57 protein-coding genes and 2 pseudogenes are annotated in these 50,608 nt (G+C 60.6%); 20 read left to right on the top strand and 39 right to left on the bottom strand.

The window, feature by feature from the left end; translation table 11 throughout:
* Positions 1-35: 35 nt before the first annotated feature.
* On the top strand, positions 36-290 hold the full coding sequence (locus NW806_RS05595; protein WP_414404811.1) for an HNH endonuclease: 255 nt from the start codon (positions 36-38) through the stop codon (positions 288-290).
* A 1-nt stretch (position 291) separates the two neighbouring features.
* Here NW806_RS05595 and NW806_RS05590 read toward each other — a convergent pair whose 3' ends face one another.
* Positions 292-1,290 carry a YgfZ/GcvT domain-containing protein gene (locus tag NW806_RS05590; RefSeq protein ID WP_414410330.1) on the bottom strand — a complete coding sequence of 333 codons (999 nt, stop codon included), beginning with the start codon at positions 1,288-1,290 and terminating at the stop codon, positions 292-294.
* 81 nt (positions 1,291-1,371) lie between these two features.
* Here NW806_RS05590 and NW806_RS05585 point away from each other — a divergent pair, with 81 nt between their 5' ends.
* Positions 1,372-2,937, top strand: coding sequence for a hypothetical protein (locus NW806_RS05585; protein WP_414410329.1), 1,566 nt, complete (start codon positions 1,372-1,374; stop codon positions 2,935-2,937).
* 30 nt (positions 2,938-2,967) lie between these two features.
* Complete coding sequence (locus NW806_RS05580; RefSeq protein ID WP_414394261.1) at positions 2,968-3,162, top strand: hypothetical protein; 195 nt, start codon at positions 2,968-2,970, stop codon at positions 3,160-3,162.
* Here NW806_RS05580 and NW806_RS05575 read toward each other — a convergent pair.
* The 6 genes and pseudogenes from NW806_RS05575 to glmU form a co-directional block, all read right to left on the bottom strand.
* Entirely contained in the window at positions 3,159-4,121 is a 963-nt protein-coding gene (locus NW806_RS05575) for an AEC family transporter (protein ID WP_414410328.1), read from the bottom strand. The genes NW806_RS05580 and NW806_RS05575 overlap by 4 nt on opposite strands.
* 5 nt (positions 4,122-4,126) lie before the next feature.
* Positions 4,127-5,377 carry a 4-hydroxy-3-methylbut-2-enyl diphosphate reductase gene (locus NW806_RS05570; protein ID WP_414410327.1) on the bottom strand — a complete coding sequence of 417 codons (1,251 nt, stop codon included), beginning with the start codon at positions 5,375-5,377 and terminating at the stop codon, positions 4,127-4,129.
* Positions 5,378-5,466: 89 nt separating this feature from the next.
* Positions 5,467-5,742, bottom strand: coding sequence for a lipopolysaccharide assembly protein LapA domain-containing protein (locus NW806_RS05565; protein WP_414394255.1), 276 nt, complete (start codon positions 5,740-5,742; stop codon positions 5,467-5,469).
* Positions 5,743-5,764: 22 nt separating this feature from the next.
* Complete coding sequence (locus NW806_RS05560) at positions 5,765-6,241, bottom strand: pentapeptide repeat-containing protein (protein ID WP_414394253.1); 477 nt, start codon at positions 6,239-6,241, stop codon at positions 5,765-5,767.
* 94 nt (positions 6,242-6,335) lie between these two features.
* The gene (locus NW806_RS05555; RefSeq protein ID WP_414404953.1) at positions 6,336-6,833 is read right to left on the bottom strand and encodes a PPC domain-containing DNA-binding protein; all 498 of its coding nucleotides are present in this window, start codon (positions 6,831-6,833) and stop codon (positions 6,336-6,338) included.
* A pseudogene (gene glmU / locus NW806_RS05550) lies at positions 6,816-8,165 on the bottom strand (bifunctional UDP-N-acetylglucosamine diphosphorylase/glucosamine-1-phosphate N-acetyltransferase GlmU); the annotation flags it as partial. The gene NW806_RS05555 and the pseudogene glmU, both read right to left, overlap by 18 nt.
* A gap of 124 nt (positions 8,166-8,289) precedes the next feature.
* Between glmU and NW806_RS05545 the strand changes: the two are divergent.
* The 4 genes from NW806_RS05545 (at position 8,290) to NW806_RS05530 (ending at position 11,804) form a co-directional block, all read left to right on the top strand.
* Entirely contained in the window at positions 8,290-8,721 is a 432-nt protein-coding gene (locus tag NW806_RS05545; RefSeq protein ID WP_414346902.1) for an SHOCT domain-containing protein, read from the top strand.
* Positions 8,722-9,200: 479 nt separating this feature from the next.
* Entirely contained in the window at positions 9,201-9,656 is a 456-nt protein-coding gene (locus tag NW806_RS05540; RefSeq protein WP_414404817.1) for a ubiquinol-cytochrome c reductase iron-sulfur subunit, read from the top strand.
* A 53-nt stretch (positions 9,657-9,709) separates the two neighbouring features.
* Positions 9,710-10,831, top strand: coding sequence for a glycosyltransferase family 4 protein (locus NW806_RS05535; RefSeq protein WP_414410326.1), 1,122 nt, complete (start codon positions 9,710-9,712; stop codon positions 10,829-10,831).
* Between the two features lie 97 nt (positions 10,832-10,928).
* Positions 10,929-11,804 carry a PRC-barrel domain-containing protein gene (locus tag NW806_RS05530; RefSeq protein WP_414410325.1) on the top strand — a complete coding sequence of 292 codons (876 nt, stop codon included), beginning with the start codon at positions 10,929-10,931 and terminating at the stop codon, positions 11,802-11,804.
* 158 nt (positions 11,805-11,962) lie between these two features.
* Here the strand turns inward: NW806_RS05530 and infA are convergent, their stop codons facing one another.
* The 22 genes and pseudogenes from infA to rplC all read right to left on the bottom strand — a co-directional run bounded on the left by infA (position 11,963) and on the right by rplC (position 24,068).
* The gene (gene infA / locus NW806_RS05525; protein ID WP_414394403.1) at positions 11,963-12,190 is read right to left on the bottom strand and encodes a translation initiation factor IF-1; all 228 of its coding nucleotides are present in this window, start codon (positions 12,188-12,190) and stop codon (positions 11,963-11,965) included.
* A gap of 126 nt (positions 12,191-12,316) precedes the next feature.
* Positions 12,317-13,135, bottom strand: coding sequence for a type I methionyl aminopeptidase (gene map, locus NW806_RS05520; protein WP_414410324.1), 819 nt, complete (start codon positions 13,133-13,135; stop codon positions 12,317-12,319).
* On the bottom strand, positions 13,132-13,713 hold the full coding sequence (locus tag NW806_RS05515) for an adenylate kinase (protein ID WP_414410323.1): 582 nt from the start codon (positions 13,711-13,713) through the stop codon (positions 13,132-13,134). Before NW806_RS05515 ends, map begins: the two co-directional genes overlap by 4 nt.
* Positions 13,713-15,011 carry a preprotein translocase subunit SecY gene (gene secY, locus NW806_RS05510; RefSeq protein WP_414394246.1) on the bottom strand — a complete coding sequence of 433 codons (1,299 nt, stop codon included), beginning with the start codon at positions 15,009-15,011 and terminating at the stop codon, positions 13,713-13,715. Before secY ends, NW806_RS05515 begins: the two co-directional genes overlap by 1 nt.
* 83 nt (positions 15,012-15,094) lie before the next feature.
* The gene (rplO, locus tag NW806_RS05505) at positions 15,095-15,562 is read right to left on the bottom strand and encodes a 50S ribosomal protein L15 (protein WP_414394244.1); all 468 of its coding nucleotides are present in this window, start codon (positions 15,560-15,562) and stop codon (positions 15,095-15,097) included.
* A gap of 9 nt (positions 15,563-15,571) precedes the next feature.
* A complete protein-coding gene (gene rpsE, locus NW806_RS05500; protein ID WP_414410322.1) occupies positions 15,572-16,108 on the bottom strand; it encodes a 30S ribosomal protein S5 in 537 nt (178 codons plus the stop codon).
* Positions 16,109-16,126: 18 nt separating this feature from the next.
* Positions 16,127-16,495: a 50S ribosomal protein L18 gene (gene rplR, locus NW806_RS05495; protein ID WP_414394401.1), complete on the bottom strand. Its 369-nt coding sequence runs from the start codon at positions 16,493-16,495 to the stop codon at positions 16,127-16,129.
* Positions 16,496-16,503: 8 nt separating this feature from the next.
* Entirely contained in the window at positions 16,504-17,049 is a 546-nt protein-coding gene (rplF, locus tag NW806_RS05490) for a 50S ribosomal protein L6 (protein WP_414410321.1), read from the bottom strand.
* A 25-nt stretch (positions 17,050-17,074) separates the two neighbouring features.
* Positions 17,075-17,485 (bottom strand): 30S ribosomal protein S8, encoded by a 411-nt coding sequence (rpsH, locus tag NW806_RS05485; protein WP_414394238.1) that lies wholly within the window; start codon positions 17,483-17,485, stop codon positions 17,075-17,077.
* Between the two features lie 55 nt (positions 17,486-17,540).
* On the bottom strand, positions 17,541-18,083 hold the full coding sequence (gene rplE, locus NW806_RS05480; RefSeq protein WP_414410320.1) for a 50S ribosomal protein L5: 543 nt from the start codon (positions 18,081-18,083) through the stop codon (positions 17,541-17,543).
* Positions 18,084-18,131: 48 nt separating this feature from the next.
* Positions 18,132-18,530 carry a 50S ribosomal protein L24 gene (gene rplX, locus NW806_RS05475; RefSeq protein WP_414394234.1) on the bottom strand — a complete coding sequence of 133 codons (399 nt, stop codon included), beginning with the start codon at positions 18,528-18,530 and terminating at the stop codon, positions 18,132-18,134.
* Positions 18,530-18,898 carry a 50S ribosomal protein L14 gene (gene rplN, locus NW806_RS05470; RefSeq protein ID WP_414404825.1) on the bottom strand — a complete coding sequence of 123 codons (369 nt, stop codon included), beginning with the start codon at positions 18,896-18,898 and terminating at the stop codon, positions 18,530-18,532. Before rplN ends, rplX begins: the two co-directional genes overlap by 1 nt.
* A complete protein-coding gene (gene rpsQ / locus NW806_RS05465) occupies positions 18,895-19,146 on the bottom strand; it encodes a 30S ribosomal protein S17 (protein WP_414394231.1) in 252 nt (83 codons plus the stop codon). Before rpsQ ends, rplN begins: the two co-directional genes overlap by 4 nt.
* Positions 19,146-19,382, bottom strand: a complete 237-nt coding sequence (rpmC, locus tag NW806_RS05460; RefSeq protein ID WP_414394229.1) for a 50S ribosomal protein L29 — start codon at positions 19,380-19,382, stop codon at positions 19,146-19,148. Before rpmC ends, rpsQ begins: the two co-directional genes overlap by 1 nt.
* Positions 19,383-19,397: 15 nt before the next feature.
* Positions 19,398-19,874: a 50S ribosomal protein L16 gene (rplP, locus tag NW806_RS05455; RefSeq protein ID WP_414404826.1), complete on the bottom strand. Its 477-nt coding sequence runs from the start codon at positions 19,872-19,874 to the stop codon at positions 19,398-19,400.
* Positions 19,875-19,918: 44 nt separating this feature from the next.
* Positions 19,919-20,662: a 30S ribosomal protein S3 gene (gene rpsC, locus NW806_RS05450; RefSeq protein WP_414410319.1), complete on the bottom strand. Its 744-nt coding sequence runs from the start codon at positions 20,660-20,662 to the stop codon at positions 19,919-19,921.
* Between the two features lie 32 nt (positions 20,663-20,694).
* Entirely contained in the window at positions 20,695-21,066 is a 372-nt protein-coding gene (gene rplV / locus NW806_RS05445; protein WP_414410318.1) for a 50S ribosomal protein L22, read from the bottom strand.
* Between the two features lie 25 nt (positions 21,067-21,091).
* Positions 21,092-21,373: a 30S ribosomal protein S19 gene (gene rpsS, locus NW806_RS05440; protein ID WP_414394222.1), complete on the bottom strand. Its 282-nt coding sequence runs from the start codon at positions 21,371-21,373 to the stop codon at positions 21,092-21,094.
* Positions 21,374-21,445: 72 nt separating this feature from the next.
* Positions 21,446-22,330 carry a 50S ribosomal protein L2 gene (gene rplB / locus NW806_RS05435; RefSeq protein WP_414410317.1) on the bottom strand — a complete coding sequence of 295 codons (885 nt, stop codon included), beginning with the start codon at positions 22,328-22,330 and terminating at the stop codon, positions 21,446-21,448.
* 16 nt (positions 22,331-22,346) lie between these two features.
* Entirely contained in the window at positions 22,347-22,646 is a 300-nt protein-coding gene (locus tag NW806_RS05430; protein ID WP_414359244.1) for a 50S ribosomal protein L23, read from the bottom strand.
* Positions 22,647-22,782: 136 nt separating this feature from the next.
* Positions 22,783-23,412, bottom strand: a pseudogene (gene rplD, locus NW806_RS05425) (50S ribosomal protein L4); the annotation flags it as partial.
* Positions 23,413-23,423: 11 nt separating this feature from the next.
* A complete protein-coding gene (gene rplC / locus NW806_RS05420; RefSeq protein ID WP_414410316.1) occupies positions 23,424-24,068 on the bottom strand; it encodes a 50S ribosomal protein L3 in 645 nt (214 codons plus the stop codon).
* 380 nt (positions 24,069-24,448) lie between these two features.
* Here rplC and NW806_RS05415 point away from each other — a divergent pair, with 380 nt between their 5' ends.
* Both NW806_RS05415 and NW806_RS05410 read left to right on the top strand, forming a co-directional pair.
* The gene (locus NW806_RS05415) at positions 24,449-26,449 is read left to right on the top strand and encodes a hypothetical protein (protein WP_414410315.1); all 2,001 of its coding nucleotides are present in this window, start codon (positions 24,449-24,451) and stop codon (positions 26,447-26,449) included.
* Positions 26,450-26,575: 126 nt separating this feature from the next.
* Positions 26,576-27,136 (top strand): hypothetical protein, encoded by a 561-nt coding sequence (locus tag NW806_RS05410; RefSeq protein ID WP_414410314.1) that lies wholly within the window; start codon positions 26,576-26,578, stop codon positions 27,134-27,136.
* On the opposite strand, the gene metK is transcribed toward NW806_RS05410, so the two are convergent.
* Complete coding sequence (gene metK / locus NW806_RS05405) at positions 27,116-28,375, bottom strand: methionine adenosyltransferase (protein WP_414410313.1); 1,260 nt, start codon at positions 28,373-28,375, stop codon at positions 27,116-27,118. The two genes, NW806_RS05410 and metK, sit on opposite strands and share 21 nt — an antisense overlap.
* A 308-nt stretch (positions 28,376-28,683) precedes the next feature.
* Here metK and cobO point away from each other — a divergent pair, with 308 nt between their 5' ends.
* Positions 28,684-29,349, top strand: a complete 666-nt coding sequence (gene cobO / locus NW806_RS05400; RefSeq protein ID WP_414410312.1) for a cob(I)yrinic acid a,c-diamide adenosyltransferase — start codon at positions 28,684-28,686, stop codon at positions 29,347-29,349.
* An 11-nt stretch (positions 29,350-29,360) separates the two neighbouring features.
* Positions 29,361-30,737, top strand: coding sequence for a cobyrinate a,c-diamide synthase (locus NW806_RS05395; RefSeq protein WP_414410311.1), 1,377 nt, complete (start codon positions 29,361-29,363; stop codon positions 30,735-30,737).
* A gap of 98 nt (positions 30,738-30,835) precedes the next feature.
* Here NW806_RS05395 and NW806_RS05390 read toward each other — a convergent pair whose 3' ends face one another.
* Both NW806_RS05390 and NW806_RS05385 read right to left on the bottom strand, forming a co-directional pair.
* The gene (locus NW806_RS05390; RefSeq protein ID WP_414410310.1) at positions 30,836-31,201 is read right to left on the bottom strand and encodes a response regulator; all 366 of its coding nucleotides are present in this window, start codon (positions 31,199-31,201) and stop codon (positions 30,836-30,838) included.
* Between the two features lie 216 nt (positions 31,202-31,417).
* Positions 31,418-32,350 (bottom strand): NAD(P)H-dependent glycerol-3-phosphate dehydrogenase, encoded by a 933-nt coding sequence (locus NW806_RS05385; protein WP_414410309.1) that lies wholly within the window; start codon positions 32,348-32,350, stop codon positions 31,418-31,420.
* 128 nt (positions 32,351-32,478) lie between these two features.
* On the opposite strand from NW806_RS05385, the gene NW806_RS05380 reads away from it, so the two are divergent.
* Complete coding sequence (locus tag NW806_RS05380) at positions 32,479-33,384, top strand: alpha/beta fold hydrolase (protein WP_414394204.1); 906 nt, start codon at positions 32,479-32,481, stop codon at positions 33,382-33,384.
* Between the two features lie 78 nt (positions 33,385-33,462).
* Positions 33,463-33,852 carry a glycine cleavage system protein GcvH gene (gene gcvH, locus NW806_RS05375; protein WP_414394202.1) on the top strand — a complete coding sequence of 130 codons (390 nt, stop codon included), beginning with the start codon at positions 33,463-33,465 and terminating at the stop codon, positions 33,850-33,852.
* Positions 33,853-33,855: 3 nt separating this feature from the next.
* Here gcvH and NW806_RS05370 read toward each other — a convergent pair whose 3' ends face one another.
* The 3 genes from NW806_RS05370 to NW806_RS05360 all read right to left on the bottom strand — a co-directional run bounded on the left by NW806_RS05370 (position 33,856) and on the right by NW806_RS05360 (position 37,252).
* Entirely contained in the window at positions 33,856-34,752 is an 897-nt protein-coding gene (locus tag NW806_RS05370) for a diguanylate cyclase (RefSeq protein ID WP_414410308.1), read from the bottom strand.
* Between the two features lie 125 nt (positions 34,753-34,877).
* Complete coding sequence (locus tag NW806_RS05365) at positions 34,878-35,825, bottom strand: UDP-glucuronic acid decarboxylase family protein (RefSeq protein WP_414410307.1); 948 nt, start codon at positions 35,823-35,825, stop codon at positions 34,878-34,880.
* Positions 35,822-37,252: a UDP-glucose dehydrogenase family protein gene (locus tag NW806_RS05360; RefSeq protein WP_414394196.1), complete on the bottom strand. Its 1,431-nt coding sequence runs from the start codon at positions 37,250-37,252 to the stop codon at positions 35,822-35,824. Before NW806_RS05360 ends, NW806_RS05365 begins: the two co-directional genes overlap by 4 nt.
* A gap of 141 nt (positions 37,253-37,393) precedes the next feature.
* On the opposite strand from NW806_RS05360, the gene NW806_RS05355 reads away from it, so the two are divergent.
* The 3 genes from NW806_RS05355 to chlP all read left to right on the top strand — a co-directional run bounded on the left by NW806_RS05355 (position 37,394) and on the right by chlP (position 39,752).
* Positions 37,394-37,774 carry a cation diffusion facilitator family transporter gene (locus NW806_RS05355; protein WP_414410306.1) on the top strand — a complete coding sequence of 127 codons (381 nt, stop codon included), beginning with the start codon at positions 37,394-37,396 and terminating at the stop codon, positions 37,772-37,774.
* Positions 37,693-38,310 carry a cation diffusion facilitator family transporter gene (locus NW806_RS05350; RefSeq protein ID WP_414410305.1) on the top strand — a complete coding sequence of 206 codons (618 nt, stop codon included), beginning with the start codon at positions 37,693-37,695 and terminating at the stop codon, positions 38,308-38,310. The genes NW806_RS05355 and NW806_RS05350 overlap by 82 nt, the downstream gene beginning before the upstream one ends.
* A gap of 221 nt (positions 38,311-38,531) precedes the next feature.
* Entirely contained in the window at positions 38,532-39,752 is a 1,221-nt protein-coding gene (gene chlP / locus NW806_RS05345; RefSeq protein ID WP_414410304.1) for a geranylgeranyl reductase, read from the top strand.
* Positions 39,753-39,759: 7 nt separating this feature from the next.
* Here chlP and NW806_RS05340 read toward each other — a convergent pair whose 3' ends face one another.
* The gene (locus NW806_RS05340) at positions 39,760-40,593 is read right to left on the bottom strand and encodes a hypothetical protein (RefSeq protein ID WP_414410303.1); all 834 of its coding nucleotides are present in this window, start codon (positions 40,591-40,593) and stop codon (positions 39,760-39,762) included.
* 161 nt (positions 40,594-40,754) lie between these two features.
* Between NW806_RS05340 and secD the strand changes: the two genes are divergently transcribed.
* Together secD and secF are read left to right on the top strand one after the other, a co-directional pair.
* A complete protein-coding gene (gene secD, locus NW806_RS05335) occupies positions 40,755-42,101 on the top strand; it encodes a protein translocase subunit SecD (RefSeq protein WP_414410302.1) in 1,347 nt (448 codons plus the stop codon).
* Positions 42,098-43,063: a protein translocase subunit SecF gene (secF, locus tag NW806_RS05330; protein WP_414404838.1), complete on the top strand. Its 966-nt coding sequence runs from the start codon at positions 42,098-42,100 to the stop codon at positions 43,061-43,063. Before secD ends, secF begins: the two co-directional genes overlap by 4 nt.
* A 15-nt stretch (positions 43,064-43,078) precedes the next feature.
* Here the strand turns inward: secF and NW806_RS05325 are convergent, their stop codons facing one another.
* Positions 43,079-44,998, bottom strand: a complete 1,920-nt coding sequence (locus tag NW806_RS05325) for an FAD-dependent oxidoreductase (RefSeq protein ID WP_414410301.1) — start codon at positions 44,996-44,998, stop codon at positions 43,079-43,081.
* Positions 44,999-45,154: 156 nt separating this feature from the next.
* On the opposite strand from NW806_RS05325, the gene NW806_RS05320 reads away from it, so the two are divergent.
* On the top strand, positions 45,155-46,369 hold the full coding sequence (locus tag NW806_RS05320; protein ID WP_414394184.1) for an argininosuccinate synthase: 1,215 nt from the start codon (positions 45,155-45,157) through the stop codon (positions 46,367-46,369).
* 41 nt (positions 46,370-46,410) lie between these two features.
* Here the strand turns inward: NW806_RS05320 and murI are convergent, their stop codons facing one another.
* Both murI and NW806_RS05310 read right to left on the bottom strand, forming a co-directional pair.
* Positions 46,411-47,289, bottom strand: coding sequence for a glutamate racemase (gene murI / locus NW806_RS05315; RefSeq protein ID WP_414410300.1), 879 nt, complete (start codon positions 47,287-47,289; stop codon positions 46,411-46,413).
* Between the two features lie 70 nt (positions 47,290-47,359).
* A complete protein-coding gene (locus NW806_RS05310; RefSeq protein ID WP_414410299.1) occupies positions 47,360-49,174 on the bottom strand; it encodes an N-acetylmuramoyl-L-alanine amidase in 1,815 nt (604 codons plus the stop codon).
* A 212-nt stretch (positions 49,175-49,386) separates the two neighbouring features.
* On the opposite strand from NW806_RS05310, the gene NW806_RS05305 reads away from it, so the two are divergent.
* The gene (locus tag NW806_RS05305) at positions 49,387-50,505 is read left to right on the top strand and encodes a hypothetical protein (protein WP_414410298.1); all 1,119 of its coding nucleotides are present in this window, start codon (positions 49,387-49,389) and stop codon (positions 50,503-50,505) included.
* Positions 50,506-50,608: the final 103 nt, after the last annotated feature.

Below are 50,608 nucleotides of genomic sequence, written 5' to 3'. Positions count from 1 at the left end.
TAGACGACTTGCGAGCTACTTAGATTTGACCCGCTATGAGGGAAACGAAAAGGAACCAGCGCATCCTCATCCCGCCAGCTGTGCGGGAGTACGTCTTCCAAAGGGATGGCTTCCGCTGTCGCAGTTGCGGCAAGTCGCCTCCAGAGGTGCAGCTTCAGGTCGATCACATCATTCCCCTTGCCCAGGGCGGCAGCAACGACATCAGCAACTTGCAAACGCTGTGCAAACTCTGTAATCAGCGCAAAAAGGACAGGTGGGATCCCCGCTTTCGCCGCCATTTCGATCTCTAGCTCAAACAACGGGAGGAAAGCTTAAAAAGGGCGGGCGGGTGAGGAGGCCGGTTGTTGAACCAACCTCCACCTCCCATCCTTCGGCGGGCGCGAATTTGGTGCGCACATAGCCCAAGCCCCAGTAGCCTTGGGAGGTGGAGCCAGCGCTGGTTAGCACACCGATCTTTTCCCCTTGGCGCACAATCTCGGCACCAGGCTGGGCCTCGCCCTGGAGGCGGATCCCCCAGAGGGTTTGGCGAATGCGCCTATAGGTTACCTGCTTGGCCAAGACTTCCTGGCCAATGTAGCACCCCTTGGAGAGGGAAACGGCGTGCCATAGGCCGGCTTCCAGAGGGTTGTAGTCGGGGGTCAGCTCGTGGTCAGCAGCAGGGCGACCGGCCTCCAGGCGCAGGGCTTCCCAAAGTTCGGCTGAGGCCAGCTCCGCTCCAGCTTGCTGCAGGCAGCTAGCAAGGGCGGCTTTGTGTTCGCTGGCCCCCCAGAGGGTAAATCCCGGCTGGGCAAGGCCGCTGCCACAAGCCAAATGGACAGGGATCCCTTGAATCTCCACCTGGCGGTGCTCGTATAGCTTTGTCGGGATCCCTTCTGAGGTCACTACCTTCTCGAGGAGGCGCTGGCTCTGCGGGCCAATTAACCCAAAGGCAAAAGTCTGGTCGGTTGCATCAGCTATTTGGGCCCCGCGCACGAAGGGCAACAGGCGTCCCAAGCTCTGCAGTAAGAGGCGACGTCGCTGCGGCGAAGTCCAAATCCAGCAGGCCTCCTCTTCCACGTAGACCGTCGCCAGGTCTATGATCCCTGCTGTGGGGGTAACAAACACGGTATCTGCCCCCTGGCCAGGTTTAAGAGCCTTGAGATCCTGAGTGCTCTGGCTGTGCAAGTAATCCAGGGCGGCGGAGCCCTGTATCCGCAAGCGGCCCCACCCAGAGCGATCCAAAAGCAGGGATCCCGCCTGGGCGGCTCCAAGCAGGGACGAGGGCGTGGGAACCTCAGAAACACCCGACATCGCTCACCCCAGAGGTGTCGTTTGGTTTTCTTCCCCACCTTAGAATAGGCTAGTTCACCTGAGCGTCTGTGGCGGATCCCTGTGATCGAGGTTGAAGTCCACCAACAGTTGCGCCAGCTCTTGCGGCAGCTTCCCGATGCCGGGTGGCCCCATCAGTTGACGATGGCCCGCATGGTGGCCCGGGGATTGCGGCTGGGGCGCAGCACCTTGATCCAGGTGCCGAGCGGGGGTCAGCACCGCCTCAGCTATCTGCTGCCGGCTTTGATGTGGCCCCATGGTACCTTGCTGTGTGCCCCGGTGCCTGTGCAGGCGCAAATTCTGGGGGAGGAGATCCCCTGGCTGCAGCAGACTTTGCAGTTGCACAAACCGGTTTTGCAAAAGGATCGCTGGCCAGATGCCGACTTTCAGGGGCTGCTGTTGGTCGATCCCCTGGATTGGCTGCAGGCGCGCTTGAGGGGAGCAGAGATGCCAACCGGGATCCCGTTGATCTTGGACGGCGCCGAAGACCTGGAGGAGTGGGCCTACCAAGCGCTGACCCTAACCATCGAAGCCAACCACTGGCAGCAACTGCGGCAGATCTTTCCTGCTGAGGCTGAGCGAATCTCCCAGGCCCAGGTTCAGTTGGCTCTACAGCTTTTGCGACGGCCCCTTTCCCGCTGCTTAGTTCAGGCAGACGAACAGGTTCACCTGGAAGTAGCGCTGTCCCTGGTGGCCGGCTACCGCGGCTGGCTGCCGGATCCTTGGGATCAGCTCCGCCGGCGGCTTGGGGCCGAAGGGGATCCCGCTTCCCGCTGGGTCTGGTGGGCGGAAACCAATCGCGAGACCGGCCGCCTCACGCTTTACCACAGCCCGGTGGCTTTGCACGAATGGCTAGCGCCCATCTGGGCTACCCAACCCGTGGTAATTATCGGCGAGGCGCTGGATTTGGATCGGCAGGCAGAAAGCTATCGCTGGCGCTTAGGCTTACCGGATTTGACGCCCCTACGCTTTAGCTCAGGCGAAGAATGGATCCGCTCCGGGGGGGAGCCCCTGCCCAGTTTGGCTCTCTATTTGCCGTGGCTGCCCTTGCCCAACAGTCCTCTGTTCCGGGAACACTTGCTGCAGGAGCTAAAGAGCCTGATTGCAAAGGCGCAGGGCTTTGTGGTGGTGCTGGTTTCGGATCAACCCCTCCAGGTGCAGGTCGGAGCTGCTTTGGCCGCTGAGTTTGGCTCGCGGGTACGGGTGAATAGCCCCTTTCGAGGAGAAAAGGGCATCTTGGTCTGCGACTGGTCCTACTGGCTGCAGCACAAGGCTAGCCTACCTTGCCCGGAGCTGCTGGCCATTGCCACCCTGCCGTTTCCCTCGATGGAAGATCCCAGGGTGGCCGCGCGAGTGCAGTATCTGCAGCGCAGTCGGCAGGACTGGTTTCGCCAATACCTTTTGCCGGTGGCAGCCAGTCAACTGCAGCGAGCCGTCGCTCCCTTGCGGCAGGGATCCGAAGTAGCTGAGGCCACTGGCTTGCCCCAACGTTGGGTGGCGATTCTGGATAGCCGCATCATTGCCCGCAGCTACGGCGTTGCCCTTCTCAATGCCTTGGGGCCAACTCTGCGCATCCAGCAGCCCAGCCAATTGTTTAACCAAAGCCAAGCCGGATCTGGGCTATCCTAGGATTAGCGCTAACCTTGTTTGGCGGGGATCATGACCAGTCCTGCTCTCAGCCCCAATCCAGCACCGCACCTGCAAGCAGTTTGGAAGTCGTTGCGGCAGGCCATCGTGGAAAGCTCAGGCTTCCAGGGATGGCTGGAGGGGCAGGAGTTGCCCAAGGAGGAGGCTGAGTTGGATCGCCTAGTGCATCGTTACCTGGAGCAGGCTCTGTCTCACTTGGCCTACTAGGATCCCCACAGCAGCAACCAGAACGGCAAAGTCAGCAAGGCTGCCACGTAGCCTACGGCTAGAGTTGTTGCCGTTAGCTCGCGATCCAAGTCGTATTCTTCCACAAGCACCAGGGTGGCAACGGCAGGGGGCATACCCGTCTGCAAGACCAGCACCAGCTTGGCCAAAGGAGGATAGGGAGTCAAGGCTAACCCCAAGCCCACCAAAAGGGGAACGGCAACAAGTTTGATGAAGAGGGCCACGGCGGCGGGGCGAAGGGATCCCCAGTGCGGCACCTGGGCTAGCCGTATGCCCAAAAGGATTAAGCTCAGGGGAATCGTGCTCCAGGCAAAGGCAGTGAGCCCTTGGGCTAGCCATTCTGGCAGAGGGTAGCGAGCCATTGCCAGGCCGACAAAGAAAGACCAGAGAGTGGGACTGCTTAGGACGCGGAGCGTGGCTTGCCAGGGAGGGGTGAAGGAAGCGCTGTAGCGGCTGGCAACCCAGACTCCCAGACCGTAGGCGGTCAAGAGGGTGCCCAACAGGTCGTAAAACAAAGCCCAGCCAAAGTAGGCGCTCCCGCCCACCGCCAAGCAGATGGGGTAGCCCAAATAACCCGTATTTCCCAGGGTGGCTGTTAGGTAAAAGCTGCCTCGCCGGGCTCTGCTCCAAAGCCAGGGATCCCACTCTTTCTTCCCCTGCCAGGTGTGGTGCTGCCACTGCAGCCAGGCACTGGCCAGGGCATACCCTAGCCCTGTGGCCAGCCAGCAGACCAAAGGGGCCGCCCAGAGCTGGCCAGAGAGGTCCGCCGTCTGCATAAACCCAAGGGTGCCCAGGGGAACCCCCACCCAAAACATGAAGCGGCCCAGCGCTTGGGGATTTAGCCAATGGCGCCAGGGGGGAGGTAGCCCTCTCTGCAGGACAAACCCCAGCAGCGTCCAGCCCAGCAGGGGGAGGTAGACCTGAAAAAGAGTGGTGAGCACGCCTTCTAGAAGCCAAGGGGAAGGGATCCCTGCGGAGGGGTCTGCTGCTGTTCGCGCAGGGCAAAGATGCGCAGGATCACCTCCTCCACAACGCGGTCGGGGGTAGAGGCACCGGAGGTAATACCAATCTGCACTGGCCCGTCGGGCAGCCACCCTTCTGTAACGATTGGGTCTTGGTGGAGGGGCTTGTGGCGGATGCGGTTGGGCGGTTGGATGCAGTCGGGGCCGTCAATATGGTAAGAGGGCAGCCCTTTCGAGAGGGCAATTTCCTGCAGGTGGGTCGTATTGGAGGAATTGAACCCGCCAATAACCACCACGACATCCAAAGGCCGCTCCAGCAGCTCAAACATGGCGTCCTGCCGCTCTTGGGTGGCGTTGCAGATGGTGTTGAAGCTCATGAAGTGCTTGTCCAGCTCCTGGGGGCCATACTTGCGCAGCATCGTGATCTCAAACAGCTTGGCTATGGCACGGGTTTCCTCCTCGAGCATCGTCGTCTGGTTGGCGATGCCAATCCGCTCCAGATCTCGATCCGGATCAAAGTTGGGGGAGGTAGCCTTGCCAAAGCGCCGCCGAAACTCTTCTGGGTCCCCGCCTTCTAAGATGTAGCGGGCAACCCATTCGGCTTCTTCTAGGTTCAGCACCACCAGATATTTTTCAGCAAAGGAGCTGGTGGCCACGGTCTCTTCGTGGTCGTACTTGCCGTGGATGATGGAGGTAAACTGGGCAGCCCGGTGCTTGTCCACCTGGTTCCAAACGCGAGAGACCCAGGGACAGGTGGTATCGACAATCTCGTTGCCCTGGGAGCGGAAAAACTCCATTTCCGAGACACTTGCCCCAAAGGCGGGCCAAATGACCACATCTTCCGGCCGGATTTGGGAAAAGTCTTTCTTGCCGTCTGGGCCTTTCTCCACGAAGCGGATCCCCATCTCCTGCAAGTGCCGGTTGACCAGGGGGTTGTGGATGATCTCGTTGGTGATCCAGATTTGGCGATCGGGAAAGCGGTGCCGAGCTTCGTAGGCATACTCTAGCGCCCGCTCCACTCCCCAGCAAAAGCCAAACGCTTTGGCTAGATGGATGGTGATATCCCCCCGCTGATAGCGGTAAGACTGGGCGCGAATCTGCTCCACTAGGCGGCTTTTGTAAGTAGTCTGCAGCTCTCGTTGGGCCTGATCCTTGTACTCTTCGAATCCTTTAGCAAAGTAGGTGCTGGAGCTGCGCAGGGCTTTGCGCAGGGCGCGCGGATCTGAATGAGGCATGGCTGTCACCTCGGCTAGGCACTGCTGAGAACACTCTCTCAGCTTACGTCCTCTCTTGGGGGTGCGGGCCATTCCAGCAGCGGGACGCCCTAGGCAGGCGGCTGCTCCTGCGTTTCCAGTTGCTGCAGCCGTTCCTGCAACTGGCGGGCGACAAGGGAAAAACTGCGTTCAGGCCAGAGAAAAGAGCCCAGCCCCACGGTCAGCAGGCCTAGGCCAATGGCGGCGGCGATGAGCAATCCCAAGGGCAGCTCCACCGAGCGCCACAGCAGAAACTGCACTGTCCGCAAGGTCGGGTTTTGGCCAGCTAGGACTGCCACTCCCAAAGCCAGCAGCAGAGTCAAGAGCAGGTTAAATAGCAAAAACATAGGAAAGCCGCTTGCACCGGTTCTATTCTGCCTTGTTTGCCGAGGGAGCAGACCAGGGCTGTACTGTGCCATCGGGTAGGATGGCTCCGCTCAGGTCAGCGCCAATCAGCACCGCTCCCCCCAACTTGGCTGCGCTCAGGTCAGATCCCTGCAGTTGGGCGCGGGTTAGCTTGGCCTCCCAGAGGTAGGCTCCATGGAGATTGGCCTCCCGCAGGTCGGCAAAGCTAAGGTCAGCGCCGATCAAGTTGGCTTCCCAGAGGTTGGCGCCGCGCAGGTTTGCCCCTATGAGGTTGGCGGAGCTGAGATCGGCTCCCCGCAAATCGGCTTCCTGCAAGTTAATTCCACTCAGCTTGCCAAAGGAGAGGTTGGCCCCTCTCAGGTTTGCCCCCTGCAGCATGGCGCGCACCAAGTCTACGCCCACCAGGTTGGATTCTTGGAAGTTGCGCTCGCCAGCAGCGTAGCTTGCCAGTAGCTCCTCGGCAGTGCTCACTCGGGGCATAGGGAATACCCCCCTTCTCAGCTTGTGCCAGCAACCCCTAGGGCTAGTCAGGGTGGTCCTGACCTAAGGCTATGTTAGCCAATATACTCGCTGCTTAGGTGTCTTCCGCTGCCTGGAGCGGCTGCTTGGCCACCTTTTCGATGTGCAGCTCCAAGTAGCCGGTGGCTGGATCCAGTTGGCGGGAGAAGCGATACTCCAGGCTGTCGGCGAGGACAATTTCGGCAGTGGTGTAGATGAGGCAGCCAGGGCGCAGGTGCCCTCCCCAAGTTCGGCCCTGGGCATTGGCAACGGCAAGGTGAAGATGGACGCCGTCCGGGCAGAGGGATCCGCTCAGGGACAGGATCTCCAGGGGCTCGGCCAGCAGGCAATCCTCGGTTTGGTCGGCCAGGCGCAGGGTGGCTTGGCGGAGGCTGCCAACGGCGCTGAGAACAAAGCCTGCCTGCAGGGGCTGTTGGCGGGCAAAGCGCTCCAGCTCCTGCTTCAGGTCTTGTCCGGGCAAGAGGCGCAAGGGGTAGATGCGCAGGGATCCTGGGGGTAGAGGCTGGGGGCGGCTAGCAGCGGAGATCCCTGGTCGCCAGCCCGGCTTGACCACCGGGTAAGCGCGGGCGATCACCAGGCAGTCGTCGGGCACAGGGTAGCGGGCAGGGATGGTGGAACCGGCGGCGATGGTGACATCGGATCCTATCTTGAGGGGAGCCACCAGTACCGAGTTGGCCCCTGTCTTGCTGCGATCGCCGATTTCCGTGAAGTGCTTCTGCTGGCCGTCGTAGTTGGCAATAACCGTGCCGGCGCCGATGTTGACCTGGGATCCCAGCTTGGCGTCGCCTAGATACGCCAGGTGGGCAGCATTGGTGTGGGATCCAATCTGGGTGTTTTTGACTTCCACAAAGTTGCCGATGCGGCAGCCGTCGCCAATGCAGCTGTTGGGGCGGATGTGGGCGTAGGGCCCTACCCAGACGTGGTTGCCGATCTGGCTGTGGCTGACCACCGAGTAGAGGATGTGGCAATCGGAGCCGATGGTGCTGGACTCAATCCAACTGCCCGGCCCCAGACGGGTGCGCGGCCCAATGCGGCAGGGTCCTCGCAGATGGGTTTGGGGCTCGATCACCACATCGGGGGCCAATTCCACCGTCTCTTCCAGGCTGACGCTGTCGGGATCCACAAAAGTCACCCCCGCCTCCATCCAGGCCTCTTTGAGGCGCTCTTGAAGAATCTGGTGGGCCTGGGCCAACTGGCGGCGGTCGTTGATGCCGACGATTTCCCGCGGATCCTCAGCGTCCAGGGCGATGGCTTTCTCCAGCAGTTTAACTGCGTCGGTGAGATAGTACTCCTGCTGGGCGTTGTTCCGCCCTAAACTCGGCAGCACCCGTGCCAGGGCCGGCCAATGGAAACAGTAGACGCCACTGTTGACGCGGCGATTTTGCCGCTGGGCCGGGGTGCAGTCGCGCTCTTCCACCAGCTCCAGGATTCGCTGCTGGGCGTCGCAAAACACCCGCCCATAGCCATAGGGATCCGCCACCTGAGCCGAGAGCAACGTCACATCCGGCTGGACTTGGCGGTGGCGTTCTAGCAGGGCCTGCAGGGTTTCCACCCGCAACAGAGGCACATCCCCGTTGACCACCAGCAGATCCCCCTGAAAGTCGCCTAGAACAGGCAAAAGCTGCTGCACCGCATGTCCGGTGCCCAACTGCTGGGCCTGCTCTACAAACTCGACGGGATACTCTCGCAGAGTCTGTCGCACCTGCTCCTGTTGGTAGCCCACGATCACCAGACAGCGCTGGGGCTCCAGAGACAGCACTGTGCGCAGCAGCCGCTCGATCAAAGACAAGGATCCCAGCTTGTGCAGAACCTTGGGCAATTGCGACCGCATGCGGGTGCCCTTGCCCGCTGCCAGGATCGCCACCGCTAGCTCCCGCTCCGCCATTTTTTGCTTTCCATCTGCCCCCATCAAGTATAGGCGGAAGGCGCTTGGAGCTTGGGTTCTCTCTCCCTCTGCCAAGGACTTGGAAACTGCGCTAGCCTGGTGGCAGGTGTAGGTAGGGCAGAGCATGGCCGAGGGCCGAGAGGCGCCCCCACCGCCACGCCAGCGGCTGGTTCGCGAGGCAGCCGGTTGGTTGGCAGTGCTGGGGGTGGTGATCCCGGGATTGCAGCGCTTCTACATGGGCCACAAGCGCTGGGGGTGGGTGTACTTGCTGGTGGGGCTGATGGTGTGGGTTCCCTCTCTTCCCCTGCAGATCCTCAGCTATGGGCTGCGGGCTCTCTGCTTGCTGGAGGGCCTGTGGTTGCTCACCATGACCAATGAGGACTTCGATTTCCGCTTCAACCGGGATCTCCTCGAGCTGGAATGGACCAGTGCGAAAAGTCGGGAAGTCCGGGATCCCGAGCAGCAGTTGGAGATCCAGTGGAAGCAGGGCCTGCTCACCCGCGCAGAATATGAGGAACGCCGCCAACACCTTCGGGGGCATCCCAAAGGCCACTAGAGGTTGACCAAGAAAACTGGGTACAAGCCCCGCCCTTTAGGGCGGCTTTTGCTAGACTGCAACAGTCGCTCCATCCATTCATACATAAGAAGAGTGCAGCGTGCAGTCAAACGTATCTGGGCTCCGGCCCAGTAGTTGGGGTTGTGGCATCCCCCATAGGGCCGAGGTTCAAACCTCATGCTCTTTCGCCTACAGCGGCGCGGAGCGCTTTGTAGCTCAGCCGGCAGGATTCATCCTGCTGTCTGAGAAAGAATCCCTGTCCTTTAGGGCAGGGAGAATGTCAATTTCGCGCTTTGGTTAACGACCTCATGCCCTCCCCAAAGGCAGGACACAGCCGCGGGCCGCGCACACGGCGATTTGCAGAGCCTGCAAAAGTGCGGTTTGCGCTGGCTGAAGCCATAATTGGAAGGTGGCCTGCTGGCACCCCCTTGGGAAGGTTCCTGGCTGACGCTTCGCTTTGTCTTGAGGATCTAGTGGCCATGTATAGCAACCGTCGTGGTTTTCTGCGCTGGATAGCGCTTGGCTTGGGCGCGCTAGTGGGCCTGCTGCCTGCTTTGACGCGGCGCCGTTTCGACCGGGCCCTTGCGCAGGGCGCCCCTGCCAGTCCCAGGGCTGCTGAGCCGAAATTTGTAAAGGTTGCAACCCTTGCTGATCTGGTGAAAGGTCCCCTCAAGGTGAAAAACGCCTTCGGCAACAACACTGCCACGCTGTGGCTGGTCAAGGATCCCAAAAAAGCGGACTCGGTACTGGCTCTGGACGCAACCTGTCCCCACGCTGGCTGCGAGGTGGACTGGCGGGGCAAGAACTTCGTCTGCTCCTGCCATGGCTCAGCTTTTGCTGCTGATGGCAGCCGTATTCGCGGCCCAGCCGATGCCGACCTAACTGCCTACAAGGTTAAGGTCGAGAAAGAGGAAATCTTCGTGTCTAGAACCTGATCCCCCCCTCAGGGATTAACCCAGCTCAGCAAGGGGTTGGGCCGGAAGGCTGCATGGGTCGTCCTCACTGCTTCCTGTTTGTTTCCACCCCCGTTGGGCCTCTTGGGTCGGGGGCGGGCGGTGGGGTGGAGCTCAACCTTGTCAACTTGGCGCGTAGCCTGCTTGAGAGAGGGGCCCAAGTGCGCGTGCTAGCGCCTGAGGGATCCCACAGTGCTGACTTGCCGGAGGGAGTTATCGAGACCGTCCCAGGCCTCCCCCCGCCCTATGCCCAGAGCCAGCGCCGCGACCAGCCGGTCTGTTTTTCCACCCCTTCTCTGGTGGCCAACCTGTGGCAGCGAGCTGCCCAACTGCAGGAGCAGTTTGAGCTTATCGTGAACTGGAGCTACGACTGGCTCTCGTTCTACCTGACCGATTTTTTCCGCACACCGGTGGCCCATATCCTCAGCATGGGATCCCTTAGCGATGCTGTGGATCAGGTCCTGGAGCACATTGCCCATCGCTACCCAGGTCGGCTGGCGGTGCACTCGCGAGCCCAAGCCCAGACTTTTGCCTTTGCCCGCGCCCAGATGTCGGCAGGCCGGGATCCCTTTGTCTATTTGCCCTGTGGCGTCGACCTCAGCCGCTACGAGTTTGTGCCCAAGGGGAACGGATCCCTGTGTTGGATTGGCCGCATTGCCCCGGAAAAGGGCCTGGAAGACTGCGCCGCCCTGGCGGAGAAGACGGGAAGGCCAGTGCTGATCCTGGGCCACCTGCAAGACCCGGCCTACTGGCAGCAGATTCGGGAACAGTACCCACGGGCTCAATTGGACTACCGGGGGTTTTTGCCCACCTCCCAGCTGCAGCGGCTCTTGGGCCAATGCTCGGCCTTGATCATGACCCCCAAGTGGGTGGAAGCCTTTGGCCTGGTGGCGGTGGAAGCTTTGGCGTGCGGTGTGCCCGTGATCACCTACCGTCGCGGCGGGCCGGCGGAAATTGTCAGCGATGGAGAAACTGGCTGGGTGGTAGAGCCGGACGATGTGGCGGCCTTAGCAAGGGCCGTAGAACACTTGGATTGCATCGACCGCAGCCGCTGCCGACACCGCGCAGAACAGCACTATTCCCTCCAGGGCATGACAGAGCGGTTTTTAGCCTGGAGCAAGCAAATTGGCCGGGATCCGATCCCGGCAGCCCGCTAGAGAAGAGACGGGCAGTGGTACTATTGGATTTTGATGCCTGGGGCCGGCTGACCAGCCCACTCACGCCAACACTTCGACTTACGACGGGGAAACCACCATGACAACGGAGAAAGGATCTGTTGCGCTAGCACGACCAGAGGTTCGTCGGCGGTCACAGGTTCTGGGAACGCAGGTGATTAGCCAAGCCAATGGGGCCCGGCTCGGAGTGGTTAGCGAAGTTTGGGCAGATCTGGAAGCTAGGCAGGTCCTGGTGCTGGGGGTGCTGGAAAGAGCCTTTGCTGGATCGCCCCGTTTACTAGAGCTGCAGCAGGTCACAGCCCTAGGGCAAGACGCTATCCTCGTCCCCAGCGATGAAGTCTTCGAAGACTTGAATTTGGAGGGTCTCAGCCGGGTAGTCGGCAGCGAAGTGGTAACGGAAGAAGGGATCCGCCTCGGTAAGGTTAAGGACTTTGAGTTTAACTCTGTCTCTGGTCTAATCAGTGGCTTAATCCTCTCCAGCCTTGGCCTCACCTTTTTGCCTGGCTTTATCCTCAGCACTTATCTGCTTCCTGCTGATGAGATCGTCTCCGTAGGCGGCGATCGCCTCATTGTGGCTGATGGCGCTGAGACCCGCTTGACCCAACTGGCCAAAGGAATCTTGGAGACCCTGGGGCTAGGCAAGCCCCCCTGGCTAGCTGCAGGCGCCCCTGCCCCTGCCCTGCCTAGGTCTACCGCTGAGGCTGAGGCGGAGGAACGCTACGAGGAAGCCTACGCCGAGGAATACGCAGCGGAAGAGACGGAGGAAGAGGACGTCTACGCCGAAGCAGAGCCTGAACCCCCACCCCCTCGGCCCGCGTCCTCTCCTGTCTCTGAACAACCGGCGTGGGAACAGGAGTATCCCCAAGAAGAAACTTCCCCTCCTTCTCCTGAGCCAGCTCCCCCTCCCTCCAGGGATAGCGATCCCTGGGAAGAGAATGCTGGAGAACCAGCTTGAGCGGCCGAGTGGGTACCCACCTTACCTAGCAGTGGGCTGGGCTTCAGCAACCCCCAGGCAAACTGCCCTGGATGCACATAAGCAAAGCGAGGGGTTTGTGGAGATGACTGCCCCCTCGCGCTTCCTTCTCACCCGCCCCAGCAGGATCTGGAAAACACCTACTCATTTTTCTTAAGGCGGTAGGTAATCCGCCCCTTGTTGAGGTCATAGGGGCTGAGCTCCACCTTTACCCGGTCGCCGGGCAGGATCTTGATGTAGTTGCGGCGGATCTTGCCCGAGATGTGGGCGAGAACGTTAAAGCCATTGTCCAGGTCCACCCGGAACATGGCATTGGGTAGGGATTCCGTAACTACCCCTTCCACTTCAATAGCGTCTTCCTTAGCCAAGTAGCCCTCCTTCTCAGACAACGCAACTCTATGGCCCTCCCCTCTCCTGTTAAGAGGGGGTTAAGAGCCGAAACAATACTCCACCTCTTCTATCCTAGCTGTTGCAGTCCTTCATGGGGGAACTCTCTAGGACTGAAAGGGGGTGCGATCTGTCAAAATCTCAGCGCCGGCCTCGGTAACCAGAATGGTGTGCTCAAACTGGGCTGACCAGGAGCCATCCACTGTTACCACCGTCCAGCGATCCGGCAACACTCGCGTGGCCTCTCCCCCCGCAGTGACCATTGGCTCAATGGCCAGCGTCATGCCGGCGCGAAGCTTGGGATTGGGCAGCTCAGGGGTGCGGTAGTGAGGAAACTGCGGCTCTTCGTGCAAGTTGCGACCCACGCCATGGCCAACGTACTGCCTCACCACGGAGTAGCCCCGCCTCCGCACATAGTCTTCAATGGCACCTGAGACATCTTGCAGCCAGACCCCATGGCGAACGTGCTCGATGCCTACCTGTAGGGCTTGGGCCGCTGTGTCGATGAGGTCGCGGGCGGCATCGCTGAGGGGCTCTAGGCCAATGGTGATGCAAGAATCCGCATGCCAGCCTTCCACCATGGCGCCAAAGTCCACCTTGACGATGTCTCCTGGCTGCACCACTTTGCGGGGGCTGGGGATCCCATGCACCACTTCATGGTTGATGCTGACACAGACGCAGGCGGGAAAGCCGTAGTAGCCCTTGAAGCTGGGCAGGGCATTTAACTCCGCTACCCGCCGCTCAGCGTAGGCATCGATGTCTGCGGTTGTCCAGCCCGGCTCCAGGCGCTCGGCAATTTCCTGCAGCACCTGGGCCACCACTCGCCCAGCCCGCCGCATCTTCTCCACTTCCCGGCGAGATTTGATTTCACCAAGCTGCAGGCCTCGCCGCGAAGACCCCAGCCCCGGCTTGCTGGCCTTGGTCATGCCGTCCTCCTACAGCTCTCCAAAAGGGCCTGTAGGTGCTGCTGGACCACTTCCATCGGCTGGTTGCCGTTAATCCGCCGCAAACGGCCCTTAGCCTCGTAAAAATCGATTAGGGGAGCGGTTTGCTGCCGATACACCTGCAAGCGTTTGAGGATGACGGCCTCATCAGCATCGTCGCTGCGCCCCTGCTCCTTGCCGCGAGCCAACAGCCGCGCCACTACTACCTCGTCGGGCACTTCTAGGTTGAAGACGTGGTCGTAGTCTTGCCTCAGCTCCTGCAGCAGCTCTTCCAGAGCCTCTGCCTGCGCCAAGGTGCGGGGAAAGCCGTCTAGGATCCAGCCTTGCTCCGGCGACCGCTGCAACTGGCCTCTGACCATCCCAATCAATACCTCGTCGGGCACTAGCTCCCCTGCATCCATGTACACCTTGGCTTGCCGCCCCAGCGGAGTCTGGGCTTTGACCTCTGCCCGCAGCAGATCGCCTGTAGAAATTTTGAGTGTGTGGTAGATGGCTGACAGCCGCTCCGCCTGCGTACCCTTGCCTGCTCCTGGCGGTCCCAAGAAGATTAGCCTCAGCACTACTGCTTGACCATCCCTTCGTAACGCTGCGAAATAACGTAAGTCTGGATTTGCTTGGAGGTTTCAATGGCTACCCCCACCAAAATGAGCAGCGAGGTGGCTCCCAAGCCTTGGAAAGTGGTAATGCCGGTTGCCCGCTCTACTGTCGTGGGAATAATGGCCACCGCACACAAAAACAAGGCCCCCAGCAGTGTCAGCCGGTTGAGGATCCCTTCGATGTACTCAGCCGTGGCCTTGCCAGGACGCACGCCTGGAATGCTGGCACCCAGTTTCTTCAAGTTCTGGGCCAGTTCTACTGGATTGATAATCAAGGAAGCGTAGAAGTAGCTGAAGAAGAGAATGAGCAGGAAGTAGAAGGGGATGTAAAACCAGGAGGTAGGGGAGAGGAGGTTGGCCACCTGAATTAAGGCTGGGCTCTGCGTATACTGGGCCAAAGCCCAAGGTAGAGACAGCACCGAGTAGGCAAAGATGATTGGCATCACCCCCCCCTGGTTAAGCCGCAGGGGCAAGTAGCTCTTCTGCTCGCGGAACAGCTTGTTGCCCACCTGGCGCTTGGCGTAGATGATGGGAATTTTGCGGCTGCCCTCCTGGACAAAGACAATGCCGACAATGGTGGCTAGGAAAACAGCCGTCAACACCAGGATACCCCCAATCGTGCTGCTGTCGGCGCGAACCAGGCTAATGGTTTGACCCAGGGCGCGCGGCAACGTGGCAACAATGTTAACGAAGATCAACAGCGACGGCCCGCTGCCCACCCCCTTCTCCGTGATCATTTCCCCCAGCCACATGACAAACATGGAGCCTGCTGCCAGCGCCAGGGTGGTAGAGGCCATAAAGGCCAGCTCGTTGCTGGTATTGGCAAACTCCCGCACCCAGAAGGAGATGCCAATGCCTTGGATGATGGCCCAGAGAAGGGTGACGTAACGGGTGTACTGGGAAATCTGCCGCCGGCCCTGCTCCCCCTCGTTTTTCTGCAGGTTCTCCAAGGCTGGGATGGCTGAAACCAGCAGTTGCATGATAATCGAGGCGTTGATGAAGGGCAGGATGCCGAGGGCAAAGACCCCCAAGGCAGAAATGCCGCCCCCCGAGAAGATATCCAGAAAGCCAAACACTGGGCTGTTGGCCGCCTCAGCAGCAAAGCGAACTCGGTCAATGCTGGGGATGGGAATATAGATGCCCAGCCGCACCAACAACAACAAGCCCAGGGTCAGGAGCAGACGGCTGCGCAGGCCCGAGGCCATCGCCATCTGCATGAAAGTCTCTTGAGCGGAGGGAGTAGAGCCTCGTGTGTCAGCCATAGATTTAGCAAAGAGCCAGGTGAGCTACCTTACCACTCTACGCTGCCGGTGGGGAAGTCGGCAAAACCAAAATTGCCGCCAACCTAGGAGCGAGCGGGCCGGGATCCCACAATCTCCACTCGGCCTCCGGCAGCCTCCACTTTGGCTTTGGCCGAGGCAGTAATGGCAGCAGCCCGGATGGTCAGGGGCACGCGCACTTCCCCGTCCCCTAAGATCTTCAGCGGGCCGTCGTTGGTGGTCACGATCCCCAACTCCATTAGGCTTTCTAGAGTCACCTCGCTGCCAGCAGGCAGGGTTGCCAGAGCGCGCAGGTTAACCAGGGTGTACTGCGGGCGACGTACGTAGCGGGGGAAATGCTTGAGCTTGGGCAACCGCCGGTAGAGGGGTGTCTGACCTCCCTCAAAGCCTGGTCGAGGGCCTCCTCCGCTGCGGGCTTTTTGGCCTCGCATTCCCCTGCCGCAGGAACCTCCCTGACCAGCAGCAATACCACGGCCCAGCCGCCGCCGCCGCCGCTTCGAGCCTGGTTGGGGGCGAATATCTTCCAGTCGCATACTAACCTCCTACTGACTAAACAGGCGGCGCACGTCGATCCCTCTATCTTCAGCTACCTGTTCAAAGGTGCGCATCCGCCGCAGGGCGTCAATGGTGGCACGGGCGTTGTTGAGAGGGTTTCTGGAGCCTAGCTGCTTGGCCAAGGCATTGCGCACCCCTGCCAGTTCTAGAACGGCGCGCACCGCCCCCCCAGCAATGATCCCTGTGCCAGGAGCTGCCGGCATCACCAACACGGTAGCCGCACCGCCAGAGCCTCGCATGGGGTGGGGTACCGACAAGCCCTTGGTCAGGGGCACCTCAATCAAGTGCTTTTTGCCGTCTACTACTCCCTTGCGCACTGCTCCGAGCACATCGTTGGCTTTGCCCACGCCAACCCCCACCTGTCCACGCTCGTTGCCCACTACAACCACCGCGCGGAAGCTCAGCTTTTTGCCGCCCTTGACCACTTTGGAGACGCGTCGGATCTGGATAACCCGCTCCTGCCACTCGCCGGTTTGTTCTTCGCGGCTCTTTTTGCTTCTGCGAGGTTCTTTTTGCTCAGCCATATGCCGTTTTCTCAGAAACTAGAACTGTAGGCCTGCTTCTCGGGCAGCTTCTGCCAGGGCCCGAACCCGTCCGTGGTAGAGCTTGCCGCCGCGGTCGAAAACGACTCGAGAAATGCCTGCCTGGAGGGCTCGCTGAGCAACCGCGCGCCCCACAATTGCAGCAGCCTCTCGGGTGGCTGTGCCAACCCCTTGGAACGCTCCCCGCAGCTCTCTGTCCAGGGTGGAGGCAGAAACCAGAGTACGTTGGGCTACATCGTCGATCACCTGAGCATAGATGTGGCGGTGGGATCGAAACACAGCCAAACGGGGCCGCTCGGGAGTACCGGAAATCTTGCGGCGAATGCGGCGATGGCGGCGTTGGGTTGTGAGTTTGCGGTTGGCTTTTATTTTCATGGCTATTTCTTCCCTTTGCCGGACTTACCTGCTTTGAGACGGATTTGTTCCCCGAGGTAGCGGATCCCTTTGCCCTTGTAGGGCTCGGGCGGACGCACAGCTCGAATGCGGGCTGCTGTATTGCCCACCAGTTCTTTGTCGATGCCCGAGACCACGATGACGTTGTTGCCTTCTACCGAAATTTGGATCCCGGGCGGGAAAGGGATCTCCAGGGGGTGGCTGTAGCCGACGTTTAGGATCAACTTGTTGCCCTGCGTGGAAGCTCGGTATCCCACGCCCACCAGTTCCAGCCTGCGCTCAAATCCCTTGGATACTCCATCGACCATGTTGGCAATCAAGGTGCGGCAGAGGCCGTGCAGCTGGCGGGCCGGACGAGACTCGTTGACCCGACTGACTAGGAGTCTTTGGTCTTCTTGACGCACGGCAATCAAGGGAGGCAAGGTGCGCAGTAGCTGCCCCTTCGGGCCTTTGACCGAGATCTGTTGACCCTCGATGTGAACCTCAACCTTGGGGGGAAGGGGAATGGGGCGTCTGCCAATACGAGACATGGAGGCACTCCTGACCAGAGAAACCTTAATAGACGTAGCAGAGCACTTCGCCGCCGATGCCCCGCTTGCGAGCCTCCCGGTCGGTCATAATGCCGCTGGAGGTGGAGATGATGGCAATTCCAATTCCTCCCAGCACCCGGGGCAGTTCTTTATGGCCGCAGTAAACCCGCAGGCCAGGCCGGCTTACCCGCTTGAGGCCATTGATGATGGGTCGGCGGTCTTTGCCTTTGCCTTTGTACTTCAACTGCAGCACAATCCGCGCTTGGATCCCTTCTCCCTCCTCCTTCCAGCTGCTGACAAAACCTTCCTCGTGGAGAACGCGGGCAATGCTGCGGGTCATGCGCGTGGCCGGGACCGCCACCGATTCGTGCCGAGCCATAGTGGCATTGCGAATGCGGGTGAGCATGTCGGCAATCGTGTCGTTGGTGTGGGCCATGGGTGGGTTAGTGCTCCTGGGAAGATAGTTGAGGGAATTGTGGGTAGGGGTAAGCCTAAGAAGCAAAGGGCATGCCAAACTCCCTAAGCAGGGCACGGCCCTCTTCGTCGGTCCTAGCGGTGGTGACAATGCAGATGTCCATGCCTCGAATCTGGTCAACGGCGTCGTAGTTGACTTCGGGAAAGATCAGTTGCTCGCGAATTCCGAGGGTGTAGTTGCCGCGCCCGTCAAAGGATTTGGGGTTGACGCCGCGGAAGTCGCGAATGCGGGGCAAAGCCAGGTTGATGAGGCGATCCAAGAACGCATACATCCGCTCCCGCCGCAGGGTTACCATCAGGCCAACGGGCATGCCCTTGCGGATCTTAAAACTGGCAATGGCCTTCTTGGCGCGGGTAATTACAGGGCGTTGACCAGTAATGGCGCTAATTTCCGCAATGGAAGATTCCAGGGCCTTGGCATTTTGGGAGGCCTCTCCCAAGCCGCGGTTGATGACAATTTTCTCCAAGCGAGGCACTTGGTGGATGTTGGTGTAGCCCAACTCCTTTTGCAGCTTGGGAACGATGACCGTGTGGTAGAGGACTTGCAGACGTTGGGGCATGGTAAGTTCTCCTTCCTGCTCTGGGCTGGGTCAGAGCTCTCGAAATCTCTAGTCAAGGATCTCGCCGGTTTTCTTGAGAACGCGGACTTTGCGGCCATCAGCGGTAATTTGGTAGCCGACCCGGCTGGCAACCTCGTGCTTTTTGGAATAAAGCATCACCTTGCAGGCGTGGATGGGGGCTTCTTTGGTCTCAATCCGGCCCTTTTCGCCTTCCCGTTGGGGCTTGCGGTGGTAGGTAACGATGTTAACTCCTTCCACCAAAACCATGTTGCGTTCAGGAAAGACCCGCAACACCTCGCCGACTTTGCCTTTGTCGTCACCCGAAATTACCTGGACGAAGTCCCCTTTTTTGATGCGCATCTTATAGCGCAGACTGTTGCGGTGCTTGCGAACGCCAGGTTGGCGGAGAAGTCGTCGGATTTGGCTGGGCTTAAGAGGGCGAACCATTACAGGACCTCCGGCGCAAGCGAGATGATCTTGGTAAAGTTTTTCTCCCGTAGCTCGCGGGCTACAGGGCCAAAGACGCGGGTTCCCCGGGGGTTGCCATCGTTGTTGATGATCACGGCAGCGTTGTCGTCAAAGCGGATGCAGGTACCATCAGGGCGGCGCACCGTGTCCACCGTGCGGATGACAACGGCCCTGACCACATCGGATTTTTTAACTGGCATGTTGGGCAGAGCCTCTTTAACAACACCAACAATCACATCGCCCAGGCTGGCATAGCGACGGCCGCTGCTGCCCAGGACGCGGATGCACATGAGCTTGCGGGCGCCGGTGTTGTCGGCTACCGTGAGCATGGTTTGCTGTTGAATCATAGCTTCTTCATCTCCCGTAGGATCTCAACCACCCGCCAGCGTTTGGTACGGCTGAGGGGACGGGTTTCGACGATGCGCACCAGATCCCCTTCTTGACAGCGGTTTTCCTCGTCGTGGGCTTTAAACTTTTTGGTTTTGACGACGATTTTGCCGTACTTTGGGTGGGCAACCCGGTTTTCTACGGCAACAACCACCGTCTTTTGCATCTTGTTGCTGACAACAACGCCAATCTTTTCGCGAGCAGGCATTACTCCTCCTTCTTGACCTGAGTTGAGGGCAAGGATTTGCCACGTTTGCGCTCTGCCTCCACGGTCAGCAGTTGAGCTAGCTTGTGCTTGCGCAGGCGAATGAGGTGGGGTTGAGTAAGCTGCCGTGTGGCTTGCTGCAGACGCAACTCGAACAGCTCTTTTTTGACGGCGTAGATCTCTTGGGCCAATTCTTCGTCTGATAGGGCGCGTGCATCGGCAATTTTGGGCATGGGCATGGTAACTTTCCTCCTCTAGCTAGCGCTAGCTGCTACTTCCGGAGATTCTGCAGTTGCTTCCTGAGCAGGTTCTGGCTTCTCAAAGTCAGCTTTGGTTACAAACTTAACTTTGATGGGAAGCTTGTGAGCGGCCAGGCGCATGGCCTCCCGGGCTGTTGCTTCAGGAACTCCCCCCATTTCAAAGAGGACGCGGCCTGGCTTGACGACGCAAACCCAGTACTCGGGGTTGCCTTTGCCGGATCCCATGCGGGTTTCGGCAGGCTTCCGGGTAACGGGCTTGTCGGGAAAGATGCGGATCCAGATCTGGCCTCCCCGCCGAACGTAGCGGCTCATAACCCGACGGCTGGCCTCGATCTGTCGTGCGGTAATCCAAGCGGGCTCTAGGGCCACAAGGCCATATTCCCCAAAGCTGATGCGGTTGCCACGGGTTGCCTTGCCCTTCATGCGCCCACGCTGCTGCTTGCGGTATTTGGTTCGTTTGGGGCTTAACATGGCCGCTCCTTGAGTAACTGCAGTAGGGGTTCCGCTCTTGGCCCTCAGGCCTTGGCTGAGCGGTCTTCAAAGGTAGGCCGCCGCCGTTGCTGCCGACGCTTGGCCGGCTGCAAGGAAACTTTGGGTTCGAGGCTTTCTTGGCCAGGAAGGATTTCTCCTTTGAAGACCCAGACCTTGACCCCAATGACGCCATAGGTGGTCTGAGCAACGCGCTCGGCATAGTCAATGTCTGCCCGCAGAGTCTGCAGAGGGATCCGGCCTTCCCGCGTCCACTCGCTGCGAGCAATCTCAGCACCGTTTAGCCGCCCGGCAACTTGAACCTTGATCCCTTGCACGCCAGCCCGCTGGGCTCGTTGGATAACCTGGCGGACAATGCGACGAAAGGCAATCCGCCGCTCCAACTGCTGGGCAATGTTTTCCGCCAACAACGTTGCCTCCGCATCAGGACGGGTAACCTCGACTACATTGATGCGGATGGTTCTATTGGGGCTGCCGCGCAGGCTTAGCTCTTTTTGCAAGCCCTGGCGCAGCTCTTCAAGGCCGGACCCCCCACGGCCGACCACGACACCCGGTCGTGCAGCTCGGATTTCCAGGTCAATCTGATCGGCTTTGCGCTCAATCTGAATGTCAGCTAGACCAGCGTTGCTCAGCTTCTTGGTTGTATAGGTGCGGATGAAATCGTCCTCCTGCAGCAGGGCTGGGTAGTGAGCTGGGTCGGCAAACCAGCGGCTGCGGTGTTCCTTGATAATGCCGAGGCGCAAGCCGAAAGGGTGGATCTTCTGGCCCATGGTACGCGGTTAAAGGGTAGAGGTCGGGAAATTTAGGGAGCCGTCTCCGCCTTAGCTTCTAGAGGCCGGACAGCAATGGTGATGTGGCAGGTGCGCTTGCAGATTGGGTAGGCCCGGCCCTGGGCGCGGGGGCGATACCGCTTCAGCGTCGGCCCCTGGTCAGCGTAGGCTTTGCTGATGACAAGATTGCGGGGATCCAGGCCGTTGTTGTGTTCGGCATTGGCTACCGCTGAGCGCAGCACCTTGCGCACCGGCTCGCAGGCAGCGTAAGGCATGAACTCCAGCAGAATTAAGGCATCGGCATAGGTGCGCCCCCGGATTTGGTTGAGGACGCGCCGCACCTTGTAGGGAGACATGCGAACGTAACGGGCTACCGCTTTAACTTCAGGGGAAGGATCGGCCATGGCGTTCTCCTCTTCCTTGCTGAATTCAAGAGCGGGCAGCTTTCTTGTCGCTGCCGGCGTGGCCGCGGAAGGTGCGGGTGGGGACAAACTCCCCCAGCTTGTGACCCACCATCTGGTCAGTGATGTAGATGGGCACATGCTGCTTGCCGTTGTAAACGGCAATGGTGTGACCAATCATCACAGGGAGGATAGTGCTGGCCCGCGACCAAGTTTTGATCATTTGCTTCTCATTGCGCTCGTTGAGCTTCTCGATTTTGCGAAGCAGCTTGGCATCTACAAACGGACCTTTTTTAAGAGAACGTCCCATAGGAGTTTCCCCCTCTAACAACTTGGTTCAAGCTCAAGCAATTCGGTAGGCAGCAGGTGGCTGGCCTGGCTGCTACTGCACCGCCACCCCGCCCTTGTCCCGATGCCCACCCCGACGGCGACCGCGCACGATAAACTTGTTGCTGGGCTTGTTGCGCTTGCGGGTTTTGTGCCCCAGGGTAGGCTCACCCCAGGGGGTAACGGGAGTACTGCGGCCAATGGGGGCTTTTCCTTCCCCACCGCCGTGGGGGTGATCCACAGGGTTCATTGCTGAGCCCCGCACGTGGGGACGGCGACCCAGCCAACGGCTGCGTCCCGCCTTGCCGAGGCTGATGTTGTTGTGGTCCACATTGCCTACTTGACCGATGGTGGCATAGCATTCCCCTCGAATCATGCGAACCTCGCCCGAGGGCAGCTTTAGGGAGACGTACTTGCCTTCCTTGGCTACCACCTGGGCGCCAGTTCCGGCAGCGCGAACAAGTTGTCCGCCGCGGCCGGGATAGAGCTCGACGTTGTGGACCACCGTCCCCAGGGGGATCCGCTCCAGGGGCATGGCGTTGCCCACCTCGAAGGGAGCTTCAGGCCCAGCCATGATCGTGGCTCCCACCTGGATGTGGCGAGGGGCAAGGATGTAGCGCTTCTCGCCATCGGCGTACTCCACCAAGCAGATGCGGGCGCTGCGGTTGGGATCGTACTCGATGGTCTTGACGGTGGCCGGGATCCCGCGTTTGTCGCGGCGGAAGTCGATGATGCGGTAGAGCCGCTTGTGGCCGCCGCCCCGGTGACGGCAGGTGATAACGCCGCGGTTGTTGCGGCCTTTTTTGCGGTGGATAAATTGCAGCAGCGACTTCTCCGGTCGAGGTCGCTTGCCGTTTTCATCCCGCGACAGCTCCTCAAAGTTGGAGACTGTCATGTGGCGGGCGCTGGGGGTGTAGGGTCGGAACGTGCGAATGCCCATGGCTCAACCAGAAGGGTTAGGTTTCAGGGAAGAGGACGATGGAATCGCCTTCGGCCAAAGTTACCACCGCTCGCTTGGGACGGCTGCGGTAGCCGACAAAACGACCTACCCGCCGCTGCTTACGGGGCAGCTTCAGGGTGTTGACGGAAGTAACCCGTACTCCAAACATTTCCTCAACAGCGGCCCGGATGAGCGGCTTGGTGGCGTTGGGCATCACTTCAAAGACGTATTTGCGCTGCTCCATCAAAGCCGTCGTCTTCTCGGTAATAACGGGGCGCAACAGGACATCAGCCAGAATTCGCTTGCTCTCCGTCATCGTCCTCCTCCTTTTCCCCTGCGGCTTTCGGCTTCTTCTACGGCTCTTCTTGTTCAACTGGCTGAGCTTCTTGCTCTGCGACCTGAGCCTGATCCTCAAGAGGATTGGCTTGGTCTGGAGCGGCGGCTGCTGCGCTAGATCCCCAGCGGGCTTTGAGTTTCTCTAGGGCAGAGGTGGTGATTAGCACCCGATCGACCTTGAGCAGATCGAAGACGTTGAGCTGATCTAGCCCAATGAGCTTGACGCGGGCAATGTTGCGCACAGCTCGCTCCACCATTTCCGAGCGCTCGGCAACAATCAGCAGAGCCGATTGATCCTCCCTCACTCCCCAGCGCAGCAGAGCTTGGGCCATAACGCGGGTCTTGGGCGGGTTAAGCTGATCCTGGAAATCCTCCACCACGATTAGGTCTTCCACCCGGCCTTGCAGAGCAGTGCGCAGCGCTAGCTGGCGCTCTTTGCGATTCATGGCCAGGTTGTACTCCCGCTTGCGGGGGCCAAAGACTACCCCACCCTTGCGCCAAAGAGGAGAGCGGATGGAGCCAGCGCGAGCCCGCCCGGTGCCTTTTTGCCGCCACGGCTTGCGCCCTCCGCCGCGCACTTCAGCCCGCGTTTTGGTGTGGGCATTGCCCTGGCGGGCGTTGGTCATCTGACGGCGCAAAGCTAGGTAGAGAACGTGACTAGCCGTCTCGGGGCGAGCCACCTTGAAGCTCAGCTCCGCGCTGCCCACGGTTTCCCCTTGCCAATTCTTCACCACACAACTTGCCATGGCTCCCTCCGCTAGAGTCTCTTGCCCACCTGTTTGGCAGGGGTGATCTCCAGTAGCCCTCCCTCCACGCCGGGGACTGAGCCTTTGATTACCAAGAGATTCCGCTCCGGATCCACCTTCACCAACTCCAGCTTGCGGATCGTGACGCGGCGACCGCCCATCCGGCCAGCCATACGCAGTCCTGGAAACACGCGGCCAGGCCTCGTGCCAGCGCCAATGGAACCCGGCCGGCGGTGGTTCTTGGAGCCGTGGGACATGGGGCCCCGGCCAAAGTGGTGCCGCTTCTGGTAGCCGGCAAACCCCCGCCCGATAGAGGTGCCAGCCACGTCCAGTAACTGACCAGGAGAGAAGATCTCAACAGTGATCTTCTGCCCCAATTGGTAGGCTTCTGGCTGGTCGACCCGAAACTCGCGCAGGTAACGCAGCAGCTCCGTCACTCCCGCTTTGCGCAAGTGGCCGCGCTGGGCTCGCGTCAGGTGCTTCTCTATGGTGGGCCAGTAGCCCAACTGCACCGCGTTGTAGCCGTCCGTGGCTTGGGTTTTAATTTGGGTTACGGTGCAAGGCCCGGCCTGCACGACGGTCACGGGAATGGCCAACCCTTCCGGAGAGAAGATCTGGGTCATGCCAACTTTTCTTCCAAGGATGCCAAGCGCCACAGAAACCTCCTCTCAAGCCTGCGCGGCTTGCTTTGTTGCTTTCACAGCTTGCAACCGGTTCCCTAAGCCAAATCCAGGCAGTAGGCGCGGCGGCAGAAAACCTAGGATAGCGAAGACTGCCTGCCCAGGCAAAAAAGCCGTAGAGAGGGAGCGCCTGTACCCCAACGCTCCCGCAGCGCCAATAGCGCTGCCCTTTTTGCCTGATGACCTTGACGCCAAACTGCTTCTAGGGGCTGCTCAGACTTGCCTGCAAAGAGGCAGTATCTGCGCTAGCAGCACGCTAAGTTGCCGAGAACCGTTGTTGCTGCGGGCGGATTCAATTGACAACAGTACTACATCATAATGAGGTGACAGGCTGCTTGTCTAGGTTTTGCTAAAAAATGGGTTCAGCACCTGGGAAAGCCACGCTGGGAGACAGAGAGTTTCAGAGCGTGATGGGGTGGGCGCGCAGTGGGCTGACCCAGGCTTGTGTGGATCGCTACTGGCATTTGCTGCAGGCCGGGGCCAATCCGGCGCGGATCTTGTTTTTGGTGCGCAGCCGGCGGCAGAGGGCGGAGGTGCTGCGGCGCCTGCAGGCGCTCAGCTCGGGTTTGGTGGGCCCGTGGCGGGTTGAGACGTTTTTGCAGCGGGTGGGGCGCGCTTTGGCTGAGTATTGGCCGCAGGTATGCGCTCGCGTTCCCCAGTTGCCGTGTTCGTTTGAGCCTGTGCTTCTGGCTAAGGATCTCACTCAGTTTCTCTGTGGGCGAGTCTGTGCGTTGTGCCCGCGGCATGGGGAGGTCTTTGCGAATATTGGGCTGGACGAGTTCCAGATTTGGGATCAAGTTAGCAGCGCTGCCTATATTGCCGGAGCTTCTGGCTTGACGGCAGAGGCGGTGGGATCCCGGCTAGCAGCAGCTTGGCCGGAGAACAGGGATCCGGCCCGGGCAGAGGCCCTGGGAGCGCTGGGCTGCTGTGTAGAGCGACTATGGCAGGCGGGGCTGCAGTTGGGAGCGCTGGATTTTGGCCTGCAAATTCGTCTGTTTCAGGAGCACATCCTGCCCTTGGCGGAGTTTTGGCAGGAGTGGGATCACCTCATCGTGGACCAGGCGGAAGACAGTTGCGGGGTGGCGCTGGAGTTTTACCGCCAGGGGCAAGCCCACCTGCAGAGCCAATTCTTCAGCTACACCCTCGGCGGCGGGATCTCTTTGACGGCAATCCCGGAGGCAGTAGCCTGCTTTCTCCTGGAAAACACGCAGGTTCGGTTCCCAGAAGCCAGCTCCTGTAGCGCAGCCGGCCTGGTCCGCTTGGGGCTGCAGATAGCGCGGGCTGTGGCTCCCCAGCTTTCCTCTCGGCTGCCAGAACCACCGGCAGGGAGGCTGCCGAGGGTGGAAGTGCTGGAGGGAGAAACCCCCCTTGCGGCCCTAGAGGCTATGGTTGCCCAAATCCGACAACTTTTGGCAGCAGGGATCCCTCCCTCTCGCATCGCCGTCCTGCTGCCTCGCATGGATGCCGGGATAAGCCTAAGCCTCCAGGAGCAGTTGCCGGAGGTTTTGCCCATTGCTCCCTTCCCCGCTCTCATCCGCTACCCCCTGGTGCGGGCTCTCCTGACGGCAGCAGAAGTGGCCCATCCCCACTGGGGAGCATTTCCCACCTTGCCAGCCTGGCGGCTGCTGCTCAGCAGCGTGTTGGATCTGGATCCCATTCGAGCAACGCTGTTGGCTGAAGATACCCTGGATCTGGTGGGACGTTCCCTACGGCCCAAAACCGCCGTGCGGCAGCCAGAGCGGGTGGGCTTTGCCAACTTGGAGCGCTACCAGAAGCTGTTGGATTGGCTGCGCAGCTACCGGCCTGGGCCTTCCTTGGCAGCTTTCTTCCAGCGCTTCTTTGCCGAGCACCTGGTCACTGCTTCCCCTCAGGATCAAGAGCTGCTGCAGTTGCTAACGGATGCAGCCCAGCGATTTCGCCGCGCCTTTCCTACAGCAGGGGATCCTGCCTTTTTGGCCATGATTCGCTCGGGACAAACCCCTAGCAACAGCCGCTTTGAGCCCGACTACTCCCGCTACCTGGTGGTAGCCACGCCAGCCGCCTACATCCATCGCGGCTTGGAGGCCGACTACCAGTTTTGGTTTGACATCACCAACCCCAGCTGGTCCCCCTCCCTCTGGCGCGGGCTCTACAACAGCCGTGTGCTGACACCGGAATGGGATGGGGGAGTTTTCGATGCGGCTCGGGATCGAGAGGCACGCCAGCAAGTCCTAGCTCGCACCCTGCTCAACCTCTGCTGCCGAGCACGGCAGGGCCTGTGGCTGGTGCGCTCCACTTTTAACTACCGCGGCGAAGAGAACACCGGCACCTTAGACTTGCTGGTGTTGAAGGCGGCAAAAGGTACGGCTTGCTCTTAGGGGCGGGACTGGGTCAGGTGGCTGACCTGCGGCTGGGTAGCAGGGGACAGACGGGGGTAGTTCGAGCACTTCCTCACTGCTTTTGGGTTAGCTTTGGGGTGAGTTTCCTGGCGCTAGGAGCGGCCGATGGATTCCGCCACCTTTTTGGAGCGCTACGGATTCGAGCTGCAGGGTCAGACAAGCCAGAGGTGGGTAGATCGCTGGAGCAGGCAGTTCCCAAGCCCTTGGATCCCAGCCGCTTTGCTGGAGGCCCTCTACCAAGGCCGCTACAAGGCCACGTCCGTAGAACAGATCCTCCGCCTCTGGCAGCGCCGCGGTGCTCCCCACCTCACCTTTCCCCCGGAAATGAGCCGATCCCTGTGGCGAGAACAAGAAGAGCTGATCCGCTCCTTGAGTCCAACTGCCGCCAGCTTCCTTGTCCGACCTCCTTCACCTCTTTCAGCCTCCTCTGGCAAGGGATCCCGCTTTGCGGAGGAAGCTGCCATTTCCCTTGAGCTGTTGTTAGCAGAGCTGCAGGACCTTCCCCCCAAGCTCCGCCACCTGCTCCGGGAGCTGCAGCCCGCCTCCCTTGCCTGCGAGTCAGAGCTCTCGGTTACCCTGGAGCTCCAGCCTGTCGACTCTCCTGCTCCTGCTTCCCTGGAAGAACCTCAGGTTTCCCCCTCTTGCTCAGGGCAGGGCGACACTTGAGCTGGAGAGAGCTTCCTCGCGCAGCAGGTCGGCTTTGTCGGTGCGCTCCCAAGGCAGGTCCAGATGGGTTTGCCCGAAGTGGCCGTAGACGGCTACATTTTGGTAGAAGCGTCCCCCTCGCTGCCGGGGTAGCTCCTGCAGTTGAAAGTGGGCCAGAATAGCTGCTGGCCGCAGGTCGAAGTGGCGCTGCACCAGCCGCAGCAGCTCTTCGTCAGGGATGCGCCCTGTGCCAAAGGTTTCCACCAACAGGTTGATGGGCCGAGCCACTCCAATAGCGTAGCTGACCTGTACCTCGCATTTCTGGGCCAGGCCGGCAGCCACGATGTTTTTGGCAACATAGCGGGCGGCGTAGGCCGCGCTGCGATCCACTTTGGTGGGATCCTTGCCGGAGAAAGCGCCACCCCCATGGCGGGCATAGCCCCCATAGGTATCGACGATAATCTTGCGCCCTGTCAGGCCGGCATCCCCCTGGGGGCCGCCGATGACGAATTTGCCGGTGGGGTTGGTGAGGAAGCGGGTATTGCTGTCAGGTTTGATGGGCAGCTCGGCAAACACAGGCTTTACCACCGCCTCCCAGAGATCGGCGCGGATGCGCTCTTGCACTGCCGTCTCTTCCGTAATGTCGCCGATGGTTGGCGTGTGCTGGGTGGAGATGAGCAGGGTGTGGATGCCCACTGGACGCCCCCCCTCATAGGCTACCGTTACCTGGGTCTTGCCGTCAGGGCGAAGATAAGGCAGGGTACCGTTCTTGCGAACCGTAGCCAACTGGCGGCTGAGGCGGTGAGCCAAGCTGATGGGCAGGGGCATCAGCTCGGGGGTCTCGTTGCAGGCAAAACCAAACATCAAGCCCTGATCGCCAGCTCCCAGCAGGTCGAATTCATCTTCCCAGACGGTGCGACTTTCCAGTGACCTGCTCACCCCTTGGGCAATATCGGGAGATTGCTCATCGAAGGCTACTAGCACCGCGCAGCTGTCTGCAGAGAAGCCATTCTCGGCATCGGTATAGCCAATTTCGGTCAGCTTGTCCCGCACCAAGCGCGTGAAGTTGACATGCGCCTTCGAGGTGATCTCCCCCGTGAGGATCACCATGCCCGTGCTCACCACTACCTCTGCCGCCACCCGGCTGGAGGGGTCTGCTGTCAAAAGGGCATCCACAACAGCATCGGAGATCTGATCGCAGATTTTGTCGGGATGCCCTTCCGTCACCGACTCGGAAGAAAACAGGAATGACTTAGACAAGGAACCTCTCCTCAAGACGAAACCCACCCACGCTGGCAGAACCCGCCTCTGGGTTCATCTGCAGCAAGGCATGCCCAGCCTTACTAATATACCCCCCTCAGCCAGTGAGGATCTGCTTCAGCCGCTCGCCATTTTTGCGGCCCTGGGGAAGAGCACCCCTAATAAAAAAGCGCCGCCCGGAGGGATCCCCCCAGCTCTGTCCAAATCCTAATCCAACAGCGGCAGCTCTCGGAAAATCTAGAAAACCGGAAGCCGAATTCGGAGTCTGGCCTGCTAGAGTGCTCCTACAAGTCCTTGCCGCTGCAACCATGACCCACCCTTTTCCAACCGCCCCCAACCCGGAACTGGAAGCCGAGCGCAACTGGCAGCACCGCCAAAGAATGCAGCGCCGCCAGCAAATCCAGCGGCAACGCCTGGCAGGCATGCGGGACAACAAAGGCTTAGTTATCGTCTATACAGGTCAGGGCAAGGGCAAAAGCACGGCGGCTTTTGGTACTGTCTTGCGCGCCCTCGGCCAGGGCTTATCGGTGGGGGTGGTGCAGTTCATCAAAGGGGCCTGGGATCCAGGCGAAGCCAAACTGTTGCGCAAGTTGGCTGCCCATCCCGAACTGGGGCTGGGAAAAGTTGCCTTTTATGCCATGGGGGAAGGCTTTACCTGGGAGACCCAGGATCGCGAGCGGGACATTGCCTGCGCCCAGGCAGCCTGGGAAAAGGGGCGGGAGCTATTTGGCAGCGGCGAGTACCACCTGGTGGTTTTGGATGAGATCAACGTTGCCCTTCAGCTGGGATATCTCTCGCTGGAGCAAGTGCTGGCTGGCCTAGCCGAAAAACCTGAACGGGTGCATGTGATCCTCACTGGGCGAGGTGCGCCGGCAGGGCTAATTGAGCAAGCTGACCTGGTAACGGAAATGGCCTTGGTCAAGCATCCCTTTCGCGACCAAGGGATCAAAGCCCAAATGGGTATCGAGTTCTAGCCCTTGGACAAATGGCGATCCTGCTGGCAGCAGCGGCAAGCGGCAGTGGCAAGACCACCGTCACGTTAGCCCTGTTGGCTGCGCTCCAGCGGCGGGGCCTGCGCATCCAGCCCTTTAAGGTGGGGCCCGATTACATCGATCCCCTGTTCCACACGGCAGTGGCCGGGATCCCCTCGCGCAATTTGGATCCCTTTTTAACCGACGAGGACTTTGTGCAGCGCTGCTTTCGCTACCACTGCCAGGACAAAGATGGGGCGATTGTAGAAGGCGCGATGGGCCTCTTCGATGGGCGAGGGCCCGGATCCCTGCCCGGCGGGACAGAGCCTTCCTGGGCTAGCAGCGCCCATGTGGCTCGCCTGCTGGGGATCCCGGTGGTGCTGGTCATCGACAGCAGCGGCATGGGAACGACGGCGGCCGCCCTGCTCTACGGCCTAAGCCACTTCGATCCCCGCCTGGCTATTGCCGGCGTCATCTTCAACCGGGTGGCCTCAGAGCGCCATGGCCAGATGTTACAGCAGGCAGCAGCAGCCGTGGGGATCCCAGTTTTGGGGCAATTCCCCCGCCGCGAGGACTTGCGCCTGCCCAGCCGCTACCTAGGGCTGGTACCCGTCTCAGAACTGGCTGGCTTCTCCCGCTGGCAGGAGGCCTGGGCTGAGCTGGCGGAGCAACACCTAGATTGGGATCAGCTTCTGCCCCTAATCCGCTCCCTGCCGTCGGCAGTGGGGGAGCTCTGGCCAGGGATCTGCCCCCTTGCAACGCCCGTGCGGGTGGCAGTGGCCCGCGATGCCGCCTTTAACTTCTACTACGCCGACAACTTAGATCTCCTGCGGGCTTGGGGGGCAGAGCTATTGGAGTACTCCCCCCTGGAGGTAGGGCTGTGGCCGCCGGATCCCTGCGATGGCCTGCTCTTGGGGGGCGGGTTTCCAGAACTGTTTGCCGCAGCCCTCTCTGAAAAAATAGCCCAGCAAACTCCGCCACCCATCCACCCCCCCCTCTATGCCGAATGCGGCGGCTTGATGGTACTGGGAAAGTCCCTCACCGATTGGGACGGGAAGACCTACCCCATGGCTGGCCTATTGCCCATCAGCGTGGACATGGGCGAGCGGCTGTACCTGGGCTATCGCGAGGCTACCGTCCTACGCCCCACCCTCCTGGCACCGGCTGGGGATTGCCTGCGGGGACACGAGTTTCACCGCTCCCGCAGCAGCCCCCCCTGCCCAAGCCCAGTTTACGCTTGGGGATCCCCGCCTCAGCAGGAAGGCTGGGCCAATGAGCGCTTGCATGCTTCCTACCTGCATCTCCACTGGGGATCCCGTCCCGACCTCGCAGCGCGGCTACTCCAGAATTTTTTGAGGGTGGCTAGAAACGCTCTTGATCCCCCGTTGTAGAGAGGTTTTTCCCTGTCAGGGAGGCTGGGGAGAGGAATTAGCTGTGCTCCCTCCTGTTGCTAGGGGGAAGCAGTGGGGACGAGGCTGCTAGCAACAGTTTAAGTTAGGTGGGCGGCAATTGCCTTCAGGAGGTGGTTTTGATCAATAGGCTTGGTGAGGTAGGCGTTGGAACCAAGTTGTAGCCCTTGTTCCACAGCTTCTCGAGAAGCTTTGGAGGAGAGAAAGACAAAGGGGATGTGGGCTGTGGCCTGATCCCATCGCACAGCATCCAGCACGGCATAGCCGTTGAGCTTGGGCATGACTACATCGCACAGCACCAAGTCTGGCAGGAGGGCGCGCACCATCTGCAGCCCTTCTTCCCCGTCTCTAGCTGCCAACGTATCGTACCCAGCTTGCCGCAACACTTTCTGCAGGTAGGTGCGGATAGAGGGATCATCCTCGATCACCAAGATGCGTTTAGCCATGGGAGGTTGTGAAAAAGCAGGAGACACACACCGCTCAAGCCAAGCTCTGGCTTCCCCGAACCTCTGAAATCCAGGTTGATGCGAGAGCAGTTAGGAGGGCTACAGAGGCAGTATAGGGAAACTTCGGAGAGAAAAACTCCGCCAAATGGCTCATTCTGGGAAGACTTGCGGTTATTCCAGGTAGCTCAAGCTCTCTTTCCCCTCAGGGAGAGGAGCTCATTCCGAGGTGAGTTGTCGCTCCATCAGGCGGGAAAGAGCGGCAGCGGGGGTGGTCTGCCCTTGCAGCAGCCAATGCACCTCCTGGGTGATGGGCACCTGGATGCCGTGCTGGGCGGCAATCTGAACTACCACGGGAGCAGTGTAAACCCCCTCGGCGGTTCCCTCGATCTCGGCCAACACCTGGCCCAGAGGTTTGCCCTGGCCCAAGCCGTAGCCTACACGGTAGTTGCGGCTTAAAGGACTGTGGCAGGTGGCTAGGAGATCCCCTAGCCCTGAGAGGCCGTTGAAGGTCTCAGGCCGCGCCCCTAGGCGGGATCCCACCCGGATCATCTCGGCCAAGCCGCGGGTAACCAGGGCAGCCCGAGCATTGGTGCCCAGTTGCAGCGCGTCACACACCCCCACAGCAATGGCAATAACGTTCTTGAGAATGCCCCCTAGCTCCACTCCTAGGGGATCGCTGCTGGTGTAGAGGCGAAAGCGCTCGGAGGCAAGGGCATGCTGCACTTGCACTGCCGCCTCGGGATTGCGGCTGGCCACCACTGCAGCTGCTGGCAAACCCTGGCGGATCTCAGCGGCCAGGTTTGGCCCGGAAAGCACCACCAACGGATGAGTAGGGAAAGTGGCTGCCCAGATCTGGGCTGGTGTCAAGAGCTGCAGGGGATCCAACCCCTTGGTGGCCGAGACCAGAATGGCTCGGGGGGGGATCCCCACCTGGCGCACGGCCTCGACCACGGGGCGCACGCCGGCCATGGAGACTGCCGAAATAATGATGTCCGATCCCCGGACTACCTCTTTGAGATCCCAGCCTTTGCGCCGATCCCAAACCTGCACCCAGTGGCCCCGAGCCTGGGCTAACAGAGCCAGGGTACTTCCCCAGGCCCCCGCCCCTAGAAGGGCAATCCTCTGGGGGGATGGTGTAGAAGCTTTCATCCAACCGTTCCAGCCGCAGCTTCTTTCCCAGAATGCCGCTTGCTCTAGCCTCTGAAAAAGCCCCCGCCAGAGAAAGAACGTTAGTATGGTTGGATACCAACTAGAGGTTTGGCCTAAGAGCAGAGACCATGGCAGAAGCAGGGATCCAACGCCTTCCTGCTGAGGTGGCTGCCCGGATGGGGAGCTGGCGGCACGGCTATGCCCTGACCAATGGCATTCAACTGCACTATGTCACCCAGGGGGAAGGGGAGCTGGCAATCTTGTTACATGGTTTCCCAGAGTTTTGGTATTCCTGGCGGCACCAGATCCCGGTGTTGGCGCAGCGGTTTCGCGTCGTGGCACCTGACCTGCGCGGCTACAACGACTCTGACAAACCGGATTACGGCTACGACCTGGACACCCTCACCGAGGATGTCCGCGGCCTGCTAGCCCATTTTGGGGCCAAAAGCGCGGTGGTGGTGGCCCACGACTGGGGAGGGGCTATTGCTTGGCACTGGGCGCAACTTTTTCCCCAGGAGATCCGCAAGCTGGCCGTGCTCAACTCTCCTCACCCCGCTTGCTTTCGCCGGGAGTTCCTGACCAATTTGGACCAGATGCGCCGCAGTTGGTACCTGTTTTTCTTCCAGTTGCCCTGGCTGCCAGAGTGGGTGTTGCAGTGGAACCTCGAGGAGTGGGTGCGGCGCATTTTTCAAGAGACCTCGGTGCGCAAAAGCGCCTTCACCCGCCACGACCTAAAGGTTTACCAAGAGGCCCTTGCCAAGCCCAAGGTGCTCACCTCTGCCCTCAACTACTACCGCCACCTGTTTAGCCTGCCCACTCTGCAGAACCTGTTTTTGCAGCCCCTGCGTCCGATCTTCGCCCCCACCCTGCTCATCTGGGGAGAAGAAGACTTTGCCCTTAGCCGCGAGCTGACCGAGGGAATGGATCCCTTCTTCCCCAACGGCCTGCGCAAGGAGTACATCCCCGAGTGCGGCCATTGGGCGCAGCAGGAGGCGCCCCAAACTGTGAATCGGCTGCTCCTAGAGTTTCTCTAGTCCTCCCGCCTGAGAGAGCTTTACCGCCCTCAGGGATTGCCCTAGAATAGTCCACTGGATTTAAGCGGGGAAAGTGGCATGGCCCTGGAGTACCCACCCGATCTGCGCTACGTGGACACCCACGAGTACATCCGGGTTGAGGATGACATTGCGGTGATTGGGATCACGGCCTATGCCGTCGATCAGCTGGGGGACATCGTCTTCGTCGGCCTGCCCGAGGAAGGGACAGAAATTGAAAAGGGGGAGAGCTTTGGCTCGGTGGAGTCCGTCAAGGCCGTAGAGGATCTGTATGCCCCTGTCTCGGGGGAAGTGGTGGCGGTAAACAAAGCGGTGGTGGACAGCCCAGAGAGCATTGCCGACGATCCCTATGGAGATGGCTGGCTGATCAAGGTGCGCATGACCAACCCGGAAGATCTTGACGACACGATGAGCGCGGAGGCCTACGCCAGCTTGGTGGAGGGATCCTAAGCCCTACAGCAACACTTCCCGGTTGCCCCCCTGCACTTTGGCTTGGTAGAGGGCTTGGTCGGCTGCCTCTAGAAAGCTTTGGACGGAAGTTTCTGCTGAAAGGCTGAGCAAAGAGGCGACGCCAATGCTACAGGTGAGGTGGATAACTTCTGCTCCCACCTGCAGAGGGAGGGATTGGATGGCCTGCCGCAGGCGCTTGGCCAACTGCAGGATGTGAGCTTCCGGAACCCCGCGCACCATGAGGACAAATTCGTCGCCCCCTAGCCGGGCCAGCAGATCCTCGCGGCGAACCTGATCCTGCAGTTGTTGGGCTACTTGGATCAGGGCTTGATCCCCGGCCAAATGCCCCCAGCGGTCGTTGATGAGCTTGAAGTTGTCCAAGTCCAGGTAAAGCAAGTGGAGGGGAAAGCTATGGCGGCGGGCAAAGGCCATCTCCCTCTGCAGGTGCTCTAGGAAAAACCGACGGTTGTGCAGCCCCGTGAGCGGGTCGTAGAGAGCAGCGGCAGCGACCTGGAAAAAGAAAGCCTCCTCCAGCCGGTCATAATAGGCAAACTGCAGGAGGCTATTCCCCAGCTGGATGCGATCCCTATCCGCCAAAACCCGGCAATTTACCCGTTCCCCATTGACATAGGTGCCGTTGAGGCTGCCGAGATCGATGAGGACATAGTTTTCCCCTTCCTTCCTCAGCCGGCAGTGCAGCCGAGAGATGGTGTGGTCGGAAAGCTGAACGTCGGCCTGGGGGCTGCGCCCCACTACTGCAGTCTCCCCCAGGCGGAAAGTCCTGCCCCTATTGGATCCCTGAAGCACCGTCAAAAAGGCGCCCACTACTTTCCTCTCCACCTCCAGCCTGTAGGTTTCCAGGGGCACGGGGGTGGTTGGTTCTTCCGGAGAAGTATCCACAGGCGTAGGGATCCCCTACTTGAGTTAACATGCCTTTTCTGTATTATGACGGGTATTATGCCAGCCTGGCTGCTTTCTTCCGCAAAGTTGGCCAGCTCTGGGGAAAATCTCCCAGAGGTCTTCCTTTACTCCAGCCCCAGCCGGCGGCGGAAGTAGGGGATGGTCCGCTCCAGGCCCACTGGCAAAGGGATCTGGGGCTCCCACCCCAGCAAGGCGCGGGCCTTGTTGATGTCGGGCCGGCGCTGCTTGGGATCGTCGGTTGGGAGAGGTCGGTGGACGATGGGAGAAGAGCTGCCGGTGAGGGCCAAAACCTGCCGAGCCAACTCTAGAATGGTGACCTCCTGCGGGTTGCCCAGGTTAAAGGGGCCGGGATAAGGGCTGTTCATCAGGCGCACCAGGCCCTCGATGAGGTCGGAGATGTAGCAAAAGCTGCGGGTCTGGGAGCCATCTCCATAGACGGTGAGGGGATCCCCGCGCAGCGCCTGGACGATGAAGTTGCTGACCACGCGACCATCGTCTTCCCGCATGGCGGGCCCATAGGTGTTGAAGATGCGGGCCACGCGGATCTCCGTCTGGTATTGCCGCTGCCAGTCAAAGGTTAGGGTTTCGGCCAGGCGCTTGGACTCGTCGTAGCAGGCCCGCGGGCCGATGGGGTTGACATGGCCCCAGTAGTCCTCCGGCTGGGGATGCACCTGGGGATCCCCGTACACTTCCGAAGTGGAGGCTAGGAGGAAGCGGGCCCCCGTCTTTTGGGCCAGCTCCAGGAGGTGGTAGGTGCCCCAGACGCTGGTGCGGATGGTGCGGATGGGATCCGCTTGGTAGTGAGGGGGAGAGGCAGGGCAGGCCAGGTGGTAGATTTGCTCGATGCCAGCTTTTTCCAGCTCCGGCGGCAGCGGCTCGGCCACGTCGTGCCACAGCAAGGTAAAGGCGGGGTTGTTGCGGTGAGCCCGCACGTTCTCCTCCCGCCCCGTGTAGCCGTTGTCGAGGCAGATAACCGCGTGGCCTTCCTGCAGAAGGCGGCTGACCAGATGGGAGCCGATAAACCCCAAACCACCCGTTACCAGAACCTTCACCAGCCCACTCCAATTAAGGTGATGCCCGCCTGTTGAAGGGCCTGCCGGTCAAGGCAATTGCGGCCGTCGACGATAAGAGGCCGCCGCATCAGCTCGGCAAGGCGCCGGTAATCCAGCGACAAGAACTCCGGCCACTCCGTCACCAGCACCAGGGCGTCGCAATCCTGGGCCAGGCGGAACACGTCTGTTTCCACCACCACATGGGCTAGGCCCTCCCGCATTCCCGAAGCCGAGACAATGGGATCATAGGCTTTTACCTTGGCCCCCAGGCGGTGGAGCTGCTCAATTAAGGTTAGAGACGGCGCATCCCGCAGGTCGTCGGTGTGGGGCTTGAAGGTGAGGCCCAAAAGGCCAATGGTCTTGCCCTTAAGCACCTTAAGGGCCTGCTGCAGCTTTTCCACCAAGCGCTGCCGCTGCTCACGGTTGACCTCGACAGTAGCCCGCAACAGCTTGGCCTCGTAGCCGTAGTCAGCCGCCGTCTGGATCAAAGCGGCCAGATCCTTGGGGAAGCAGCTCCCCCCCCAGCCTATGCCGGCGTTGAGGAAGGCGCGGCCAATGCGCTTATCGAGGCCAATCCCTTCGGCCACCTGGAGGATGTCGGCGCCGGTGCGCTCGCAGATATTGGCAATCTCGTTGATGAAGCTGATCTTAGTGGCTAGGAAGGCGTTGGCGGCATATTTGATCATCTCGGCGGAGGCCAGGTCGGTGACCAGCAAGGGCACGGGATCCCCGCCCAAGCCTTGCTGGCGGCTGAGGATGGGCTCGTAAAGTTGCCGCAGGATCTCGATGGCCCGGGGGCTGTTGGAGCCAATCACGATGCGGTCGGGGTAAAAGGTATCGTGGATGGCGCTGCCCTCCCGCAGAAACTCGGGGTTGCTCACCACGTCGAAGGGCGGCACCCAGGGAGACCTGTCCAGGGTGGCCAGGGAGGAGGGGGTGGGATCCCCGCCCGCTATAGCCATCTTCTGTTTTTCTGCCTGGCTGCCTAGCCGCTGCTTGGCGGCCTCTGCCGCCCCGTCCAGAATCAGCATGCGCACCCAGTCGCCGGAGCCGATGGGGACAGTAGACTTGTTAACAATAACCCGGTAGCGGTCGTCTAGGTGCTGGCCGATCTCCCGCGCTACAGCCTCTACGTAGCGCAGGTCTGGCTCGCCGCTGGGCAGAGCTGGCGTCCCTACGGCAATGAAGATGACCTCGCTGGCCTGCACCCCCAGGGCAAGATCGGTGGTAAAGTGCAGCCGACCGGCCTCAGTTCCAGCCCGCACCAGGTCTTCCAGGCCGGGCTCGTAGATGGGCAGGCGGCCCCGCTGCAACCCTTCAATTTTGGCAGGGTTGTTGTCCACGCAGATAACGCGGTGGCCTATTTGGGCTAGACAGGCGCCGGTTACCAACCCCACATAGCCGGCCCCCACGACCGCCACGTCCATCGCCTGCCGCTCCTTCCTGTCGATCCTCGGTTCTAAAGTACCCCATCCCCTGGGATTACCTATCCCCTTATAAAGTCGGCTCCTAGGAGGAGGTTAGTGGCAAAATGAGGCTAACGGACTTCCGCCTGAGGCTCCCCAGCAGTGAGCTGGCCCAGCTCTGCCGCCATAGCCAGCCGCCGTCAGCGCCAGGTGCAGAGGGTGCTGTACGTTACGTTGGGGCTAAATAGCCTGGTGTTTGCCATCAAGTTAACCCTGGGGCTGGCGACGGGATCCCTAAGCTTGGTGGCCGATGCCCTGCACAGTGTTACCGACAGCGCCAGCAACCTCCTTGCCCTGGTGGCGGTCCACTTTTCCTCGCCAGAGCCGGATGAGGAACATCCCTATGGCCGCAGCAAGTTTGAGGCAATCGGTGCCCTGGGGATCGCTGCCCTTTTGGCCATATGGCTAGCTTCGAGATCCTCAGCGCAGCGGTGGGACGGTTTTTCAAGCCCCTGCCTCCCCAGCTCCAGATCGACGGGCTGACCTTGACGCTAATGCTGGGGGTGCTGGGGATCAACCTCTTCGTAGCCTTCTATGAGCGCTCCTGGGGCAAGGCTCTGGCTAGCTCGCTGCTCTTGGCCGATGCCCGCCATACCCTCAGCGAGGTCTGGGTAACCCTGACGGTATTGCTGGGTCTAGCCGGGATCCACTACTGGAGGATCCCCTGGCTGGATCAGGTGCTGGCTGTGCCGGTGGGGCTGCTGGTGTTCTGGAGCGCCTGGGAAGTGCTGCAGGAAAACATTCCCGTTTTAACCGACCAGGCGGCCATTCCGCCTAAAACATTGCGGGAGCTGGTTCTCAGCTTGCCTGGCATCCTCGACTGCCACGACATCACCTCCCGCGGCATCCCAGGGCGGATGATCTTCATCGAAATGCACATGGTGGTGGAGCCACTGGACGTTGAGTCGGCCCATCGCCTCACCGAAGCAGTGGAACGCCTGCTGCAGGAGCGCTACGGGCCGGTGCGGGTCACCATCCACCTGGAGCCCTACTCCCACATTGAGGGATCCCGAACCTAGCCCCACGGTCAATCCGCCCAAGCCGCAGAGTTCGCCTTGCGCCACAGGGCCTCCTCACCAGAGCTCTTCTTGGGTTCCTTGCATTCCTTGCCCCACCCGGGTTTAATGGGGGTAGACAAGAGACCGCAGCACCCGTACCTGTTGCTGCACTCCTGTATGCTGCAGGCTAGCTTCCCTTTTGGGAAGTCCTAGGAATTGGAAAAAAGAAAAAGGAGGGCGCCTTGAGCCTGAGAGTTGCCGTGGTGGGGGGCGGGCCAGCAGGGGCTTCTGCAGCCGAGGTTCTGGCTCAAGCCGGGATCGAGACCTTTTTGTTTGAGCGGAAGCTGGACAACGCCAAGCCCTGCGGAGGCGCTATTCCCCTCTGTATGGTTTCGGAGTTCGACCTGCCGGAGGAGATCATCGACCGCAAGGTGCGCAAGATGAAGATGATCTCGCCCTCCAACTACGAGGTGGACATCGCCCTCGAAAATGAAGGCGAGTACATTGGCATGTGCCGCCGCGAAGTCCTTGACGCTTTCTTGCGCAACCGCGCCCGTCAAAGAGGGGCAGAGCTCATTCACGGCAAGGTGATGCACCTGGAAGTCCCCAAAAATGGCCAGGATCCCTACGTCTTGCACTACATCGACTTTTCCGGCAACGCGCAGCAGGGGGTACCTCGCTCGCTGGCGGTGGATGTGGTGATTGGGGCGGATGGGTTCCACTCGAAGGTGGCAGAGGCCATTGGTGCCGGGGACTACAACTACGCCCTGGCTTTTCAGGAGCGCATTCGCCTCCCCGAGGACAAAATGGCCTACTATGCTGAGCGGGCAGAGATGTACGTGGGAGACGATGTCTCGCCCGACTTTTATGCCTGGGTGTTTCCCAAGTGCGACCATGTGGCGGTGGGTACCGGCACGATGAGGGCCAACCAAGCCCAGATCCAAAAGTTGCAAGCCGGGATCCGCGCCCGCGCTGCTGACCGGATCCGTGGGGGCCAGGTGATCAAGGTGGAGGCCCATCCCATTCCAGAGCATCCCCGTCCGCGCCGCGTAGTGGGCCGGGCCGCGTTGGTAGGAGACGCAGCAGGATACGTAACCAAGGCAAGCGGCGAAGGGATTTACTTTGCTGCCAAGTCGGGCCGCATGTGCGCCGAGGCTATTGTTGAAACTTCCAACGGCGGGAAGCGTATCCCCACAGAAGAGGATCTCAAGCTCTATCTCCAGCGCTGGGATCGCCAGTACGGCCTGACCTACAAAGTCTTGGACATTCTGCAGCGGGTGTTCTACCGCTCCAACGCCACCCGCGAAGCTTTTGTCGAGATGTGCGCCGACCGGGATGTCCAGCGGCTAACCTTTGCCAGCTACCTCTATAAGACAGTGGTGCCGATGAGCCCCTGGGTGCAGTTCAAGATTACCGTTAAAACTCTGGGCAGCTTGCTGCGGGGCAACGCCCTGGCTCCCTGAGGGAGCTTTACTGCCACTGGAAGGTAACAGTAACCCGATCCCAGTTGGCGTCCGTTTTCAGCACGCTGGCAGAAGCTTTCTGGCCAGGAGGTACATTGCTGGGCTCAAAGGCGGCCACGCGCGTATCGACGACTTCTCCGCCACGGTAGAAGGTAAAACGGGCGCGGGCGTTGAGGACAGTGCGGTTGCTGCGGTTGATGGCCTCCACACTTAGGCGACTGCCAGCCCCTACCCGCTCTTCGCGGATTGATCCCACAATCACCAACTCGCCCGGGTTGGGTCCGGATGCCGCAGGCGTTGGGCTTGCAGGGGCAGAGGGTTGTTGGGGGGTGGCGCCTTGCTGCTTCAAGAGCTCCAAAACGCGGGCCAGCTCCTGCTGAAAGAAGACAAAGGCTTCCCGCGATTGGTTGGCCACCTGGGCCAGGATTAGCCGATCCGCTTCGCTCAGAGGGATCTCCAGGAGGGGGTTTGGCCCTTTTAGGGTAACCCGGATGCTGGCAACCTCCTGGTTGATGAACTTGTCCAGATAGGGAAAGAGGTTAAGGATGCAATCTCGAAAAGATCCCAGCGGCAAGGTGCTCTTGTTGGTCAGCACCAAGTCCGCCCGCTCACAGCTAGCCCGATCCGCCAGCTCAATTTCCAGGGGCACCCGAAAGGAGCCCGGACTGGTGTTGGTGATGGTAACCCGAGTGCCGGACACCACCTCTCGCCAGCCATGGATAACTTCTACGCTGGGGCGAGTCACCTCTTCCGTGAAGTACTCTCCCGCCCAGGCAGGGGATCCGCAGAAGGTGAGCACAGAAAGCAACGCCGCCACTGGGCAAGTTCGTCGCCAATTCACCTTCACTTCTCCTCCCTTGCAGATCTGGGACACTGCCTGCCCCTGGCAACAGCTTCTAGCGTCAACTAAGTCCGTCTGGGGTAAAATCGAGAAGTTCAAAGCGTTACAAAACTTTGGGCCTGCCGACCAGTGCGGCTGTGTTCCTCGCTTAACTAGGCAGTATGGCTAGATCCCTAGCTTCGTGGCTCAATCGGCTTGCCCTCCTGCGCGGCCTAGTCTTTATCCTAGCAGTGGTAGTGGCTCTCACCTACTTGGGCTTTAGCCGAGAAGTTCGCCTCGGCCTTGACCTCAAAGGCGGGACGCAGCTTACCCTGCAAGCTCTGCCGACGCAGGAGGTGCCTGAGATTACTCCCGAAGTGATGCAGGGAGTGGAGGCTGTTATCCAGCAGCGGATCAACGGCCTGGGGGTGACTGAGCCTTTGATTCAAATCAGTGGCCGGGATCGTCTATTCGTGCAACTGCCTGGGGTAGCAGATCCGGATCGGGCGGTTGCTCTTTTGGGCGACACAGCCCAGTTGGAATTTCGCAAGGGCCTAGTTCCGGTCAGCGCCCTGCCCCGCAACGAACAGGGGGAGGTAACAGCCGGAGAGAACCCCGAAGCCTTGTTTGAAGGGATCGGCCTCACCGGGGATCTGCTGCGCAACGCCTATCCCCAGGCCCCTCGCCGCGGCTCCCAGAGCTGGGAAGTGCTGCTAGAGTTTAAGCCGGAGGGGGCTGAGAAGTTTGCCCAGGTCACCCGAGAGCTGGCTGGCACGGGTCGCCCCTTGGGGATTTTTCTGGACGAGGTGCTCATCAGCGCCCCGATCGTGGGGCCGGAGTTTGCCCGCACTGGCATTACTGGCGGAACGGCGGTGATCACAGGCAATTTCACGGTGGAAACTGCCACCGACCTAGCGATAAAGCTCAAAGCGGGGGCGCTGCCGGTTCCAATTCAGGTGATTGAAAACCGCACCGTCGGGGCCACCCTAGGAGAAGAAAGTGTGCGCCGCAGCCTCTATGCCGGTATCGGCGGCCTGGTGCTGGTGTTTGTGTTCATGGTGGCCTACTACCGCCTGCCGGGACTCATTGCCGACATCGCCCTCCTCATCTATGCCCTCTGTACGTTTGCTTTGTTCCAACTGCTGGGGGTGACCATGACCCTGCCAGGAGCCGCTGGCTTCATTCTCAGCATTGGCATGGCGGTGGACGCCAATGTGCTAATCTTTGAGCGCATCAAAGAGGAGCTGCGGGCGGGCAAGTCCATCTACAAGTCCATCTCGGAAGGGTTTAGCCGCGCCTTTAGCAGCATTCTCGACAGCAACGTCACCACCCTTTTGGTCTGTGGCGTGCTCTTTTGGTTGGGGATGGGGCTGGTGAAAGGTTTCGCCGTAACCCTGGCTATTGGCGTTTCGGTAAGCTTCTTTACGGCCATTACCTGCACCCGCACCCTGCTGTTGGCGGCAATGGGGATCCCTGCCCTGCGCAAACCTGAACTCTACGGCGTTCGCATGGAGGCGGCCCAACCATGACCGCGCAAGAGCCAGCAGGCGGATCCTCGCGGTTGCTCGACTACCGCTTCGACATCGTCGGGCGCAGCAAGCTCTGGTTTACCCTTTCCTTGGCGGTCTTGCTGGTGGGGCTGGCCAGCATGGCTTTTTCTCTGGCCTCTCTAGGAACCCCCCTGCGGCTGGGGCTGGATTTTGCTGGCGGCACCTTGCTGGATCTGCGTTTTGAGCGGCCTGTCACCACCGACGAGCTGCGGCGGGCGCTGCAGGAACATGGTTTGGGAACCAGCATCATCCAACTGGACACCCAGACGGGCCAGGAAGCCCTGATCCGCATGCCCCCTTTGACGGAGCAAGAGCGCCTGGCCGTGGAAGACACGCTGCGGCAGCGGGTGGGATCCTTTGAGCGCAGGCTGGTGGAGACGGTGGGCCCGACGGTGGGGCGTTTGCTCTTGCGCTCCGGACTTGTGGCCGTGCTCATCTCCTTTGGGCTCATTGTGGTGTATCTGGCCCTGCGCTTTCAGTGGGATTACGCAGTGTTTGCCATTGTGGCCTTGCTGCACGATGTGGTGTTGACCACAGGGCTGTTTGCCCTTTTGGGCCTGACGGTGGGCATGGAGGCGGACAGCCTGTTTGTGGTGGCGCTGCTAACCATCATCGGCTTTTCCGTCAACGACACGGTGGTCATCTACGACCGCATCCGGGAAAACCTGCGTCTAGTCAGCCGCCGGGTCAGCTTTGCCGAGGTGGTGAACCTGTCTTTAAACCAAACTTTTGCCCGCTCCCTAAACACCACCCTGACGACGATGCTGCCCCTGGTGGCCATTGCCATTTTTGGCGGGGCTACGTTGAAGGGGTTTGCGATTGCTTTGCTCATCGGCTTTAGCTTGGGGGTCTATTCCAGCATCTTTATCGCCAGCCCCCTGCTGGTGTGGTGGCGGCAGCGGCGCTATGGCGGAAGGGTGCCCTCCAGCGCAGAGGGGTAAGACGGCAGCAGCGGCCTACCAGTGCAGTCGCTGTCCGCAAGAGATCAGGTAGCGCTGCAAATCGGCCATCTTGCCCTGCGGCACGATTTGGGCCGGGGTCAAGCTGGGATCCTGGCTGCGCAACCAGGCCACGATGAGCCCAGCTGCCGAGCCGATGGTCCACTCCCCGTAGTGGGTGCGGGTAGCGGCGTTAACAATGTGGCTGACGGCGATCCCTTTGCCGCCGATAAGCAGGTTATCCACCTTCTGCGGGATCAAAGCTTCCAAGGGAATGAGAATGGGGCGAACGGAAAACTCGTTGACCGGTGCAGAGCTGGCCGACCGGGAGGGCTCCCAGTTGCGGTAGCGACAGCCGTGCATGTCGATGGCGTAGTGGGTGATCCCGACAACGGTGGACCTGAAGTCCCGCCCCCCGCTGGCGCCAACCCGGATGTCCTGCTCCAGCATCATGAACTCCGCCTGGCCGTAGGCAGCTCGCCCCAGGATGCGCCGCCCCTCTCGGATGTAGGGGTAGAGGCTGAGGCCAGAGCGGGTGCCCAGCAAGGAGTCTTCGGCAAACACCAGGGAGAGGGGATAGCCGGGCCGGGATTGGGTTTCCATCAGCCACTCGGCAAACAGCAGGGCGTGGTTTTCTCCATCTTTGAGGGCGGAGACGTCTAGCCCCCCCAGCCAGTTGTGGCGCTGCCCCGAGGCCACCAGCCGCTCTTCGGTCAGGATCAGGGGCGGGTTCATCAGCCCCCAGTCGTTGCCGCGGTTCCAGTTCACCAGGGTCAGATCTCCGGGGAGCGGGGTGCCGTAGAAGGGATCCGTGCGGCCCTTGCTGACGATGCGGCGATAGTTGAAAAAGCTCCGACCGCTGAAGGTGGGAAAGCCCTCCAGGTCAAACTGGCGGCGGTGTTCGGCGCGGGAGTAGCCCGGCTGCAGCTGGGCCAGCTCGGCGCGGGAGCGGCCGCCATCGTCGTGGATGGCTAGCACAAAGGGAAAGGTAAAGGCCTGGGTACACTCCGGGTTGCTGGCCGGGGCGGCATTGGGCTCTCCGGTTAGATCCCGCCCTTCCGAGCCCAGCCGGTAGGGGATGCCAGCCCAGCCCACCAGCTCGCCGGTATCGGTGGCGTCGATGACGAAGAAGGGACGGCCTGGCGGTGCCTGCAGCCGCAGCACCCGTTTGGCAAACACTTCCGTCTCCTGCCAACTGTACCAGCTCACCAATTCCCGCCACAGCCGTCCTGGCGGCACGAAGTTGGGATCCCGTGGTTGTCGCTGCACAGCATAAATGCTCTCAATCCGGGAGCCGTCGGCGCTGAAGGTGGCCCCCTTAAAAGCCGTCTGGGTGGCCCAGCGACTCTGGGGAGCATGCTGAGCTGCCTGCCGCAGCCAGGTATCCACCGCCTGCAGACCTGCCTGGGGCGGAAAACACAAGCTCCCTACCCAGCAACTGTTGATCTCGGCCACGCGGGTGCCGGGCGGGATCCCTGTCCAGGACGGGAGATGCACCGGCTGGCTTTCAATGAGGGCCTTAAACTCCAGCCAGTGGCGGGAAAAATTGCCCCGCTGCCGCATGAGGAGAGACTCATCGAGGGCCGATACCCCTTGGGAAGTGATCTGCCCCCCTAGCCAGGGAGTGAGCTCGATGAGGCAGGTTTGCACGCCCCCCCGCATGGCTTGGCCTGCTGCCGCCACGCCCCCTAGAGATCCGCCCACCACCACCAGCTCGCACTCCCAGATCTCGTCCGGCTGCGGCAGGGGATCCAGTAGCGGCCAGCCGTGGGCGGTAAAACGGGGCAGCTCCGGCGGGGATCCCCCTTCCGGCTGGGAGAGGGCGGCAAACCCTGCCCCGGCCACAAAGCTCAGCAGCGACAGGATCCCCAGTCCCAGAGCTCGTTTCTGGCTAAGTCTCCGCTGCGCTGCTCGGATCCCTCTGCTGGCCTTGCTCACTTGAGCCCCACCCCCCACGCTGCGCCAACACCTGCTTAGACAGCGATCCCAAGCCTATGAGGAGAATACTCGACAAGCTGCCCCCAGGGGTCAGACTGGGCAAGCTACAGGGCATAATGGGCTAGCAACTTGTCTCCAACAGGGATCCACAGCACCATGGGACGGGCAAAGAAGGTGGTTTTGGCCTACTCCGGCGGCGTTGACACCTCCGTTTGTATCCCCTACCTCAAACACGAGTGGGGGGTGGAATCGGTGGTTACCCTGGCGGTGGATCTGGGGCAAGGAGCAGAGCTGGAGGCCATCCAGGCCAAGGCCCTTAGGGCAGGGGCAGAGCAATCGCTGGTGCGGGAGGCTGTCCAGACCCTAATTACCGACTATGCCTTCCCCGCCCTCCAGGCCAACGCCCTCTACGAACAGCGCTACCCTCTCTCCACTGCCCTAGCCCGACCCCTGATTGCCAAGCTCCTGGTGGAGGTGGCAGAGGAAGTGGGTGCCGACGCGGTGGCCCACGGCTGCACCGGCAAAGGCAACGACCAAGTGCGCTTCGACCTGGCCATTGCCGCCCTAAACCCTAGGCTAAAGGTGCTGGCCCCAGCGCGCGAGTGGGGCATGACCCGCGAGGAGACCATTGCCTATGGGGAGCGCTACGGGATCCCCATGCCGGTGCAGAAGTCCAGCCCCTACAGCATCGACCTCAACATTCTAGGCCGCAGCGTCGAAGCCGGGATCCTGGAGGACGCCGACCAAGAGCCGCCGGAGGAAGTGTATGCCCTCACCCGGCCTCTTTCTCAAACCCCCGACGAACCCGCCTATGTGGAGATTGCCTTTGAAGAGGGGATCCCAGTGGAGCTGGACGGGCAGCGCCTTGGCCCCCGAGTCCTCTTTGAGCGGCTCAATGCCTTGGCCGGCAGCCACGGCGTGGGCCGCATCGACATGATTGAGGATCGGCTGGTGGGGATTAAGTCGCGCGAGATCTACGAGTGCCCCGCTCTAACTGTGCTCATTCAAGCCCACCGCGAGCTGGAAAGCCTCACCCTTCCCCGCGAGGTCCTCCACTACAAGTACGGCATCGAGACCACCTACAGCCAGTTGATCTACAACGGCCTTTGGTATTCGCCGCTGCGGGAGGCTCTTGACGCCTTTGTCCGCACCACCCAGAAAAGCGTCACCGGCGTCGTGCGGATGCGTCTGCACAAGGGCCAAGCGGTCTGCGTGGGCCGCCGTTCCCCTTACTCCCTCTACAACCCAGAGCTGGCCACCTACGGGGAAGGGGATCAATTCGACCATCGCGCTGCCGAAGGCTTCATCTATATTTGGGGCTTGCCTACCCGTGTTTGGGCTGAGGTTCACCGCTGGCGCGAAGGGAGATAGGCCTATTCCGCCGGCGTTCTCGAGCAGATGGCTGTTCTTGTCTAGGTTCGGCGGAAGTTGTTGACGTCTAGGGCTGGCAACTCTACCTGTTCCACCTGAGGTCGAAAGCCCAGCCAAGGGGTGGCCAACTGGGCAAAGCGCTCTGGATCCCCGCTGACATAGAAGCGGTGCGGTTCGTCGCGGAGGGCTGTTGGGGGCCGGCGGAGACCCCAGAGGCTGAGTTCACGGGCTAGCGAGCGCACCAGGGCCACGCTGGGATCCACCCGCTTGACCGAAGGGGGCAGCAGAGACTTCAGCAGGGGATCAAGGAGAGGATAGTGGGTGCAGCCGTAGACAAGGGTGTCGATCCCCTGCCGTAGAAGCGGCTGTAAGTAGCGTTTGGCGGCCTGCTGCAGCTCGAGGCTGTTCAACTGACCGGCTTCGATGAGGGGAACAAACGCCGGGCAGGCCTGCTCCCAGCAGTGGACAGGCTGGGGAAAGCGCTTGGGATCCAGGGCGCTGTACTCACGGATGGCCTTGGAGTAGGCGCGGCTTTTAACCGTAGCCGCCGTGGCAATGACCCCAATGCGGGATCCTTGGGCCAAGGCCGCCTGGGCGCCGGGCAGGATGAGGCCAAGGATGGGTAGGGCAAACTCCTGCTGCACTTGCTCTAGGGCCAGCGCCGAGCTGGTGTTGCAGGCCATCACCACGACTTTCACCGGCTGCGCCTGCATCCAGCGCAGGATCTGGCGCACGAAGGTCAAGATCTCCTCAGGCGAGCGATCCCCATAGGGCAGCCGCGCCGTATCGGCAAAATAGACAAGGCGCTCTTGGGGCAATTGCCGCCGCAGGGCCCGCCAAACGGTGAGCCCCCCCAGGCCACTGTCAAACACCCCAATTGGCCAACTGGGATCTGGCTCTCTTGTCCACCCCCAACGCATGCTCCTTCCTCCCTCACTACCTTGGCCTAAGCTGCTGTATCCTACCCTGCCTTGAGACGGGTGGCACGCTCTAGCGGTTGCGCAAGAAGGTCTCGATGCCCTCGGCAATGGCCCGCGCCAAAATGGCCTGGTATTCGGGGGTGGCCAACTTTCGCCCTTCCGTGGGGCTGGTAACATACCCCAGCTCCAGCAGCACCGAGGGCATGCCCACGGGCGTTTCCCGCACCATGAAAAAGCGGGCCCGTCGCACCCCCCGATCCGCAGCGCCAGTAGCTCGCACCAGGCTGCGGTGCAAGATTGCTGCTAGCTCGGCGCTATCCGGCCGTAGGTAGTAGGTCTCGATGCCGTGGACGCTGGAGCGATCCAGAGCGTTGGCGTGGATGCTCACCAACAGCGTGGCGTTGGCCTGCACGGCTATATCCACCCGCGGCCGCAGCAACACCTCACGGTCGTCGGTGCGGGTCATCACCACCTCATAGCCCCGCTCCTGCAGCAGGCGTCGGACCTGGTGGGCAACAAGGAGCACAATGTCCTTCTCCAAGATCCCATCTACCCCAACAGCACCGGGATCCCGTCCCCCGTGGCCTGGATCAAGGGCAATGACCGGCCGGCTTTGGCGAGGACGGGAAGCCTGGGCAGGCGGCTGCGGCTGGGATGTGGGAAAAGGAGCGCCTAGAGGACGCAACTCCAAAGTGATGCGGCGGGATCCCTGGCCGGGATTGGGCTCAAAGACATTGAAGTCCTCGGCGGGCTGCACCAGAATGCTGACCGTGCGGGCATCTTCCTGCACAAGGCGGATCCGCTGCACCGGTCCCCCGACCGGCAAGCCGGGATCCGGCAAGGACTCGGGCAGGCGCGCCGGTGCCACGTTGATGCGGTAGCCGCCGCTTTCGGGATCCCAGCCAGCCCGGTAGAACATAAACCCATCGGCGCTGATGATGAGCTGATTTCCCCGCAGCTCCACAGAGCGCAAGGTGGCTAGCGGCCCTTGGGAATCAGTTAGGCTGATATCAGGCAAAAGGCTGGCCTGGGCAGCACCCCCAGCAGGCTGGATCCAAATTCCTCCCTGCTGTGGGTCGTAGCGGGCCTCCCAATCCCCACTGGAAGGATCCACATCCAACACCACGCGGGCAATCGTAGGCTCGAATTGCCCAACACGCAGCCGCAAAACCCCCAAGCGGTTGACAGGATAGACCCGCTGGGTGAGGGCAGGACTAAGGGTGGTGTTGAGAAAATCCACAACCACCCGATTTGGATCGAAGAGGCGCCGCACCGTGGTGGAAGGGTTGCCCTGGGTGCGAATGAAAAAGCCCTCCGCCTGGGGAGAGATGGCCAAGATCTGATGGCTGGAACGGGAGCTTGCAGGAGGAGGGAGTGGGCTGGCTTCAGGGCGGGGGGGCGGCCCTGAGGATGGGGGCAGGGACGAGGCGGTGGGCTCTTGGGAAGCAGGGGAAGGAGGAAATAGCGAGGCAGCGGGCGAGGGTTGCTCAGGTTGGAGGAACTGAACAGCCCAGCGGGAAGGGCCGGCGGTAAGGAGTTGCAGTTGGTCAAGGCTAAGGGGCTGGTCTGGCTGCAGGTGGAGGACAAAGCGAGTGATGGTCGGGGTGAGCTGTTTGATCTCCAGCGAGGTAACTCGCCCTGGAAAGGCCTGGCTTTGGGGCTCGCGTCCAAAAAGGGTGTTGGGAAAATCCAAAACCACCCTAGGAGGGTTTTGCAGCACAAACAGAAAAGGCCGCACCTCTCCTTGAGTGTTGACCTCCAGCCATCCCCGCTGCGGGTCGTAGTGCCAGCGGTCAATGCGAGACAGACCGGTAACGGTAGTCAGTTGGGCTTGAACGGGCAAGGGGGAAAATAGACCCGCTCCGGCTAGGCCCCACAGCAGCATTGCTCCCCAAAGGGAGCTCTGCCTAGACGGCCTGGGATTTATCCCCTGCTTGTCCAAGTCAGGCATATCCTCCACCCACTCTGCCTACCTGCTGCCCTCAACTATACCAACCTCCCCCCAAGGCGACCTGAAGGGAGCGCCCTCTTGCTGCTGCCGGCGGAGCTAGCTGAGGATAGTGGGGATCCTTCCCCTGAGATTTCGCCAAGTAATGAATGACAGGCCCACCTGATCCCCTCTCTCTGGCCCGCGCCGGTAATAGTCAAGCAATTGTGCAGGTTGTCCGCTTGGAGCTGCTGCGGCAGAAGTGGCCTGCCCAAGTTCGCTTTGCTGATAACACCCTGCACATCTACCTGCTGGGATCCCTTCCCGAACAACCCTCCCCTCAAGTGGTGACCGCCCGGCTTTTTCTAATGTTGAAGCAGCTGCGGATCCCACGGCTGGAACAAGTGGAAATTTGTGCTTTCCTCGGCTCCCAGTTGCTCTGGCGGCGCAGACTAAGAATAGGCTCCCAGCAGCGCTGGGATCGGTTTTCCTTCGAGAATTTGCTGGTGAATATCTGGGCTTACCCCGTTGCATTTGTGGTGGCCCTGATGGTAAACAACATCGACTTATTGCAGTTGTTGCATTTGCCTTTGCACATCTGGATTCATGAGTTTGGCCATGCCACAATTGCCTGGTGGAGTGGCCATCGAGCTTTGCCCCTGCCTTTCGGCTGGACCAGCATTAGCTCAGAAGAAGAACCATTTGTTTACCTTGGGATCCTCTTTTTGCTAGTTCTGCTGTTTTGGTCAGCCCAAAGAGAACGGATTCGATGGCTACAGGTGCTAACTATTCTTCTTGCCGTATTGCAGTTCTATATGACCTGGCTGATGCCCGATCGCACTAAGGAAATGCTGTTTGTCTTTGGCGGTGTTGGCGGCGAGTTTTATCTGAGTACCTTCTTAATGGCCAGCTTTTACTTTCGCTTTCCGGATCGCTGGCGATGGGACTTTTGGCGCTTTGTGTTTCTTGGAGTTGCAGCCAGCAGCCTCTGCAAAAGCTTTTGGCAGTGGCATCTTATTCAGCAAGGGTTAGCCCCAATTCCTTGGGGAACCCTACTAGGCGGCCAAGGAGATGCCGTCGGGGATATGAACCGCCTGGTTTATGAGTTTGGTTGGAGCGAAAGCCAGATTGTCCAAACCTACAAAAGCCTAGGAAACTGGTGTGTCTTGTTCATATTGGGCTTGTATGTCTTTTTTCTGCTGCGCATGAACAATGAGACGTGGTTGTCTCTACAAGCAAGATTTATCCTCTGGGTCGATGCTCTTTTTGAACCGAGTAAGCATCGCTAAAAAAAGCCATATCTTTTCACCTTTTTTGGGAAAAAGACTGAGTCGAGGCGCAGCAGCGAAGGCTCTAGATCTTGCTCAAAGCGACTGTAGACCAATAGACTTG

It is taken from the genome of Synechococcus sp. W65.1 (assembly GCF_047461615.1).
GTDB lineage: Bacteria > Cyanobacteriota > Cyanobacteriia > Thermostichales > Thermostichaceae > Thermostichus.
Note: the sequence above shows the minus strand (reverse complement) of the source record. Positions and strands in the feature narration are given on the sequence as shown.

Coding starts and splice junctions, on each gene's coding strand:
- NW806_RS05305 (WP_414410298.1), top strand. CDS start 49,387: ATGACAGGCCCACCTGATCCCCTCTCTCTGGCCCGCGCCGGTAATAGT.
- NW806_RS05530 (WP_414410325.1), top strand. CDS start 10,929: ATGACAACGGAGAAAGGATCTGTTGCGCTAGCACGACCAGAGGTTCGT.
- rplE (WP_414410320.1), bottom strand. CDS start 18,083: ATGCCCCAACGTCTGCAAGTCCTCTACCACACGGTCATCGTTCCCAAG.
- NW806_RS05565 (WP_414394255.1), bottom strand. CDS start 5,742: ATGTTTTTGCTATTTAACCTGCTCTTGACTCTGCTGCTGGCTTTGGGA.
- rplP (WP_414404826.1), bottom strand. CDS start 19,874: ATGTTAAGCCCCAAACGAACCAAATACCGCAAGCAGCAGCGTGGGCGC.
- NW806_RS05360 (WP_414394196.1), bottom strand. CDS start 37,252: ATGGACGTGGCGGTCGTGGGGGCCGGCTATGTGGGGTTGGTAACCGGC.
- NW806_RS05570 (WP_414410327.1), bottom strand. CDS start 5,377: ATGCCTCATTCAGATCCGCGCGCCCTGCGCAAAGCCCTGCGCAGCTCC.
- NW806_RS05395 (WP_414410311.1), top strand. CDS start 29,361: ATGGCGATCCTGCTGGCAGCAGCGGCAAGCGGCAGTGGCAAGACCACC.
- NW806_RS05320 (WP_414394184.1), top strand. CDS start 45,155: ATGGGACGGGCAAAGAAGGTGGTTTTGGCCTACTCCGGCGGCGTTGAC.
- NW806_RS05310 (WP_414410299.1), bottom strand. CDS start 49,174: ATGCTGCTGTGGGGCCTAGCCGGAGCGGGTCTATTTTCCCCCTTGCCC.
- secD (WP_414410302.1), top strand. CDS start 40,755: ATGGCTAGATCCCTAGCTTCGTGGCTCAATCGGCTTGCCCTCCTGCGC.
- NW806_RS05540 (WP_414404817.1), top strand. CDS start 9,201: ATGTATAGCAACCGTCGTGGTTTTCTGCGCTGGATAGCGCTTGGCTTG.
- rpsS (WP_414394222.1), bottom strand. CDS start 21,373: ATGGGACGTTCTCTTAAAAAAGGTCCGTTTGTAGATGCCAAGCTGCTT.
- cobO (WP_414410312.1), top strand. CDS start 28,684: ATGACCCACCCTTTTCCAACCGCCCCCAACCCGGAACTGGAAGCCGAG.
- NW806_RS05535 (WP_414410326.1), top strand. CDS start 9,710: ATGGGTCGTCCTCACTGCTTCCTGTTTGTTTCCACCCCCGTTGGGCCT.
- secF (WP_414404838.1), top strand. CDS start 42,098: ATGACCGCGCAAGAGCCAGCAGGCGGATCCTCGCGGTTGCTCGACTAC.
- NW806_RS05350 (WP_414410305.1), top strand. CDS start 37,693: ATGGCTAGCTTCGAGATCCTCAGCGCAGCGGTGGGACGGTTTTTCAAG.
- rplF (WP_414410321.1), bottom strand. CDS start 17,049: ATGTCTCGTATTGGCAGACGCCCCATTCCCCTTCCCCCCAAGGTTGAG.
- NW806_RS05545 (WP_414346902.1), top strand. CDS start 8,290: ATGGCCGAGGGCCGAGAGGCGCCCCCACCGCCACGCCAGCGGCTGGTT.
- NW806_RS05380 (WP_414394204.1), top strand. CDS start 32,479: ATGGCAGAAGCAGGGATCCAACGCCTTCCTGCTGAGGTGGCTGCCCGG.
- rplB (WP_414410317.1), bottom strand. CDS start 22,330: ATGGGCATTCGCACGTTCCGACCCTACACCCCCAGCGCCCGCCACATG.
- NW806_RS05595 (WP_414404811.1), top strand. CDS start 36: ATGAGGGAAACGAAAAGGAACCAGCGCATCCTCATCCCGCCAGCTGTG.
- map (WP_414410324.1), bottom strand. CDS start 13,135: ATGACCAAGGCCAGCAAGCCGGGGCTGGGGTCTTCGCGGCGAGGCCTG.
- secY (WP_414394246.1), bottom strand. CDS start 15,011: ATGGCTGACACACGAGGCTCTACTCCCTCCGCTCAAGAGACTTTCATG.
- rpsC (WP_414410319.1), bottom strand. CDS start 20,662: ATGGGCCAGAAGATCCACCCTTTCGGCTTGCGCCTCGGCATTATCAAG.
- NW806_RS05580 (WP_414394261.1), top strand. CDS start 2,968: ATGACCAGTCCTGCTCTCAGCCCCAATCCAGCACCGCACCTGCAAGCA.
- NW806_RS05410 (WP_414410314.1), top strand. CDS start 26,576: ATGGATTCCGCCACCTTTTTGGAGCGCTACGGATTCGAGCTGCAGGGT.
- rplX (WP_414394234.1), bottom strand. CDS start 18,530: ATGGTTCGCCCTCTTAAGCCCAGCCAAATCCGACGACTTCTCCGCCAA.
- rpsH (WP_414394238.1), bottom strand. CDS start 17,485: ATGGCCCACACCAACGACACGATTGCCGACATGCTCACCCGCATTCGC.
- gcvH (WP_414394202.1), top strand. CDS start 33,463: ATGGCCCTGGAGTACCCACCCGATCTGCGCTACGTGGACACCCACGAG.
- rplV (WP_414410318.1), bottom strand. CDS start 21,066: ATGGCCGATCCTTCCCCTGAAGTTAAAGCGGTAGCCCGTTACGTTCGC.
- rplO (WP_414394244.1), bottom strand. CDS start 15,562: ATGCGACTGGAAGATATTCGCCCCCAACCAGGCTCGAAGCGGCGGCGG.
- rpsE (WP_414410322.1), bottom strand. CDS start 16,108: ATGGCTGAGCAAAAAGAACCTCGCAGAAGCAAAAAGAGCCGCGAAGAA.
- murI (WP_414410300.1), bottom strand. CDS start 47,289: ATGCGTTGGGGGTGGACAAGAGAGCCAGATCCCAGTTGGCCAATTGGG.
- NW806_RS05415 (WP_414410315.1), top strand. CDS start 24,449: ATGGGTTCAGCACCTGGGAAAGCCACGCTGGGAGACAGAGAGTTTCAG.
- NW806_RS05560 (WP_414394253.1), bottom strand. CDS start 6,241: ATGCCCCGAGTGAGCACTGCCGAGGAGCTACTGGCAAGCTACGCTGCT.
- NW806_RS05385 (WP_414410309.1), bottom strand. CDS start 32,350: ATGAAAGCTTCTACACCATCCCCCCAGAGGATTGCCCTTCTAGGGGCG.
- rpmC (WP_414394229.1), bottom strand. CDS start 19,382: ATGCCCATGCCCAAAATTGCCGATGCACGCGCCCTATCAGACGAAGAA.
- NW806_RS05430 (WP_414359244.1), bottom strand. CDS start 22,646: ATGACGGAGAGCAAGCGAATTCTGGCTGATGTCCTGTTGCGCCCCGTT.
- NW806_RS05390 (WP_414410310.1), bottom strand. CDS start 31,201: ATGGCTAAACGCATCTTGGTGATCGAGGATGATCCCTCTATCCGCACC.
- rplN (WP_414404825.1), bottom strand. CDS start 18,898: ATGATTCAACAGCAAACCATGCTCACGGTAGCCGACAACACCGGCGCC.
- NW806_RS05590 (WP_414410330.1), bottom strand. CDS start 1,290: ATGTCGGGTGTTTCTGAGGTTCCCACGCCCTCGTCCCTGCTTGGAGCC.
- rpsQ (WP_414394231.1), bottom strand. CDS start 19,146: ATGCCTGCTCGCGAAAAGATTGGCGTTGTTGTCAGCAACAAGATGCAA.